The sequence below is a fragment of the Lonepinella sp. BR2357 genome (assembly GCF_051851525.1).
In the GTDB taxonomy this organism is placed as follows: domain Bacteria; phylum Pseudomonadota; class Gammaproteobacteria; order Enterobacterales; family Pasteurellaceae; genus Lonepinella.
Genome location: NZ_JBPDVG010000014.1, coordinates 1 through 54,743, shown reverse-complemented (window position 1 = coordinate 54,743; position 54,743 = coordinate 1). Strand labels below are relative to the sequence as shown.

General features: G+C 42.1%; 50 protein-coding genes. 19 read left to right on the top strand and 31 right to left on the bottom strand.

From position 1 onward, the window contains the following. Positions 1–111: 111 nt before the first annotated feature. Both proA and ACTG7L_RS09790 read right to left on the bottom strand, forming a co-directional pair. The gene (gene proA / locus ACTG7L_RS09795; RefSeq protein ID WP_439328381.1) at positions 112–1,371 is read right to left on the bottom strand and encodes a glutamate-5-semialdehyde dehydrogenase; all 1,260 of its coding nucleotides are present in this window, start codon (positions 1,369–1,371) and stop codon (positions 112–114) included. A gap of 12 nt (positions 1,372–1,383) precedes the next feature. Beyond that, entirely contained in the window at positions 1,384–1,794 is a 411-nt protein-coding gene (locus tag ACTG7L_RS09790) for a DNA polymerase III subunit psi (RefSeq protein ID WP_439328380.1), read from the bottom strand. A gap of 104 nt (positions 1,795–1,898) precedes the next feature. Here ACTG7L_RS09790 and rsmC point away from each other — a divergent pair, with 104 nt between their 5' ends. Further along, entirely contained in the window at positions 1,899–2,900 is a 1,002-nt protein-coding gene (gene rsmC, locus ACTG7L_RS09785) for a 16S rRNA (guanine(1207)-N(2))-methyltransferase RsmC (RefSeq protein WP_439328379.1), read from the top strand. A gap of 36 nt (positions 2,901–2,936) precedes the next feature. Here rsmC and uriH read toward each other — a convergent pair whose 3' ends face one another. Then, a complete protein-coding gene (gene uriH, locus ACTG7L_RS09780) occupies positions 2,937–3,866 on the bottom strand; it encodes a uridine-preferring nucleoside hydrolase UriH (protein WP_439328378.1) in 930 nt (309 codons plus the stop codon). A 41-nt stretch (positions 3,867–3,907) separates the two neighbouring features. On the opposite strand from uriH, the gene ACTG7L_RS09775 reads away from it, so the two are divergent. Next, positions 3,908–4,063: a hypothetical protein gene (locus ACTG7L_RS09775; RefSeq protein WP_439328377.1), complete on the top strand. Its 156-nt coding sequence runs from the start codon at positions 3,908–3,910 to the stop codon at positions 4,061–4,063. A 180-nt stretch (positions 4,064–4,243) separates the two neighbouring features. On the opposite strand, the gene fbpC is transcribed toward ACTG7L_RS09775, so the two are convergent. The 11 genes from fbpC to ACTG7L_RS09720 all read right to left on the bottom strand — a co-directional run bounded on the left by fbpC (position 4,244) and on the right by ACTG7L_RS09720 (position 16,762). Next, positions 4,244–5,293 carry a ferric ABC transporter ATP-binding protein gene (gene fbpC, locus ACTG7L_RS09770; RefSeq protein WP_439328385.1) on the bottom strand — a complete coding sequence of 350 codons (1,050 nt, stop codon included), beginning with the start codon at positions 5,291–5,293 and terminating at the stop codon, positions 4,244–4,246. 14 nt (positions 5,294–5,307) lie between these two features. Further along, complete coding sequence (locus tag ACTG7L_RS09765) at positions 5,308–7,365, bottom strand: ABC transporter permease (RefSeq protein ID WP_439328376.1); 2,058 nt, start codon at positions 7,363–7,365, stop codon at positions 5,308–5,310. 313 nt (positions 7,366–7,678) lie between these two features. Next, the gene (locus ACTG7L_RS09760; protein WP_439240808.1) at positions 7,679–8,719 is read right to left on the bottom strand and encodes an ABC transporter substrate-binding protein; all 1,041 of its coding nucleotides are present in this window, start codon (positions 8,717–8,719) and stop codon (positions 7,679–7,681) included. 164 nt (positions 8,720–8,883) lie between these two features. Further along, complete coding sequence (locus tag ACTG7L_RS09755; protein WP_439328384.1) at positions 8,884–9,225, bottom strand: CHY zinc finger protein; 342 nt, start codon at positions 9,223–9,225, stop codon at positions 8,884–8,886. Continuing rightward, entirely contained in the window at positions 9,222–10,082 is an 861-nt protein-coding gene (tehB, locus tag ACTG7L_RS09750; RefSeq protein ID WP_439328375.1) for an SAM-dependent methyltransferase TehB, read from the bottom strand. The genes ACTG7L_RS09755 and tehB overlap by 4 nt, the downstream gene beginning before the upstream one ends. Positions 10,083–10,193: 111 nt before the next feature. Further along, positions 10,194–11,591 (bottom strand): class II fumarate hydratase, encoded by a 1,398-nt coding sequence (fumC, locus tag ACTG7L_RS09745; RefSeq protein ID WP_439328374.1) that lies wholly within the window; start codon positions 11,589–11,591, stop codon positions 10,194–10,196. A 173-nt stretch (positions 11,592–11,764) separates the two neighbouring features. Continuing rightward, on the bottom strand, positions 11,765–14,443 hold the full coding sequence (gene gyrA / locus ACTG7L_RS09740; protein ID WP_439328373.1) for a DNA topoisomerase (ATP-hydrolyzing) subunit A: 2,679 nt from the start codon (positions 14,441–14,443) through the stop codon (positions 11,765–11,767). 151 nt (positions 14,444–14,594) lie between these two features. Further along, positions 14,595–15,023: a ferric iron uptake transcriptional regulator gene (gene fur / locus ACTG7L_RS09735; RefSeq protein WP_439240797.1), complete on the bottom strand. Its 429-nt coding sequence runs from the start codon at positions 15,021–15,023 to the stop codon at positions 14,595–14,597. Positions 15,024–15,034: 11 nt separating this feature from the next. Further along, a complete protein-coding gene (fldA, locus tag ACTG7L_RS09730; protein ID WP_439328372.1) occupies positions 15,035–15,559 on the bottom strand; it encodes a flavodoxin FldA in 525 nt (174 codons plus the stop codon). A gap of 7 nt (positions 15,560–15,566) precedes the next feature. After that, positions 15,567–15,851: a LexA regulated protein gene (gene ybfE, locus ACTG7L_RS09725; protein ID WP_439256733.1), complete on the bottom strand. Its 285-nt coding sequence runs from the start codon at positions 15,849–15,851 to the stop codon at positions 15,567–15,569. 125 nt (positions 15,852–15,976) lie between these two features. Then, positions 15,977–16,762 carry an alpha/beta fold hydrolase gene (locus ACTG7L_RS09720; RefSeq protein ID WP_439328371.1) on the bottom strand — a complete coding sequence of 262 codons (786 nt, stop codon included), beginning with the start codon at positions 16,760–16,762 and terminating at the stop codon, positions 15,977–15,979. 94 nt (positions 16,763–16,856) lie between these two features. Here ACTG7L_RS09720 and seqA point away from each other — a divergent pair, with 94 nt between their 5' ends. The 10 genes from seqA to dnaX all read left to right on the top strand — a co-directional run bounded on the left by seqA (position 16,857) and on the right by dnaX (position 29,100). Continuing rightward, a complete protein-coding gene (seqA, locus tag ACTG7L_RS09715) occupies positions 16,857–17,522 on the top strand; it encodes a replication initiation negative regulator SeqA (protein WP_439328370.1) in 666 nt (221 codons plus the stop codon). A 22-nt stretch (positions 17,523–17,544) separates the two neighbouring features. Then, positions 17,545–18,909: an o-succinylbenzoate--CoA ligase gene (gene menE, locus ACTG7L_RS09710; protein WP_439328369.1), complete on the top strand. Its 1,365-nt coding sequence runs from the start codon at positions 17,545–17,547 to the stop codon at positions 18,907–18,909. 9 nt (positions 18,910–18,918) lie between these two features. After that, on the top strand, positions 18,919–22,254 hold the full coding sequence (mscK, locus tag ACTG7L_RS09705) for a mechanosensitive channel MscK (protein ID WP_439328383.1): 3,336 nt from the start codon (positions 18,919–18,921) through the stop codon (positions 22,252–22,254). Between the two features lie 9 nt (positions 22,255–22,263). Then, complete coding sequence (gene aroC / locus ACTG7L_RS09700; RefSeq protein WP_439328368.1) at positions 22,264–23,346, top strand: chorismate synthase; 1,083 nt, start codon at positions 22,264–22,266, stop codon at positions 23,344–23,346. A 32-nt stretch (positions 23,347–23,378) separates the two neighbouring features. Continuing rightward, the gene (locus ACTG7L_RS09695) at positions 23,379–23,681 is read left to right on the top strand and encodes a nucleotidyltransferase family protein (RefSeq protein ID WP_439328367.1); all 303 of its coding nucleotides are present in this window, start codon (positions 23,379–23,381) and stop codon (positions 23,679–23,681) included. A gap of 26 nt (positions 23,682–23,707) precedes the next feature. After that, positions 23,708–24,571 (top strand): penicillin-insensitive murein endopeptidase, encoded by an 864-nt coding sequence (mepA, locus tag ACTG7L_RS09690; protein WP_439328366.1) that lies wholly within the window; start codon positions 23,708–23,710, stop codon positions 24,569–24,571. Positions 24,572–24,586: 15 nt separating this feature from the next. Then, on the top strand, positions 24,587–25,351 hold the full coding sequence (locus ACTG7L_RS09685; protein ID WP_439328365.1) for a TSUP family transporter: 765 nt from the start codon (positions 24,587–24,589) through the stop codon (positions 25,349–25,351). Beyond that, complete coding sequence (lpxM, locus tag ACTG7L_RS09680) at positions 25,351–26,310, top strand: lauroyl-Kdo(2)-lipid IV(A) myristoyltransferase (RefSeq protein WP_439328364.1); 960 nt, start codon at positions 25,351–25,353, stop codon at positions 26,308–26,310. Before ACTG7L_RS09685 ends, lpxM begins: the two co-directional genes overlap by 1 nt. 105 nt (positions 26,311–26,415) lie before the next feature. Next, positions 26,416–26,958, top strand: a complete 543-nt coding sequence (gene apt, locus ACTG7L_RS09675) for an adenine phosphoribosyltransferase (RefSeq protein WP_439256742.1) — start codon at positions 26,416–26,418, stop codon at positions 26,956–26,958. A gap of 72 nt (positions 26,959–27,030) precedes the next feature. After that, positions 27,031–29,100, top strand: a complete 2,070-nt coding sequence (gene dnaX / locus ACTG7L_RS09670) for a DNA polymerase III subunit gamma/tau (protein WP_439328363.1) — start codon at positions 27,031–27,033, stop codon at positions 29,098–29,100. Here dnaX and tilS read toward each other — a convergent pair. The 10 genes from tilS to ACTG7L_RS09620 form a co-directional block, all read right to left on the bottom strand. After that, positions 29,097–30,380 (bottom strand): tRNA lysidine(34) synthetase TilS, encoded by a 1,284-nt coding sequence (tilS, locus tag ACTG7L_RS09665; RefSeq protein ID WP_439328362.1) that lies wholly within the window; start codon positions 30,378–30,380, stop codon positions 29,097–29,099. The two genes, dnaX and tilS, sit on opposite strands and share 4 nt — an antisense overlap. A 59-nt stretch (positions 30,381–30,439) precedes the next feature. Continuing rightward, a complete protein-coding gene (gene pdxY, locus ACTG7L_RS09660) occupies positions 30,440–31,300 on the bottom strand; it encodes a pyridoxal kinase PdxY (protein WP_439328361.1) in 861 nt (286 codons plus the stop codon). A 108-nt stretch (positions 31,301–31,408) separates the two neighbouring features. After that, positions 31,409–32,362 (bottom strand): acetyl-CoA carboxylase carboxyl transferase subunit alpha, encoded by a 954-nt coding sequence (gene accA, locus ACTG7L_RS09655; RefSeq protein WP_439328360.1) that lies wholly within the window; start codon positions 32,360–32,362, stop codon positions 31,409–31,411. Positions 32,363–32,542: 180 nt separating this feature from the next. Continuing rightward, the gene (locus ACTG7L_RS09650) at positions 32,543–33,490 is read right to left on the bottom strand and encodes a ribose-phosphate pyrophosphokinase (protein ID WP_439240765.1); all 948 of its coding nucleotides are present in this window, start codon (positions 33,488–33,490) and stop codon (positions 32,543–32,545) included. A gap of 38 nt (positions 33,491–33,528) precedes the next feature. Next, positions 33,529–34,437: a 4-(cytidine 5'-diphospho)-2-C-methyl-D-erythritol kinase gene (gene ispE / locus ACTG7L_RS09645; RefSeq protein WP_439328359.1), complete on the bottom strand. Its 909-nt coding sequence runs from the start codon at positions 34,435–34,437 to the stop codon at positions 33,529–33,531. Next, on the bottom strand, positions 34,437–35,066 hold the full coding sequence (lolB, locus tag ACTG7L_RS09640; RefSeq protein ID WP_439328382.1) for a lipoprotein insertase outer membrane protein LolB: 630 nt from the start codon (positions 35,064–35,066) through the stop codon (positions 34,437–34,439). The genes ispE and lolB overlap by 1 nt, the downstream gene beginning before the upstream one ends. 110 nt (positions 35,067–35,176) lie before the next feature. Further along, positions 35,177–36,424 (bottom strand): multifunctional CCA addition/repair protein, encoded by a 1,248-nt coding sequence (locus ACTG7L_RS09635; RefSeq protein ID WP_439328358.1) that lies wholly within the window; start codon positions 36,422–36,424, stop codon positions 35,177–35,179. A gap of 55 nt (positions 36,425–36,479) precedes the next feature. Further along, entirely contained in the window at positions 36,480–37,088 is a 609-nt protein-coding gene (locus ACTG7L_RS09630; protein ID WP_439328357.1) for a TIGR04211 family SH3 domain-containing protein, read from the bottom strand. A gap of 63 nt (positions 37,089–37,151) precedes the next feature. Beyond that, entirely contained in the window at positions 37,152–38,414 is a 1,263-nt protein-coding gene (locus tag ACTG7L_RS09625; RefSeq protein WP_439240756.1) for an inorganic phosphate transporter, read from the bottom strand. Positions 38,415–38,435: 21 nt separating this feature from the next. Continuing rightward, positions 38,436–39,116, bottom strand: coding sequence for a TIGR00153 family protein (locus ACTG7L_RS09620; protein WP_439240754.1), 681 nt, complete (start codon positions 39,114–39,116; stop codon positions 38,436–38,438). A 122-nt stretch (positions 39,117–39,238) separates the two neighbouring features. Between ACTG7L_RS09620 and ACTG7L_RS09615 the strand changes: the two genes are divergently transcribed. Further along, positions 39,239–40,288 (top strand): CYTH domain-containing protein, encoded by a 1,050-nt coding sequence (locus ACTG7L_RS09615; protein WP_439328356.1) that lies wholly within the window; start codon positions 39,239–39,241, stop codon positions 40,286–40,288. Between the two features lies 1 nt (position 40,289). After that, a complete protein-coding gene (gene radA, locus ACTG7L_RS09610) occupies positions 40,290–41,669 on the top strand; it encodes a DNA repair protein RadA (protein WP_439256752.1) in 1,380 nt (459 codons plus the stop codon). Positions 41,670–41,740: 71 nt separating this feature from the next. On the opposite strand, the gene secF is transcribed toward radA, so the two are convergent. From secF to queA, 7 genes are all read right to left on the bottom strand, one after another. Further along, on the bottom strand, positions 41,741–42,700 hold the full coding sequence (secF, locus tag ACTG7L_RS09605) for a protein translocase subunit SecF (RefSeq protein ID WP_439328355.1): 960 nt from the start codon (positions 42,698–42,700) through the stop codon (positions 41,741–41,743). Positions 42,701–42,715: 15 nt separating this feature from the next. Continuing rightward, positions 42,716–44,566 carry a protein translocase subunit SecD gene (secD, locus tag ACTG7L_RS09600; protein WP_439328354.1) on the bottom strand — a complete coding sequence of 617 codons (1,851 nt, stop codon included), beginning with the start codon at positions 44,564–44,566 and terminating at the stop codon, positions 42,716–42,718. Between the two features lie 22 nt (positions 44,567–44,588). Beyond that, positions 44,589–44,888 carry a preprotein translocase subunit YajC gene (yajC, locus tag ACTG7L_RS09595; protein ID WP_439256755.1) on the bottom strand — a complete coding sequence of 100 codons (300 nt, stop codon included), beginning with the start codon at positions 44,886–44,888 and terminating at the stop codon, positions 44,589–44,591. Between the two features lie 80 nt (positions 44,889–44,968). Then, on the bottom strand, positions 44,969–45,193 hold the full coding sequence (locus ACTG7L_RS09590; protein ID WP_439328353.1) for a sulfurtransferase TusA family protein: 225 nt from the start codon (positions 45,191–45,193) through the stop codon (positions 44,969–44,971). Continuing rightward, the gene (locus ACTG7L_RS09585; protein WP_439328352.1) at positions 45,194–45,706 is read right to left on the bottom strand and encodes a hemerythrin domain-containing protein; all 513 of its coding nucleotides are present in this window, start codon (positions 45,704–45,706) and stop codon (positions 45,194–45,196) included. Further along, the gene (gene tgt, locus ACTG7L_RS09580) at positions 45,699–46,850 is read right to left on the bottom strand and encodes a tRNA guanosine(34) transglycosylase Tgt (protein WP_439328351.1); all 1,152 of its coding nucleotides are present in this window, start codon (positions 46,848–46,850) and stop codon (positions 45,699–45,701) included. Before tgt ends, ACTG7L_RS09585 begins: the two co-directional genes overlap by 8 nt. Positions 46,851–47,489: 639 nt before the next feature. Next, on the bottom strand, positions 47,490–48,581 hold the full coding sequence (gene queA / locus ACTG7L_RS09575) for a tRNA preQ1(34) S-adenosylmethionine ribosyltransferase-isomerase QueA (protein ID WP_439328350.1): 1,092 nt from the start codon (positions 48,579–48,581) through the stop codon (positions 47,490–47,492). Between the two features lie 135 nt (positions 48,582–48,716). Between queA and ACTG7L_RS09570 the strand changes: the two genes are divergently transcribed. The 5 genes from ACTG7L_RS09570 to ACTG7L_RS09550 are packed head-to-tail and all read left to right on the top strand — an operon-like array spanning position 48,717 to position 54,303. Then, complete coding sequence (locus ACTG7L_RS09570; protein WP_439328349.1) at positions 48,717–49,157, top strand: DNA polymerase III subunit chi; 441 nt, start codon at positions 48,717–48,719, stop codon at positions 49,155–49,157. Position 49,158: 1 nt separating this feature from the next. Then, positions 49,159–49,326: a hypothetical protein gene (locus tag ACTG7L_RS09565; RefSeq protein WP_439328348.1), complete on the top strand. Its 168-nt coding sequence runs from the start codon at positions 49,159–49,161 to the stop codon at positions 49,324–49,326. A gap of 21 nt (positions 49,327–49,347) precedes the next feature. Further along, the gene (locus tag ACTG7L_RS09560; RefSeq protein ID WP_439328347.1) at positions 49,348–50,481 is read left to right on the top strand and encodes a DUF4268 domain-containing protein; all 1,134 of its coding nucleotides are present in this window, start codon (positions 49,348–49,350) and stop codon (positions 50,479–50,481) included. 25 nt (positions 50,482–50,506) lie between these two features. Further along, positions 50,507–53,371, top strand: coding sequence for a valine--tRNA ligase (locus ACTG7L_RS09555; protein ID WP_439328346.1), 2,865 nt, complete (start codon positions 50,507–50,509; stop codon positions 53,369–53,371). 53 nt (positions 53,372–53,424) lie between these two features. Next, positions 53,425–54,303 (top strand): hypothetical protein, encoded by an 879-nt coding sequence (locus ACTG7L_RS09550; RefSeq protein ID WP_439328345.1) that lies wholly within the window; start codon positions 53,425–53,427, stop codon positions 54,301–54,303. The last annotated feature ends 440 nt before the right edge of the window (positions 54,304–54,743 follow it).

Sequence of the window (54,743 nt, the reverse complement as noted above, 5' to 3'; positions counted from 1 at the left end):
ATTATTAAAAATAACCAAAACCAACTATTTTGTCTACTAGAGCATAGTGTATAAAAAAGTGCCAACTATTTTGTCTACTATGCCCCCCTTTATTGGCGGGCGTTTTGTTCTCTAAGATCGGGCCGTGTAGTCCCCCACAGCCACCCATTTATAGGTAGTTAACGCCTCTAGTCCCATTGGCCCTCGAGCATGTAATTTTTGTGTACTTACAGCCACTTCTGCCCCTAAACCAAATTGACCACCGTCAGTAAATCGGGTACTGGCATTAATATAAACAGCCGCCGCATCCACTTGTGCCACAAATTGTTGAGCCAGTTTTTGTGATTCTGTCAAAATCGCCTCGGAATGTTGACTGCCGTATTCACGAATATGATCAATGGCTTGTGCCATATCTTTCACGATCACCACGTTTAAATCTTTGGATAACCATTCTTGGCGTAATTCTTGATCCTGCACTGCTACCACGTCTGCACCGGCTTGTTGTAAAATAGAAAGTGCGGTGGAATCAGCGTGAAATTTTACTTGTTTCGCTTTTAAATGTGCGGCTAATTTAGGTAAAAATTGGCTAGCAATGCTTTCTTGTACTAACAGCGTTTCTAACGTATTACAGGTGCTAGGGCGTTGAGTTTTGGCATTATCAATCACAGAAAGTGCTTTAGTTTGATCCGCACTTTGTTCTACAAAGGTATGGCAAACGCCAATCCCACCGACGATCACAGGAATGGTGGCGTGTTGTTTACAAAGCTCGTGCAAACCTGCACCACCACGAGGGATTATCATATCCACATAACGATCAAGTTTGAGTAATTGCATGACTAAATCACGATTAGGATCCGTAATTGCTTGCACTGCAGTTTTCGGCAAACCGGCTTGTTCAAGGGCCGATTGTACCACTTCTACCAGCACTTTATTAGAATGTTGGGTTTCTTTGCCACCACGTAAAATCACTGCATTCCCCGTTTTTAAACAGAGACTTGCCACATCAATAGTCACGTTAGGACGGGCTTCATAAATGGTGCCAATCACGCCGAGTGGCACACGTACTCGTTCGAGTTTTAAACCACTATCCAATATGCCACCGTCAATTAATTGACCCACCGGATCGGCAAGGGAAATCACATGACGCACATCATTCGCAATGCCTGTTAAACGTTCTGGCGTGAGCAATAAGCGGTCAATAATCGCCTCACTTATGCCCGCCTGTTTAGCCAATGCAATATCTTGGGCATTGGCCGTTAAAATACGTGCTTGCTGTTGTTCTAGCTGATCGGCAATAATCGCCAAAGCCTGATTTTTTTGTGGTTGAGAAAGTTGAGAAAGAATAAAGGAGGCTTGCTTAGCTGCTTTACCCATGGCAATTAAATCGGTCATGATATTATCCTGTTAATTAGTGCGTTGAATTTGTTGCCAAAGTTGACGTTTTGCTTTGGTATCTTGTTGTAATGTGGTTAAATCTGGGCTTTGCCATAAATGGGATGATGTCTCACACAATGGCAAAGTGCGGTCTATTTTTTCAGCATTTTCACTGAGCAACCAATAAGTGACCTGCTGTGTTACATTGAGATGATAGATTTGTTCAAAATCAATGAATAAACAGTCATTGGATTCAATTTGAGAACTTCGCAACACATCTTGTATAAAATCGCCATCAGCGGAGAGCGGTGTTTCTGAAATAATAATCAAACGGATATGTTCAGCCACTGGAATATATACCGCCCCTTTTAAGGTATCCGGACGGCGTAATTTCCACTGGGTAATGCCCATTTGTTGTAACAGAAGATCTCGGCGGTTCAAAATGGTATCCACAAAAATAAAAAATTGGCTTTATTGTAAATAGGTTTTAGAGTTTCGTAAATAGATTGCGTATAATAGTGAAAATTTTATATAGGATTATTACCATGCTCAGTCTTGAAAGCCAAGTTTTACAGCGCCATTTGCCTTTTTTTGAAAATAAATCTGTGTTATTTGCCGGGGGAATCAATGATGATTTTCCAACTCAAATTCGTTCGCAAGCTAAATCGGTGGTAATTTGGTCTTGTTATTTTGATTATGTGAACCGTTTGCAAGACAAAAGTGCGGTGCATTTTGGCGAAATTTTTCAGGATCAAGCAGATTTGATGGTTTTTTATTGGACCAAAAATAAGCAAGAAGTGCAATTTCAGTTAATGCAATTATTAGCCAATTCACCACTCAATCAAGAAATCTTGATTATTGGGGAAAACCGTTGCGGTGTGCGTTCAGTGGAAAAAATCCTCGCACCTTTTGGCGATATTGGCAAAATTGATAGTGCAAGACGTTGTGGTTTGTATCATTTTTGCTTAAAGAAAGCACCGCAGTTTGAGATTAAGCATTATTGGAAAACCTATCAAAATGCAAAATTAGGTGAACTAAAAATTCAAAGTTTACCAGGGGTGTTTAGTGCCAATGAACTGGATATGGGAACGGATTTATTGCTTTCAACTTTGGCTCACAAAATAGCGGGTGACGTGTTGGATTTAGGCTGTGGGGCTGGGGTAATTGGAGCGTTTATCAAGCAACATCATCCACAAATTAATTTAGTTATGAGTGATATTCATGCGATGGCGATTGCTTCAGCTAAACGGACGTTAGCTGAAAATGGCTTGGCTGGTGAAGTGATAGCAAGTGATGTCTTTTCTCATATTCAAGGTAAATTTGATTTGATTATTTCTAATCCACCGTTTCATGACGGCATTGATACGGCCTATCAGGCGGTTACGACCTTAATTGAACAAGCCAAACAACATCTAAAAGCCGGTGGAGAATTGAGAATTGTAGCCAATGCGTTTTTGCCCTATGCAGATTTGTTGGATCGATATTTTGGTCGGCATCAGGTGTTGGCGAAGACAGGGAAATTTAAGGTGTATTCGGTGTGTTTGTGATGGTTTATCCCCGTACTCTCGTACGGGGGAAATAAATTAAATCCCTTTAATTGAATTAATCACCAAGTTCCAAAAACGATCTTTATCCAATTTTTTAGCCACAAACGTATTGCAAGGTTTGGGTGGATAGCGGAAATCCGCAACTGTCATACCTAGCGTATGCGTGCCAGTAAGTTCAATATTGACCGGCACATTTTGCACTTCAATCAATGTAGGATCAATCACATAAGCCACTGCACAGACATCATGCACCGGTGGGGAATCAAAGTTTTGGTTCTTTTTGTACATTCGCCCGAAGAAGTCTAATAATTCCACCACAAATTGAGAAACAGGCGTGCCAATATCAGCAATGCGTTGCACCACATCAGGCGTGGCTAAGGCCTGATGGGTAAGATCTAAGCCAACCATGGTGACTTTCCAACCCGCATTAAAGACAATATGTGCTGCCTCGGGGTCAATTTTAATATTAAATTCTGCCACTGCTGACCAGTTGCCCGTATGATAACCACCGCCCATTAATACCACTTCTTTCACCCGATCAATAATACGAGGTTCAAGGCGAGCGGCTAAAGCGATATTGGTTAATCCCCCTGTTGGCACTAAAGTAATGGTTTTTTCAGGGTGCGACATAATTAAATCAATGATTAAATTGACCGCATGCTTTTCGCTTAATGATTGGCGAGGATTCGGCAAAACGGGACCATCTAAGCCTGAATCACCATGAATACTCGGTGCATTTTCCACTTCTCGCACTAACGGACGGGTTGCCCCTTTGGCAATAGGGATGCCACGAATGTTGGCAATTTCTGCCACCGCTAGAGCGTTGCGAGAAACTTTGTCAATGGTTTGATTGCCGACTACCGTGGTGATTGCCAATAAATCAATGCTTGGATTGCCATGAGCCAGTAAAATTGCAATCGCATCATCGTGACCAGGATCGCAGTCGAGAATGATTTTTTTCGTCATATTGTTCTCCTTGTTTTTTATTTTTAGATCGTATTTCGCCGATGGCGACTTACTTTTTCTTTACTCGCTACGCTCGCACTTCGTGCCGTTGGCAAAGCCAACGTTCAAAATTCTGTGGATTTTGTGCTCGTGCAATAGCAAAAGTAAGCAAAAAGAAAACACGCCCCGATTTTGCCTTGTTTCCTGAAAATCATTAAATTTGCTTAACGGAAAAGTTGTCAACTCGCTTCGCTCACAAACGCTTTAGCGTTTGAACGTTGCTTTAGCAACGGCCCGTAGGGCGAACGCAGTGAGTAAACAATACAACTTTTCCTACAAATTTAATGATTTTCAGGCGGCAAAGACGGGGATTGACGTTATATTCTGCCTTTCGCTAGTTATTCTTTTCTCAATAAAAATACCCCATGTTCACTCAAATGCACAAAAGCATTTTCCGCATTAGGATCAAAATCTTCTGGATTACAATTCACCAATAAATCTTTTCCGCCCCAATTCGCCACAATTTCCCAATGGTTGCCCATGTACACCGCCGTTTTAATTTGGCATTGTTGGCTCGCCTCGCCACTGTGTTTTAAGTGAATAGCCTCAGGACGCACACCGACCAAACATTCGCCATCTGGCAAACCAAATTGAGCCGTGTTCGGTAAATGGAATTGATAGCCGTTAATAGTCACTTGATCTTGTGAAACCGAACCCTCAAAAATGCTACTTTCGCCCATAAAGTTAGCTAAGAATAAGGAATTAGGGCGTAAATACAGTTCTTTCGCTGGGGCTTTTTGCATAATTTTGCCTTTGTGCATGACGATAACTTCATCCGACACCGCAAAGGCCTCGGTTTGATCGTGGGTCACATAAAGGGAGGTAATGCCCAAACGTTGTTGCAACTCACGGATTTTTTCCCGCATAGAACGGCGTAAATTCGCATCTAAATTACTCAATGGTTCATCAAATAATAAGACTTTCGGCTTTAACACCAAGGCACGAGCTAGGGCGACACGTTGTTGCTGACCGCCTGAAATTTGATCCACAAAACGATCTTCAAAACCACCTAAATCCACTAATTCTAAGGCCTCTTTTACACGTTGTTTACGTTCTTCGCCGCTCACCCCTTGCATCCGCAAACCATAGCCCACATTATCACCAATGGACATGTGTGGAAATAACGCATAGGATTGGAATACGATACAAATATCCCGATTTTGGATAGACGATTTGGTCACATCTTCGCCATCAATAAAAATTTGCCCAGAAGTCGGGTTTTCTAATCCTGCCACTAACCGCAACACGGTAGTTTTACCGCAACCAGATGGACCAAGTAATGTCACCATTGTGCCACGTTTAATGGTTAAATCTAAATTATCAATAACAACCGCTTTGCCAAAGGCTTTAGTGATATTTTTTAATACTAAGAAATCTTGACTCATAATTTACAACCTTAAAATTAATTCATTTTTTTCGCTTTGGAACGAGAAATGCGAGTGTCGCCCACGATCCAGTCAAAGAATAAGATAATCGCCATCATTACCACGATTAAAATCGAACCATAAGCAATGGCAATGCCGTATTCGCCGTCTTCTACACGGTTTAAAATATAGGCGGTTGCCACTCGGGTATCGGCGGTGACTAAGAAAATAATCGCACTTACGGTGGTCATTGCACGCACGAAACTAGTCACGAGTGCGGACAATAACGCTGGTTTTAACAACGGAAACACAATATACCAAATGGTTTTGAATGAGCTACCTTTTAAAGACAGAGACGCTTCATCAAGGGATTTATCTAGCTGCCCTAAACCTGCTATCGCTGCACGCATCCCGATTGGTAAATCACGCATGACCATGGAAATAATCACGATAACGCTGGTGCCAGTGATGTACATTGGGGCATCATTAAAGGCTAAAATATAAGACACCCCTGCCACCGTCCCTGGCACGGCAAAGCAAAGCATTGTTAGAAATTCCAACGTTTTTTTGCCTTGGAAGTCTTTGCGAACCACCACATAAGCAATCAGTAAACCGAAAAGTGCGGTTAAAGGTGCTGCAATACCAGCATAGAACATGGTATTAAGTAGAGATGGCCATGCGCCATCACTTAAGCCTTGACCAAATAATAAGGCATAGTTTCGGGTGGTTAATGTATAATCCACGCCCCAGTTGACGGTGAAACTGCCGTAGAAAATACTGCCATATAACGCCAAGTTAAACACAATCCAAAACGCCAATATTGCCACAATTGTCCATTTCAAGCCTTGCGGTAATTCTTGCACGTCACCCCGATAGGATTTGCCTGATACAGTCACATAAGAACGATTACCGATCCAAATATATTGCACCACGAAAATCAGCAAGGAAAATATAAGCAACATTGAACCCAAGGTACTCGCAGAAGCATAATCTAATTGCGATCCCGCAATGTAGAAATAAATTTGAGTGGCTATTACGTCAAAGCTACCGCCCAACACCAACGGATTACTAAAATCCGCCAAGGATTGAATAAATACAATCAAAAATGAGTTCGCCAAGGCAGGGCGGAGCAGTGGGAAAATAATGTTATAGAATGTTTGATAGCGATTGGCACGCAAGGTATAAGATGCTTCTTCAATGGACGGATGAATGGATTTCAATGCACCGTCTAACAACATAAAGGACATTGGCGTAAAGGCTAAAATCTGTGCCAATGCAATGCCGTTAAAACCATAGAGCCAGTTATGATCAGTAAAACCTAAATAGTCGCTTAAAAATTCCGTCACATAACCTGAACGTCCAAGCATTAAAGTTACCCCAAGACCGACCACAAACGGCGGTGTCACAATCGGCAAAATGGAGAAAATTTTACCAATAAAGGCGGTTCGTCTGGCAATACGAGTGGTATAAAGGGCAAATGCCAAACCAAAAATGGTGGAAATTAAACCAACAAACGTGGATAACGCAAGGGAGTTGGTGATGACCCGAACAATGTAACTTTGCCCTAAAATGCGTAATACTTGTTGCGGTGCAAAGGTATCGCCGTCATAAAACATGGAAATAAAAATGGCGACCGTTGGATAGACAATAAAGAAGAAAATCAATAGGACAATCGCCAAAATTGAGCCAATAATAAATTTATCGCCTTGCATGACTTTGAGTTTAGCCAACGCAAAGGTGGCTAACGCAGACAGCGTGCAAATTAAAATCAGTACCGAATAACCCATGGAAACTTTGTAAATCATCGCCGTGATAAACAAAAATAAAAAGTTAAACGCCACTAAACTCAGTTCTGCTTTGGCTTGTTTTTCAGTGGATAAATTTAATTTTGGAATAATCAAAAAGCCGATTAAGGGTAAAAACCATAATATCGTCAAATTAATAGATGACCAGCCCATGGCATCATAAAATTCATCAGAGGTACTCTCCAGCAAGCCATAATCTAAGGCTTGTGACGGCAACACCAGAAAGGCGATTAAAGAGAGCAACAACCAAAATGGGGTTGTTTGTGTAAAAGGTGTTTTTGCGGAATACATATAACCTCGCAATAATTAAACTGTTTTGATTTTTTACCGCACTTTGTTTTTGTTTTTCGTGGTTTTTGTTTCTCGTGTTTGCCGCCCCAAAATCACTGAATTTTTAGAAAAAATCGCTTTGTTTGAGCAAAGCGAGTTGCGTTTTTTTCGTTAAGAAAATTCGGTGATTTTGGGGAAATAAGGCAAACCCGAGTTGCTTTTCTTTTTGCTTACTTTTTCTTTGGCAAAGCAAAGAAAAAGTAAGTCGCCATCGGCGAAAACCGATATTGATAAAATAAAAGTGCGGGATTTTTTTAGGAATTTAAAGTGTATCCTATTTCGCTAATTTCACTTCCTGAACCCATTTCTCAATCAAGCGTTTACGTTCGGCACTGTCGCCATATTTTTCAAAATCATAATTGATTAAGTTTAATTTGGTTGGATCGAATGCCACAGGGGATTGTTCAGCGGTGGTGTTGGTTAAGATTTGTAGGCTGTTACCTTTTTTCCATGCCAACTCTTGACCCTCTTTGGATAAGGCCCAATCCACGAACAATTTCGCATTATCAAGGTTTCTTGCGCCTTTGATAATACTTAAACCGCCCAATTCATAGCCTGTTCCCTCGCAAGGAACGACCATTTGGATTTTGGCACCTTGTTGTACTTGTAGGGCATAGTCATGTAAGAAACCGATACCCACCGTGGCCTCACCACGTGCCGCACTGTTAGACGGCGTGATCCCCGATTTTGTATATTGGGAAATATTCGGATGTAATTGTTTGAAATAGTCAAACGCACCTTGTTCGCCCCAAAGTTGTACGAAAGTCGCAATGGCGGTGTAAGCAGTACCGGAGCTTTGTGGGTCAGCGATTTGGATTTCGCCTTTTAAGCGTGGATCGGTTAAATCTTTCCAGCATTTTGGCACTTCTTTAATGCCTAATTTTTCTAAGCGTTCAGTGTTTACACCAAAACCCAAAATCCCCATATACACAGCAGACACATAATGTCCTTTGACTTTACCTGGATCTTGGAATTTTTCTACGATTTCTTTAATGTGTTTGGATTCATAAGGTTGTATTAAACCCATATCTGCCGCTTGGGCTTGTGGGTCAAATGTACCACCATACCACACGTCAGCTTGCGGATTGTTTTTTTCCGCCTCTACTTTAGCGAACGTGGAACCAGAACCGTTACGAATAAAGGCGGTTTTGACACCATATTTTTCCCCAAAGGCTTGGGTTTCGGTTTCGCACATTTCATTGGTGGCGCTACAATAAACTACTAAGCGACCTTTGGCGAGAACTTGTGTTGATAGCATTAAACCTGCACCTAAGAGTGCGGTGGAAATGGCAAAAGAAATTTTATTGAATTTCATAGAATACCTCATTTTGTTGAATGTCATGTTAAAATACTCGCATATCATAACGGTTTTATGGATTCAATTCTGTGAGATAAGTCACAAAAATGAAAATTCATGATAGAATATTCTTCTATTTGATATAAGAATCGAATATTTATTGAGCGTTTTGGAAAGGCGTCTTAGATTGATAAAGATGAAATGGGGTTCTCTATCTCAAAATAAATCCCATAATGCTTTTTACACCCTGCATTAAATTGTGCTTGGCAATAAGGGCAATGGGTGACTTGCATATATTTTTGAATTGACAGCGTGCGTTGGCAATGACCACATAAAATCGCTTGTTGATCAAATTCGTTAGGTTGCCAACGTTCAATGGGGTGATTTTCGCACGCATTATGGCATTGGTAGCAAGGATAAAATTTGTCACAACATTTAAATTTGATGGCAATAATATCTACCTCGCTGTGATAATGCTCACAGCGAGTTTGATCATCCACTAATAAACCATAAACTTGCATTATTTTTTCTTCGCCAACATGGTAACAAATTTCATTTTAATCCGATTGCCATTGGCATCGGTTTTGTGCAATTCACCTAATTCTTCATTATATTTTAACAATTCCCAGTCCGCATAATAATGGCGCAATTCATTTTCTTTAAAGGTGAAAGAAAATGGCACAGGGCAAGGATAATCGGCAGTGTCCATGGCCGCAACGATTAAATTATAACCGCCAGCGTTGGTGTGGCTTTGCATATTCTCAATAATCGCTGGCACAGCTTCACGATTAAGGAACATAAATACCACGGTCGAAAGGATAAAATCATAATTTTCTTGAATATTGGCTGAATTAATATCATAAACTGCGGTAGAAATCGGCAGATTTTCTTTAGTTTTGGTGTCATTGAGAAAAGCCAGACTGGTTTCATTGTGATCCCAAGATGCCACATCATAGCCAAGTAAACTTAAGAACAGTGAATTTCGTCCCTGTCCACAACCTAAATCTAACACTTTGCATGGCTGAATTTGTTCAACTGCCGCTTTGACTTCGGAGTGAGTAGGGGTCATATTGTATTTTTTGGTGAAGTAATCTTCTTTTTTGCAATGAAATTCAAGGAAACATTCTAAATCATCAGACAGGGGTTCGACTTTATGCCAAACTTGTGGTTCAACCAAGGGAATCTCGCTTTCTGGCGTGAAAATATGCTGGCTAAGTTCTGTGCCGTTTTCATCTAACACATAAAATTTTAGTTGGCCTTTCAGCACGGTTAATTTTCCCCATGTGCCGACTTTGGTGTTGTGCTTTTCTTGGAACATTTTCGGTAAACTGTCTTTTGTCCAAACAGGCATACGTTTGTAGCAGATAAGTTCATTTTTCATGGTCAATTCCCTGTTAAATAATAGTTGAGTTTTATACTAGGGTATTTTATGGCATGACGCAATAAAAAACGGCTCAAAAAATTGAGCCGTATCAAGTTTTGGTGGATTAAATTATTTTAATGAACCGACCATATCTTCTGGACGCACCCATTTATCAAAATCGTCCGCAGCCACTAATCCAAGGTTAATGGCCTCTTCACGTAATGTGGTGCCATTTTTGTGAGCCGTTTTGGCGATTTTCGCTGCATTTTCATAGCCAATGTGGGTATTTAAGGCCGTCACCAACATTAAAGATTGTTCTAACAACTGTTTAATACGAGGGTGATTTGGTTGAATACCGCTAGCACAGTGTTCATCAAATGAAATGCACGCATCAGCTAATAATTGTGCAGATTGTAAGAAGTTATACGCCATTACGGGTTTGAACACGTTTAATTCAAAATGGCCTTGGCTACCTGCAAAGGAGATCGTAGTGTCGTTACCTAACACTTGGGCACAGACCATGGTTAAGGCCTCGCATTGGGTTGGATTGACTTTCCCTGGCATAATAGATGAACCTGGTTCATTTTCAGGGATTAAGATTTCACCGATACCGGAACGTGGGCCAGAGGCTAATAAACGTACATCTTGTGCAATTTTGAACAATGACATGGCTAATTGTTTTAATGCACCATGAGTTTCCACTACTGCATCATGCGTCGCTAAGGCTTCAAATTTATTTTCAGCGGTAATAAATGGAAGTGCGGTGAATTTTGCAATATATTCTGCTACTTTCACATCATAGCCTTTTGGTGTATTCAAGCCAGTACCCACTGCGGTACCCCCTAAGGCTAATTGACCTAAATGCGGTAAGGTATTTTTAAGGGCTTTTAATCCAAAAGAAAGTTGAGCAGCATAGCCACTAAATTCTTGACCTAATGTGAGTGGAGTTGCGTCCATTAAGTGAGTACGGCCGATTTTCACTACATCTTTAAATTCTTCCGCTTTTTTAGCTAAGGTTTTTTGTAAACGTTCTACCGCTGGAATGGTATGTTCCACCACTTTTTTGTACGCTGCAATGTGCATAGCAGTTGGGTAAGTATCGTTGGAAGATTGGGATTTATTCACATCATCATTTGGGTGAATATAAGATTTTTCGCCTAATTTACCGCCATGTAACACATGAGCACGGTTCGCAATCACTTCGTTTAAGTTCATATTAGATTGCGTACCAGAACCGGTTTGCCAGATGACAAGTGGAAATTGGTTATCTAATTTACGTGCTAAAATTTCATCGCAAGCCTGTGCAATTAAGTCACGTTTATCAACAGGTAACACGCCTAAATCATGGTTAGCAAAGGCTGCTGCTTTTTTCAAATAGCCAAAGGCTTCAATAATTTCATGTGGCATAGAGGCTTCAGGCCCGATTTTAAAATTATTGCGAGAGCGTTCAGTTTGTGCTGCCCAGTATTTATCCGCCGGTACTTGCACTTCGCCCATTGTGTCTTTTTCAATACGATAAGTTGTCATAAAAATCACCTTTTAAAGTTAAAATCAAATTCTGATAGAGTGTAGCACTTTATGCTGTCTTTGTTAAAAGGGAAATGTTGGTTTTGTGACGTAGATCATATTTTTCTGATACTGATCTCAGCGGGGAGTGCGATCCCCGTACTGACGTACGGGGTCTTGTGAAGTAGGTGAGTTTATTCTTCCGAATTTTCCACCGCACTTTCATTGGCGGTTTCTACATTTTCACCCTCAAACTCATCATCTTCCGTTTCGGCTAAACGTTCTAAGCTGACGACTTGCTCGGTTTCAGTGGTACGAATTAAACGTACGCCTTGAGTGTTACGGCCCACAATGCTGACTTCGCTGACACGGGTACGCACCAGTGTGCCAGCGTCAGTGATTAACATAATTTGGTCAGTATCAATTACTTGTGTAGCCGCCACAACTTTACCATTACGTTCGCTCACTTTAATGGAGATCACGCCTTTGGTGTTACGTGATTTGGTTGGATATTCTTCCAATTTTGTCCGTTTACCGTAACCGTTTTGCGTAGCGGTTAAGATTTCGCCATCATTTTTTGGCACCACCAAAGACACCACTTTATCAATATTCAGATCTAAGGTGTCTTCGCTGTTATCATCAGAAACGTCTTCCATTTCCACCGCACTTTCATCATCAGAAAGATCGTTGGTTAAAGCGAGTTTAATGCCTCGAACGCCTGTTGCAGTTCGTCCCATGGCTCGCACGGCCGTTTCGGCAAAGCGGACCACACGACCTTGTGAGGAGAACAACATGATTTCACTTGAACCGTCGGTAATATCTACGCCGATTAATTCATCTTCATCACGTAAGTTGACCGCAATAATGCCGTTGGCACGTGGACGACTAAATTCGGTGAGGGCGGTTTTCTTCACGATACCGCCCGCGGTGGCCATGAGGACAAATTTATTTTCATCATAGCTCGCCACTGGGAGAATCGCTGTAATACGTTCGTTTTCTTCCAACGGTAAAATATTCACGATTGGGCGACCACGTGCGCCACGACTGGCTTGTGGTAATTGATAGACTTTCAACCAATATAAACGGCCACGGCTAGAGAAACAGAGAATCGTATCATGGGTATTGGCGACCAATAATTTTTCAATGAAATCTTCTTCTTTCATTTTGGTGGCGGATTTACCTTTGCCGCCCCGTTTTTGCGCCTCATAATCGGTGACGGGTTGATATTTCACATAGCCCTCGTGAGAAAGGGTGACCACCACATCTTCTTGGGCAATTAAATCTTCTAAATTAATGTCACCGGAGGCAGCGGTAATTTCGGTGCGACGGGCATCATTGAAGTTAGTTTTAACTAATTCTAATTCTTCACGAATCACTTCACGCAAGCGTTCGGCACTGGTGAGAATATGCAATAATTCGCCAATTTCGACTAAAATATCGTGATATTCTTCCACGATCTTTTCGTGTTCTAAACCGGTTAAACGGTGTAAACGTAATTCTAAAATGGCACGAGCTTGTGCATCTGAAAGGAAATATTGACCATCATGCACGCCAAATTCAGCGGCTAAATCATCAGGGCGAGAGGCATCTACGCCCGCTGCCTCTAACATAGGCGCCACATTGCCTAAAGCCCAAGGTTGCGCAAGTAATCCCTCACGGGCCTCTTCGGCCGTTTTTGAGGCACGGATTAAATTAATCACGGGATCAATATTGGCTAAGGCAATGGCTAATCCCTCTAAAATATGCGCTCTTTCTCGGGCTTTGCGAAGTTCGTACACGGTACGGCGTGTGACCACTTCACGGCGGTGTTTGACAAAGGCGGCAATGATTTGTTTTAAATTGAATAATTTCGGTTGACCGTGATCCAAGGCGACCATGTTAATCCCGAACGTGACTTGCATTTGAGTTAAGGCGTAGAGGTGGTTTAATACCACTTCACCTACGGCATCACGTTTAATGTCAATTTCGAGGCAGATCCCCTCTTTGTTGGAAAGATCGAGAATGCCCGCAATGCCTTCAATTTTCTTTTCACGAATCAGTTCAGCAATTTTATCGACCAATTTGGCTTTATTTACTTGATAAGGAATTTCCGTGATAATGATTTTTTCACGGCCCTTGTCGTTGGTTTCTACGCTCGCTTTGGCTCGTACGTAAACTTTGCCTCGCCCTGTTTTATAGGCTTCTTCAATGCCTCGGCGACCGTTAATTAAGGCGGCAGTTGGGAAGTCTGGGCCAGGGATAAACTGCATTAATTCATCAATGCTGATGTCCTCATTATCAATATAGGCTAAACAGCCGTCCATCACTTCGCCAAGATTATGGGGCGGAATATTGGTCGCCATACCGACCGCAATCCCTGAAGAACCATTGACTAACAAGGACGGGATTTTGGTTGGCAAGACGTCGGGAATCATTTCTTTGCCGTCATAGTTCGGCGAGAAATCCACGGTTTCTTTATCTAAATCCGTTAATAATTCCTGTGTGATTTTTTGCATGCGAACTTCGGTATAACGCATAGCCGCAGGTGCGTCACCATCAATGGAACCAAAGTTCCCCTGACCATCTACCAACATATAACGCAACGAGAACGGTTGTGCCATACGCACAATGGTGTCGTACACGGCACGGTCACCATGCGGGTGATATTTACCGATCACATCACCGACCACACGCGCGGATTTCACATAAGATTTATTGTAGGTGTTACCACTTTGATCCATGGAGAACAGCACACGGCGGTGAACGGGTTTCAAGCCGTCACGCACATCAGGCAAAGCACGGCCAACAATGACCGACATGGCATAATCGAGATAAGAAGATTTCAGTTCTTCTTCAATACTAATCGGGGTGATATCTTGGGTTAATTCAGACATTGCGTTTTCCTAAGTCTTAGAGAAAAATTGGCGTTATTATAGCATAAAGTATGAGGTTTTACCTAAGAGAAATTTTCGCCATTAGGGCGAGGTATAACAAAAAAGTGCGGTGAAAATCACCGCACTTTTGAGGTTTATTTTTGATAGGGGATTATTTCTCACATTTCTCAATATCCGTACATTTTCCATACAGATATAAGCTGTGATTTTCTAATTGAATACCATGTTCTTTACTGATTTGTTTTTGGCGTTCTTCAATCACGGTGTCGTTAAATTCAAACACTTTGCCACAATCTACACAAATAATATGGTCGTGATGAACGGTTGGGGCTAATTCAAACACCGATTTATTGCCCTCAAAATTGTGACGGGTTAAAATTTTGGCCTCATGGAATTGATTTAATACACGATATACCGTGGCTAAACCGATTTCTTCGCCTTGTTCAAGTAACAGTTTGTACACATCTTCCGCAGAAAAATGTTCCATTTTGTGGGCTTGCATAAGTGCCAAAATGGTTAAACGTGGTTCAGTGATTTTGAGGCCCACTTTTTTGAGTAATTTGATATTTTCTTCTGACATAGTGATTTTCCTTATGCGAGTTCTGCTAAACACATTTCATCATAAACTTGTTTCACCCAAGTTTCGACACGTTCAGCGGTTAATTCTGGTTGGCGATCTTCATCAATACACAATCCGACAAAGGTGTTGTCGTCAATAAGCGCTTGTGATGATTCAAAATTGTATCCTTCCGTTGACCAGTTTCCGACAATGATCGCCCCATTTGGTTCAATAATATTGCGTACGGTACCCATGGCGTCACAGAAATAATCGGCATAATCTTCTTGATCGCCACAGCCAAAAATGGCCACTAATTTGTCCGTAAAATCAATTTTTTCTAAGGTTGGGAAGAAGTCATCCCAGTCACATTGCGCCTCACCGTAATACCATGTTGGAATCCCAATCATGATAAAATCGTAGCTTTCAATATCTTCTTTGGTGCTTTTGGCAATGTCACGAATATCCACTAATTCGTTGCCAAGTTGTTTTTGAATCATTTTGGCAATGTTTTCTGTGTTGCCTGTGTCACTACCGTAAAATAAACCAACAATAGCCATTTTTTATTTACCTATTTCCTTGAATATTAAAATAATTTTGTAATATGTTTTCGATTACATCCGCTCGACTGAGTTTGCTCAGTTGGGCCAGTTCTTCTAATTGTTGAACCAACTGGTGATGTAATTTTAATTCTATTCGTTTTAATCCGCTAGATTTGTCACGCCGTAGTTGGTTGCGTTTATTAATGCGGATTTGTTGTTCTCTGCTTAACGGATTGGTTTTCGGACGTCCGACACGTCTTTCATCAGCAAAAAGATCCAACGTAATGCAATCTGCGTCTTGTTTTGCCATTTTTTATTACCGTTCATTATCGCCTTTATTAACAATCATTCGTATGCTGATAATGATTAGCTGAAGTGAGAATAATGGCGGAACTATATCATAAATTCCCTATAATTTAAATGCCTAAATTAAGATTAATGTGATTGAAGAAACCGTTCAATGGCTCTGACCACAAAATCTGGCTTTTCCGCATGGATCCAGTGGCCAGCACCGTTGACGGTAAACGAGGTGGCTTGCGGAAATTGGGCTAAAATTCGTTGGGTGTCGTCGGGGTGAATATAATCCGATAAACCGCCTTTGATGAACAGTGTCGGTATCTGGCATGGCGATTGCGCTTGCCAATCCATAATATCCGCATAATGTTGATAAAGTGCGGTGGTATTAAAACGAAATTTTTCAGGGGCCTGAGAATCGAAAGATTTCAACATAAATTGTTGAATGCTTTCCTCTTTGATATGTTCAGCTAACAGCGGTTTGGCCTGTTGTCGGTTGTCAACCTTGGCTTGTTTCACTGCCAACAGCCCCATAAACACATCATTATGCCAGTTGTGCTGATAACGCACGGGGGCAATATCAATCACAATTAATTTGTCGAGTAAGTCAGGGCGTAAATGTGCCACTCGCATGGCGGTTTTGCCGCCCATGGAATGACCCACTAAAATCACCTGATTGAGTTGGAGATGGTTTAACACCGCAATCACATCTTGTGCCATCAGATCGTAGTTCATTTCGTCAGAATGGAAACTCTGGCCGTGATTACGTAAATCAAGGCGTAAAATGTGGTATTTTTCACTGAATGCACGGGCGATAATCCCGAGGTTATTCATGTCACCAAAAAGGCCGTGAATAAAGACAATAGTTTTCGCCTGATCCTGTTGACAGGCGCTAAATTGATAATTGAGTAATTGTTGAGCTGACATGGCTTTTTTAATCGTTTTTTACATAGAGAATTTGATCAGAAGTAGGTATAATGCGAAAAAATGGATTGTTAATCAAGTTTTGAGAGCAGAATAAATGAAAATAATTGAAGTAGATGAAGAACTCTATCAATATATTGCCAGCCATACGCAGTCTATTGGCGAAAGTGCGTCGGATATTTTACGCCGTTTATTAGCTTTGCCTTGTTTAAGTATTAGCTCGGTGGCGTTGGATTTATCGGAAAAAGCGGAAGCGGAAACCGAACAGACCGCCTTACCGCAAGCGTCGTCATCTGAGGAAGATATTCCGTCGACCCCGTCTGAAGTTGACGTGAGTGTTGGCGAACCAGAGAATACGCCAGAACCGCCCGTTCAAACAGCGCCAACAGAGGTAAAACAAGGGGATAGTAATGCGTTAATCGCTTTATTGGACAGACCTGAATTTAAGCAAGAAACCAAAGCGGTGGTGCGTTTTTTAACGATTTTAAGTGGGTTGTATCAATCGAATCCAGCGGATTTTTCCGCTGCCATTCGGAGCGAAAATGTACAAGGTCGTACCCGAGTCTATTTTGCACAAAATGAACAAACCTTATTGGCGGCGGGTAATCACACCAAACCAAAACAAATTCCAAACAGTCCACATTGGGTAATTACCAATAATAACAGTGGACGAAAAATGATTATGCTTGAGGGCGTGATGCGTGAAATGGGCTTTGATGAGAAAACCATTGACTACGTGAAAAATGCTTTTGTGGCCGATTAAGCATTCAGGCAAGATTATCGTTATGCAACTATTGCCTTGGCAAATTTATGCGAATCAGCCGCAGAAACAAGCCCAAATCGCCTTGCGAGATCATTCGCAGGGCGTTGCTTTTAGTTGGCTTGAACTGGCGCAGCAGATTTCAGCCAAATTGGCTTGGTTAACAGCATTAGGATTAACCGCAGGCAGTGGCGTGGCCTTGTCGGGGAAAAATAGCCTTGAATTATTGCTCTGTTATTTAGCGGGATTGCAAGGTAATATGCGGGTTTTGGGCATAAATCCCGCTTTTCCTCGTGAAAAAATACATCAACTTTGTGTGACCCATCAAATGCAATATTGGATTGATTGTACCCATACAGAAAAACCAATGGCCATATCGCCTATGGCAGATCGGGTTGAACGCCATGAGGGATTGACGTTAACTTTAACCTCGGGTTCAACAGGGCAACCAAAAGCGATAGTGCATAATGTACAAGCTCATTTAGCCAATGCGGCGGGTGTCTGTGCTTTAATGGCCTTTACGTCAGACAAATCTTGGTTACTGTCGTTACCCTTGTATCATGTGTCAGGTCAAGGCATAGTGTGGCGTTGGTTAGCGCAAGGGGCGGAATTGCATGTGCCGAGTGCGGATTTTTATGCAGATGTTTTGCAAGCTAGTCATGTATCGTTGGTGCCAACACAGGCATTACGGTTACTTGATTATGTGGCCACAAAGCCGAAAAGTGCGGTGCAAACGCAAGCGATTTTATTAGGGGGCGCAAATATTCCCCTCGAAATGACCCAAAAATTAACCGCACTTGGCATCCAAACCTATGCGGGTTATGGCATGACAGAAATGGCCTCGACGGTTTTTGCCAAACGTTGTGATGGACAATCGGGCGTGGGGCAACCTTTATTGGGGCGTGAATTTCAGATCGTCAAAGATGAAATTTGGCTCAAAGGCGCAGGATTGGCTTTAGGCTATTGGCAACAAGGTCATCTTCAGCCAGTGACCAATTCACAAGGCTGGTTAGCCACCAAAGACAAAGCCGTTTGGGACGGTGAACAGTTGCATATTTTAGGACGCTTGGATAATCAATTTATTTCCGGTGGTGAAAATATTCAGCCAGAAGAAATTGAGCAAATTATTCAACAACATCCCAGTGTAGAACAGGTTTTTGTCCTCCCTGTGGCAGATCAAGAATTTGGTCAACGTCCTGTGGCAATGGTGACATTTCAACAGGATTTTTGTCAAACTGCGGTGCAAAATCTGCAAGATTGGTTACAAGATAAAATTGAACGATTTAAACAGCCAGTGCGTTATTTTCCGTTAACGGTGAAATCGCAAGGTAATATTAAAATTTCACGGGCTAGCCTTAAACAGGCATTGGCCGATTTAATCAGAGCGTAATTTATGAGTATGTTTTACAAGGCGTTGAGCCACCTTTTTTTCGCCATATTATTCACCCTGAGCTTGCCTGCGTCGGCGAATTTACCCACGGCGAAAGAGATTCAAACCCAATTAGCCAGTCTGCAAAAAGACAATCAAGCGGAAGATAACCAAGCGGATATTAAGAATTTAGAAGAAACCTTGGCATTACTGACGCAATTAGATAAGCAGAAACAGGATAATGAGAATTTAACCAAGCAAATTCAAGATTCCACTGAGGCGTTACAACATAGCCAGCAAAATATTCGTCATCTGAAATCAAAAGCGCGGAGTGCGGAACAGATCCAAAAATCCTTGGCGAATTTATCTGTGGATCAGATGAAAACCCATGTAGATGAAATTAATCAGAATTTGCAACAAATTCAAGCGGATTTAACTACGTTGAATGCGAGTTTGTCGAGCCAAAAAAGTGTGCCTGAACGGACACAAGCGACCTTGACGGAAAATTCCGCACGTATTCAAGCCATTAATGACGCCCTTGCATCAGCCAGTACCTCAAGCACCAGACGAGCAAGATTGACGGTAGAATTAGATTATTTACTGGCCAGTAACAATTACAAACAAATTCAGCTCAGTGGCAATGAATCCTTAACCAGTTTGTACACCAGTCAGTTAGAAGAAAAAACCTTAATGCAACAGCAATTACAAGCCGAATTGGTGGAATTGCAAACGGCAATTAATACAAAAAATCTGCAAGAGAGCCAAAATCAATTAGAACAAGCGACGGCACAAAAAAATAGTAATACCACCGATAATCCTGTGATTGTCCGTGAACTCGAATTTAATGCTCGAGTCAGTGAGGAATTATTGGCGCAGACCACGCAGCTTAATGCTTTGTCGCAAGATCACTTACGTATAAAAAGCATTTTAGATAATTTACAACAAACCCAACGGAATATTGATGAACAGATTAGTTCGTTGCAAGGCACCTTGATTCTTTCTCGTGTGATTAATAAACAACGTCAATCGTTGCCTAAAGATGAGATGATTTCTGGCTTATCCAAAAAGATTGCCGATTTACGGGTGAGAATTTTTGATATTAGCGAATTTCGTGATCGCATGAATAACGTTGACAGCTATATTGATAACTTGGCGAAAGAAGAAAAAATTACCTTTACCGATAAAGAGCGGACACGTCTGAAAACCATTATTGAAGAACGTAGTAAGGTGATTTCGGACGTATTGAAACAGTTAAATAACCAATTAAATTTATCTATCAATATTGAATTAAATCAGCAACAAGTGCAAACCATCAGTGATACATTGCAAGATAAACTCAAACAACAAAGTTTCTGGGTGAAAAGTAATGCGTCGATTGATCTGGATTTTTTCAAGAATTTACCCACTTATCTTAAATTCCAATCTCGTGATATTGCTAAACGTTTTGACTTTTCCAACTGGCGAGATAATGTGTGGTCAGCGAGTTTTTTAGTGGCGATATTATTGTTGTGTACGTTAGCGATTTTGCGTCAAAAAAACAAGATTAAGCAGAAAATTACCGAAATTAATAATAAATTAAAAACCTTAGGTAGCGATAATCAATGGAACACGCCAAGTGCGGTGTTTTGGACCTTAATTTTGTGTTTGCCAAGCACTTTTGTATTTTTAATCCTGTTTATTTTGGTGACCTATTTCTGTTTGCAAGATCCCACTGAGGCGTGGACATGGGGCTTAAAAATGGCGGGCTATTGGTTGTATTTTGCCTTTATGTTGGCATTATTACGCCCAAATGGCATTGCGCATACCCATTTTAAAATGCCAAAACAAAGTTCTGAAAATTTCCGACGTATTCTAAAACGCTCCATGTGGGTAGTGGCATTATTATTAAATACCTCCATTTTCACGAATTTAGAGGGCGGTGTTGCTTACGATATCCTCGGTGAAATCATGACGATTTCCGTGTTGATTATCCTGTTGTTGTTGATCGGCCCTGAGATGCGTTTGGCGATCAGTTCTTACCAACATACCTTAACGCACCAGCAAAGCATGAAAATCTATTTGCTGCGGTTTTTGCGGTTTTTCTCCTTGCTTGCGCCAATCTCTCTAATTATTTTGATTGGGTTGGGGTATTATTACACCTCATTAGTGTTGATTGAGCATTTAATTTCTTCTTACATGGCGCTAACTACTTGGTTGATTGTGCGTAGTTTGATTTATCGTGGCTTAGAAGTGTCTGCACGTCGCTTGGCCGCTCGGCGTTTAAAAGAAAAACGTGAGCAAGCCATGGCAAAACAACTGGCAGACAATAATAGTGGCGATAAGAGTAAAGAAGAATTTATTATTGATGTACCGCAGCAAGATGATGTGTTAGCCGTGAGCCAAGTAAAAGATCAAGTGTTACGTTTAATTGATTTTTCCTTGTGGGTAGGATTATTTGGCTTGATGTATATTGTGTGGTCTGATTTAGTCACCGTGGCCTACTATCTCAACGGCGTCACCTTGTGGCAACAAAGTGTCACCACAGAGGCAGGCACCGTGATGGAATCTATCACGTTGCTGAATTTATTGATTGCCGTCATTGTGTTATTTGTGACCTATATTATTATTCGTAACCTGAGTGGGCTGTTAGAAGTCTTAATTTTCTCAAATATAAAATTATCGCAAGGCACGCCTTACACCATTACCACCTTGTTAACCTATATTATTATTGCGTTGGGGGCGGCACTTTCCTTTGGTATGTTGGGGATGTCGTGGTCGAAATTACAATGGCTATTTGCAGCCTTATCGGTGGGGCTTGGTTTTGGTATGCAAGAAATCTTTGCGAATTTCGTGTCGGGTATCATTATCTTATTTGAACGTCCCGTTCGTATTGGGGATGTGGTGACCATTGATGGTTTTAGTGGTACGGTTTCCAAAATTCGTATCCGCGCCACGACAATTGTAGATTTTGATGGTAAAGAAGTGATTATGCCAAATAAAGCCTTTATCACCAGTCGGTTAACGAACTGGGCATTGAGCAATACCAGTACAAGGGTGGTGATTCAAGTGGGCGTGGCTTACGGCTCCGATTTGGAATTGGTGAAACGTTTATTATTACAAGCCGCCTCTGAAAGTGATCGTATCTTGAAAGAACCGGCACCAAAAGCCTATTTCTTGAATTTTGGCGACAGTACTTTAGATCATGAATTGCGTGTGTATGTGGATAAAATCGGTGATCGTACGCCGACCCAAGATTTCTTAAATAGTCGAATTAATCAATTATTTACTGAACATAATATTGAGATTGCCTTTAATCAGTTAGACGTGTACATTAAAAACACGCAAACAGATCAAGAAATTAAAGTGCATTCAGAAAAATTAGCATAAGGATTTATCATGGCAGGAAATTCAATCGGACAATTATTTAAAGTCACCACCTTTGGCGAATCCCATGGCATTGCTTTAGGTTGTATTGTTGACGGCGTGCCGCCGAATATGGCGTTAACTGAAGCGGATATTCAACCCGACTTGGATCGTCGCAAACCGGGTACATCTCGTTATACCACGCCACGTCGTGAAGATGATGAAGTGCAGATTTTATCGGGCGTCTTTGAGGGTAAAACCACAGGCACGAGCATTGGTTTAATCATTAAGAATGCCGATCAACGTTCGCAGGATTATGGTGAGATTAAACATCAATTCCGCCCCGGTCATGCCGATTTTACCTATCAACAAAAATACGGCATTCGGGATTATCGTGGCGGTGGCCGTTCTTCTGCGCGTGAAACCGCCATGCGAGTGGCAGCAGGCGCCATTGCTAAAAAATATTTGCGGGAGCAGTTTGGTATTGACGTGCGGGGGTATTTATCTCAAATTGGGGATGTACAAATCGATCCGCAAACGGTGGCGGATATTAGCCAAATTGACTGGCAACAGGTGAATTCCAATCCATTTTTTAGCCCTGACCCAAGTGCGGTGGAAAAATTCGATGAATTGATCCGCAATTTAAAAAAAGAGGGCAATTCTATCGGGGCTAAATTAACCGTAGTAGCGGAACATGTGCCTGTTGGCCTTGGCGAACCGGTCTTTGATCGTTTAGATGCAGATCTCGCCCATGCCTTAATGAGCATTAATGCGGTAAAAGCGGTGGAAATCGGTGATGGTTTTGCCGTCGTGAATCAGAAAGGCACCGAACACCGTGATGAAATGACACCCGAGGGCTTTTTATCCAACCATGCGGGGGGCATTTTAGGCGGAATTAGCAATGGCCAACCGATTATTGCCACCATTGCGTTAAAACCGACCTCAAGTATTACGATTTCAGGTCGTACGGTGGATATTCATAATCAAGCGGTTGACTTGATCACCAAAGGGCGTCATGATCCTTGTGTGGGTATTCGAGCGGTACCGATTGCGGAAGCCATGATGGCCATTGTGTTGTTAGATCATTTATTGCGGTTTAAGGCACAGTGTCGATAAAACGATATCAATAAAAGAGTGAAGGTATATTAATGATTGACTTAAGCGAAGAAAATCTCAATATTGTCAAAGCTATTTTGGTGAAATTCGTGCCAGATTTGCCTGTGTGGGTGTTTGGTTCCCGAATCAAAGGCACGGCAAAAAAATATTCCGATTTGGATTTAGCCGTGATTACCCAACAGCCGATGTCCATTCGTCAGCAAGCGGATATTGAGGAGGCCTTTAGTGAATCCGATTTACCGATTTTTGTGGATGTGATCGACTGGGCCAGTTGCAGTGAGAATTTTAAACAGATTATTTTACAACAGTATGAAATCCTACAAACGGGGATTTAATTTTTATTTATCGGGAATTTTTTAACATGACATTGAAAAAAACAGCATTCATTTTAACCGCACTTTTGGGCATATCCACCACCGTTTTGGCCTCACCAGCCGAATGGCAACGAGTGAAACGCCCGATTCCCAGTGAAAATGGGCAAGCTCAACCGATTGGTTCTTATGCCAACGGCTGTATTATCGGGGCAAAAGCCTTACCCGCAAGAGGGGAGGGGTATCAGGTGATTCGTATCAATAAAAACCGTTATTATGGTCACCCTGATATGATTAGTTACTTACAACGCTTAGGTCAACGAGTCAAAAAAGCGGGGTTGCCGACCATGTTAGTGGGCGATATTGCCATGCCCGGTGGCGGGCGTTTCTTAACGGGTCACGCTAGCCATCAAATGGGCTTGGATGCGGATATTTGGTTGCGCATGGGCGCTATGTCGGATCAAGAGGCCTTAAATTCGGATGGTAAAGGTTTGTTAGTGGTAAATCGTGCTGCCCAAGTGGTGGATGAACGTGTTTGGAATCAGAACCACTTTAATTTAATTAAATTAGCCGCACAGGATAATCAAGTGACCCGTATTTTTGTGAATCCTGCCATTAAAGTGAAACTTTGCCAAACGGAAAAAGCCGATCGCAGTTGGTTACATAAAATTCGTCCTTGGTATGGTCATGATAGCCATTTTCACGTACGTTTAGCTTGTCCGCAAGGTGCAGCCTATTGTGAAAATCAAGCGCCGGTACCAGCGGGTGATGGTTGTGGTGATGAATTGTATTCTTGGTTTGAACCGAAAAAGCCATCAACAGGTACAACCGCAAAAGCTAAAGTGACACCACCTGAACCCTTTTTATGTCAGCAGGTGTTAAATTCACCTAAACGCAGTGAATGGTTGGAATAAGCAGAGGAAAGTGCGGTGGAAATTAGCCTAGAAATCCTCAGTTTATTATTTGCCGTGGCCTTGGTCGCTGGATTTATTGATGCCATTGCGGGCGGTGGCGGATTGATCGCTATTCCAGCCTTGTTAATGGCAGGTATCCCGCCCGTATTGGCATTAGGTACCAATAAATTACAGGCCTGTGGCGGTTCGTTTTCGGCCAGTTTGTACTTTGTTCGTCGTAATGCCGTGAATTTACGCCAGATTTGGTTGCTGATTTTGATGACCTTTATCGGTGCGGTGATTGGCACGGTGTTAATTCAGCATATTGACAGTTCGTTTATTAAAAAGGTGATTCCCTTTTTAGTGTTAGCCATGGGGCTGTATTTTTTATTCACTCCCACCTTGGGCGAAGAAGATCGCCATCAGCGTTTCTCTTTTGCGGGTTTTGCGTTTACTGCGGGTTTCGGGATTGGTTTCTATGATGGTTTTTTTGGACCGGGGGCCGGATCCTTATTGAGCTTGGCCTTTGTGACCTTACTGGGCTTTAATTTATCGAAAGCTACCGCCCATGCGAAAGTGTTAAACTGTACGTCAAATATTGCCTCGCTGATTTTCTTTTTACTTGGTGGGCATGTGATATGGACGGTGGGTTTAGTCATGATGTGCGGACAATTTATCGGGGCGAATTTAGGCGCAAGAATGGTGTTAACTAAAGGCAAAAAATTAATTCGTCCTATGGTCGTTATTATGTCTTTTATGATGACCGCCAAAATGGCCTATGATCAAGGTTGGTTTAATTAATGCAAGATCCAGAAAATAAGATACGTGAAACGGCCAGAGTGGGTTATGAGCCACATTTTTCATGGCAGTATTTAAAACCGCAATATTGGGGCATTTGGCTTGGTATTGTATTGTTAATTATATTGGCCTTTATCCCTTATCGTTGGCGGGATAAACTCGCTGGCAAAATTGGCTTAATTGCGGGGCAAAAAGCCAAAAAACAACGCCATCGTGCCAGATTAAATTTAGCCCTTTGTTTCCCCGATTGGACCGAACAACAACGTGAAAAAGTGATTGATGAGATGTTTATCACACTGGGGCAAGTGATGTTAGGGATTGGTGAAATCGCCGTGCGTTCTAAAAAACATTTGCAACAACGCAGTGAGTTTTTAGGCATTGAACATATTCAACAAGCTAAAGCCAACGGCCATAATATTATTTTATTGGTGCCACACAGTTGGTCCATTGATGCCTCGGGGATTATTTTACACACCCATGGCATGCCAATGACATCGATGTTTAATCCACATCGTAATTTGTTGATTGATTGGCTTTGGACGAGAACAAGAGTACGCTTTGGTGGCAAAATGCACACCCGTCAAAATGGGATTAAACCTTTTTTATCTATGGTGAAGAACGGGAATATGGGCTATTACTTACCGGATGAAGATTTTGGTGCAGAGGCCAGTGAGTTTGTGGATTTTTTCGCCACCTATAAGGCCACCTTACCGGGTTTAAATAAAATGGCGAAATTAGCCAAGGCGGTGGTGATTCCAATGTTCCCTCGCTATAACGCCGAGGCAGGTAAATACCAAATGGAAATTTTAGCGCCGATGACATTAACCGATGATCCCGTACAATCGGCTCGAGCCATGAATGAAATCATTGAATATTTTGTGGGGCAAACGCCCGAGCAATATGCGTGGATTTTGCAATTATTCCGTACCCGTAAAAACGGCGAAGATATTTATTCAAATTAACAAATATTTTTACTATAACGCTTGCAATTTAAGCCAAATTTCTTTACATTCACAGCGTTAATTTTTATAAAAGGTCAACATTCTGACCGCACTTTGGGCGACAAAATGAACGAACAATTACAGCTTATTAAATCTTCGATTAAATCCATTCCTAATTATCCGAAAGCGGGAATTATTTTCCGTGACATCACCAGTTTAACGGAAGTGCCAGAGGCCTTTAGCGCAACCGTTAATCTCATGGCTGCACAATTTAAAGATGTGGGTATTACCAAAATTATTGGTACTGAGTCACGTGGTTTTATTTTTGGTGCACCGGTTGCCATTGCGTTAGGTTTACCTTTTATTTTAGTGCGTAAACCAGGCAAATTACCCCGTGCCGTGATTTCACAAAATTACCAATTAGAATATGGTGAAGATACCTTAGAAATCCATTCGGATTCGATTCAAGCGGGTGATAAGGTGTTAATCATTGATGATTTATTAGCCACAGGTGGCACGCTCGAGGCTTGCGTGAAATTGGTTCAGCGTTTAGGCGGTGAAGTTAAACATGCGGCCTTTGTGATCAGTTTACCAGAATTAGGTGGCGAAGAACGTTTACGTAAATTGGGCGTAGAACCCTTTACTCTGGTAGACTTTGCAGGACATTAATGGTTACCCTCACCCTAGCCCTCTCCCAGAGGGAGAGGGGATAGCGAAAGTAAAATAAAAAAAGGATAAGACGTGAGTTATCAAGTTCTCGCCCGTAAATGGCGACCAAAAACCTTTCGTGAAGTTGTCGGCCAAACGCATATTTTGACCGCACTTTCTAATGGCTTGAAAGAAAATCGCCTACACCATGCTTATCTTTTTTCGGGTACTCGAGGTGTTGGCAAGACCTCTATTGCTCGCTTATTTGCCAAAGGCTTAAATTGTATTCATGGCGTGACCGCCGAACCCTGCGGTGAATGTGAACATTGCAAAGCCATTGAACAGGGCAATTTTATTGATCTGATTGAGATCGACGCCGCCTCACGTACCAAAGTTGAAGATACCCGAGAATTATTGGATAACGTTCAGTATAAACCGGTGCAAGGCCGTTACAAGGTGTATTTGATTGATGAAGTGCATATGCTGTCACGTCATTCTTTCAATGCCTTACTCAAAACCTTGGAAGAACCGCCTGAATATGTCAAATTCCTGTTGGCCACCACCGATCCGCAAAAATTGCCGATCACGATTTTATCCCGTTGCATGCAGTTTCATTTAAAAGCATTAGATCAGCAACAAATTAGCCAACATTTAGCCCATATTTTAGACGCAGAAAAAATTCCCTATGAATTGACCGCACTTGATCGCCTTGCAAAATCGGCTCAAGGCAGTATTCGTGATAGTTTGAGTCTGACCGATCAGGCTATTGCCATGTCGAATGGCGATATTCGTACCGATATTGTCAACAAAATGTTGGGCTTATTGGATGATAACCAACCGATTGAGATTTTGTATGCACTGCAACAAGGTAATGGCGAGAAATTGATGGGGGTCGTGCAGTCGGTGGCTGAAAAGGGTGTGGATTGGGATCAGCTTTTGCTTGAAGTGGGCGAGAAATTACATCAAATTGCCATGCAGCAGTTGCTGCCCGTCAATGTGCAAGAAAACAGCCCTATCACATTTCTTGCCCAACATATGTCGCCTGAAGATGTGCAGTTATTTTATCAAATGATTGTCATGGGCAGAAAAGAGCTAGCCTTTGCGCCCAATCGTCGCATTGGCGCAGAAATGACCTTACTGCGTGCTTTGGCGTTTCACCCCAAATTCAGCCAAGCCGCTGCGGTACAAACCGTGCCGACATCAAATGCGACGGAAAATTTGGTTGATATGCCTGTGGTCTCACAAAATATTAAAGCCAATTATCCTGCACAACATGCTGTTCAACATTCACCGAAAGAACCGTTGCAGAAGTCCATTCATGCCGAGGGCAATCAGGCATTAAGTGCAGTGGATCAGTTGCAAAAATTACGTGCGACCTTGAACCAACAAACGGATAACGAAAAAAAAAAGTCGCCGCTAAGTAAAGCGAGTAACGCTCGTCCTGATTCGGTTCAACCCCTTGAATTACCGGTAATTTCATCTCGTCCAAGCAAAAAAACACAACCTGATCTTATGGATCGATTAGCAAAACTTGCTGACGTAGCGCCGTCTGAAACTGTGAAACCTGAGCTCAGTAGCGAGTTGGATATGGCCAGCGAAAATCCTACTGAGCATGATGACAATGCCACTGAACTGAATGCGGAGGATTATCGTTGGGAATGGATGAATCCCGAATTGGCGAATCAAGCGGAGTCCATGCGCCCTTCTGATATTAAAAAGCTGATTTTAGAGCAGAAAAGCCCTGAATTAAGACAAAAAATGGTGAAAATTGGGATTGAGCGGGATCCATGGTTTCACATTATTGAACAATTAGGCTTAGATGATATAAAAATGGCCAAGCAATTAGCCATTAATTCCGTCTTGTTGGTGCAAAATGAACAGGAAGTTCACCTTGGGCTACGTTCAAATCAATCTCATTTACAACGTGAAAATTCCATTGCGGCGCTGACCCAACGCTTATCCGACTTCTTTCATCACCCCTTACAATTACGGATTACCCTCCATGATGATCCCGCCACGTTGACGCCATTGGAGCATTATCAACAGATTCATCAAGAACTCATCGCGCAAACAACACAGAATTTACTGGCAGATAACGGTATTCAATTGTTACAAAAACACTTTGAGGCAAAACTGGACATGGATACCATTCGTCCCGTTTAATCGGCACGGAATAGCCCCACGGCGCCTTGTAATTTATCTCCATAAAAAATCAACGGAATCCGTTGGCGTTGCCATACAGGAACGTTGAATTGTTGCCAAATCTTTTTGATGTCACGGCGCATTTTCTGACCGACTAATTGTACCGAGCCAGAATAGGCAAATTTTACCCAAATCGGTTGCGCTGTGAAAGGCAGATCCAGATGATGTAATTGGTTTGCCTGTTGCCAAACTGCGGTGAAAAAGTCGGGATTTTTTTCTAACCACAGTGTGCCAAGATTATCGGGTAATTTCAACCGCAGTTCGGGAGAAAGTGGCTGTTGAAAATGGCTGATATCTGCCAAGTGATCCGTGAGGTAAAGCCGTTGTTGATAACGGCGAATAACCTTGTTACCTAGCACATAACGTGGCATGGCATCAGTTCGGGCCGCAATTACCTCTTTTTTAATATGTGCCAGTTGAACCACTGACGGCATAGGGTGGTTTAACGCCGCAAGCCACATTCTTAACAACGCATTTTGTTTGAGAGCAGAATACTCCGACCATTGTAGGAGCGACAATGTTCCTTGATGGGGATCGAAATGGCGTTGAAAATCCTCGGCTAATAATTGATGAATAAGCTGTTGTTGTTCTGCGCAATGTTGTGCTGAACGGGCGACCATTTGATCGAAATGTGGCCAACGTTGCCGCAGTGTCGGCAACACCTGATGACGTAAAAAATTACGATCATAATGCAGATCCGCATTGCTATCGTCCTCCACCCAAGTTAATTTTTCCGCCTGCACATAATGTTCTAGCTGTTGACGTGAAGAGGTCAGCAACGGTCGAAAAATCGGCATGCCATTTAGCGCCGCATAGGGTTGCATGGCGCCCAATCCTTGCACGCCACTCCCTCGTTTTAGGGCAAGAAAAAAAGTTTCGGCTTGATCTTGTAAATGATGGGCGGTAACCACGATTTCATTGGGCAATCGACTGTCCGCAATGGCTTGATAGCGTGCCTCTCTTGCGCCTTGTTCAAGACCATTGGCCTGATCCACTTGCACTTTTTGCACCAGTAAGGGAATGGCGAATCGCTGGCAAAGTTGCTCACAATGGCTGACCCAGTGATCCGCTTGAGGATGTAATCCATGATGAATATGCACCGCACGTAATTGTAAGTGCGGTTTTTTTTCTCGGGCTTTTGCCATGAGAGAGAGTAGCGCCGTGGAATCCAATCCACCACTTAAGGCGATCAGATAGTGAGTGTGTTGCAGTTGAGATTGAAATTCGGTAAACAAGCTCATGTTTTAATCATTTCTCTCGTTCCCTCTCCCTATGGGAGAGGGTTAGGGTGAGGGGAGGCTTAAGCAATTTTTTCTGCTTGATAGCTTGAAACAGGGTTCATAATCACATGACGTGCCTCAATCAGTTGCAATTCATAGGAATTGACATCATGGGTGATTTTCATCACATCATGCACCGCATTGCCCATGCGCTCAAAGGCCGCCAATTCATCATGGCCATTGAGTAAATTCGCTAAGAATAAGCTCGCCGTTAAATCGCCCACGCCAACGGGGTGCTTGGCGAACGGATAGAGCGGACGAATGAGGCTCCATACCCCATGTTGTGTCCCCATTAACATTTCAAATTGGTTTGTATCTCGCCCTGCCTCACCTAAATGTTTGACAATCACGATTTTCGGGCCTTTGCTTAAGAGGTGTTTAACTGCGGTGATGGCTTGTTCAATATTGTTGACAGGCAAACCGCTTAATTCACGTAATTCAAGCAAATTCGGGGTAATAATATCCGCTTGTGGAATGGCAATGTTGATTAAGCCCTCTTTCACACCGCCTGCCACCACGCAGCCTTTTTCAGGGTTGCCCATGACGGGATCGCATAAATATAAGGCGTTTGGATTGATGGCTTTGACTTTATGATAAGCCTTAATGATTTCATCAACCTGTTCTGCAGAACCGATATAACCTGAATACACCGCATCACATTTGGCCAGTTCACCAATGTCATCAATACCTTGGACAATTTCACCAATCTGTTCTTTCGGAATCACCATGCCAGTCCATTTGCCATATTGGGTATGGTTGGAAAATTGCACCGTATTTAATGCCCACACATCAATGCCGTTTAATTGCATTGGAAAGGTGGCAGATTTATTCCCCGCATACCCAAACACCACATGAGATTGAATGGAAAGTACATTTTTCATTGAATTTATTCCCTTAATTATGTTGAATTTATCATAGAAAAGTGCGGTATTTTTCACCGCACTTTTTAATTTTTTCCTGTCTTCAGTTCTCTGTCTTCAGTCTTCTGATCAGCAATAACCGTATGACATCAAGCGTTGATAACGGCGATCCAATAAGTCTTGTTTATCTAGCACGTCTAAATCGGCTAAATCTTCTAAAAGGCGTGTTTTGAGATTTTTGGCCATTTCCACATGATTACGATGTGCGCCACCTAGCGGTTCGTTGACGATATTATCAATTAAATCTAATTGTTTTAAACGTTTCGCTGTTAAGCCCATGGCCTCTGCCGCGGTGGAGGCTTTTTCGGCACTTTTCCATAAAATCGAGGCACAGCCCTCAGGTGAAATCACCGAATAAGTGCTGTATTGCAACATGTTGACTTTGTCGCCCACGCCAATGGCTAAGGCACCACCTGAGCCACCCTCACCAATCACGGTACAAATCACCGGCACGGTGAGCAAGGCCATTTCACGCAGATTACGAGCAATGGCCTCAGCTTGACCACGTTCTTCAGCGCCAACACCCGGATAAGCCCCTGGGGTATCAATAAAGGTAATAATCGGTAAGTTAAACCGTTCAGCCATTTGCATTAAACGCAAGGCTTTACGATAGCCCTCTGGGGCTGGCATACCGAAATTACGTAAGACTTTTTCTTTGGTGGAACGGCCTTTTTGATGACCAATCACCATCACGGGACGGCCATCTAAACGGGCTAATCCGCCCACAATGGCTTTATCGTTAGCAAAGGCACGATCACCGGCTAACTCTTCAAAATCGGTGAAAATATGTTCAATATAATCCAAGGTATAAGGACGATTTGGGTGACGTGACATGCGTGAAATTTGCCAAGCATCTAAATCGGCAAAGGTTTTCTTGGTGAGTTCTTTGCTTTTTTTCTGTAAGCGTTTGATTTCATCATCCAGATTAATGCTACTGTCATCACTGGATACAGAACGCAGTGATTCAATTTTTGCTTCAAGTTCGGCAATCGGTAATTCAAAATCTAAATATTCTTGGCTCATTTTTTTTCCTAACTATTGAAATTAGCACAAAACATACCGCACTTTAGCAATATTCTGATGGGTATGCAAATTTGCGTTCTATTGTATGCTTTTTTGCGGTAAATTGCAGTAATTTTTCAGTGGTAAGAGGGGATAAGATAAACAAAAAGCTACCCGAAAGTAGCTTTTAACAAGATTGGACTAGTTAAACATCGCTGAAATGGATTCTTCGTTACTAATACGACGAATCGCCTCAGACAACATACCAGACAAGGTTAGCACACGGACTTTGCCCAAGGCTTGAATCGCAGGGCTAAGTGGAATGGTGTCAGTGACCACAATTTCATCGACAATACTGTTGGCAAAGTTATTGACCGCATTACCAGAGAAAATCGCATGGGTCGCATAAGCAAATACACGTTTTGCCCCCCGTTCTTTTAAGGCCTCAGCCGCTTTACATAAGGTACCGCCCGTGTCGATCATGTCATCCACTAAAATACAATCACGACCCGCCACATCCCCGATAATGTGCATGACTTGGGAAACGTTGGCTTTTGGACGACGTTTATCAATGATTGCCATATCCGCATCATTTAATAATTTCGCCACCGCTCTGGCACGTACCACGCCACCAATATCAGGCGACACGACCATTGGTCTTTCTAAGTCGGTTTTTTTCAAAATATCATGAATTAACACCGGCGAACCAAACACGTTATCCACAGGCACATCAAAGAAACCTTGAATTTGTTCGGCGTGCAAATCACAGGTTAACACTCGGTCAACCCCCACACTAGACAAGAAATCTGCCACCACTTTGGCCGTAATCGGCACACGGGCAGAACGGACACGACGATCTTGACGAGCATAGCCAAAATAAGGAATCACGGCAGTGATACGACCCGCAGAGGCACGGCGTAGGGCGTCCACCATTACGATTAATTCCATTAAATTATCATTGGTTGGCGCACAAGTGGATTGGATAATAAACACATCGCTACCACGGACGTTTTCATTGATTTGCACTTGAATTTCGCCATCGCTAAAACGTCCAACGGTGGCATCACCTAAAGACGTATAAAGACGTTCGGAAATGCGTTGTGCAAGTTCTGGTGTTGCATTACCAGCAAAGAGTTTAATATCAGGCATTTTAATTTGACCTCAGGGTTATGATAATGGAAGAAAATTTAATTCTGTCGTTCAAGTTGATCAAGTAATAGCGCTAAAGGCGACCTATTACAACCTTTTGCTACAAAACCAGTAAATTGGGCTGGTTTGAGCTGATAAATTGCTTGGGCGGCCTGTTCGCTGTCAAATTCAGCAAACACACATGCCCCCGTTCCAGTTAATCTTGCTGGTGCATATTGTAGCAACCAAGCGATAAGTTCATCAATAATCGGATAGTGATTTCGCACAATTTTTTCACAATCATTATGATATGGATCATGTAATAGTTGGGAAATGGCCTTTTTCGGCGTATTGCGAGTCAGATCGGGATCGCAAAAAACCTTGGCGGTGGAAATGGCTAAGTCAGGTTTTAACACCAAATACCATTTTTCGGCAGGTTCACAATAGGTCATTTTTTCCCCGACACCCTCCGCCACGGCCGATTTTCCCGCAATAAAAATCGGCACGTCCGCCCCCAATTTCACCCCAATATCCATTAATTGCTGTTGCGTCAGCCCCGTTTGCCATAAATAATTTAATGCCACTAAGGTGGTGGCCGCATTAGACGAACCACCGCCAACACCGCCGCCCATTGGCAGGATTTTATCTACATGAATTGTCGCACCGAAAGGCGTTTGCGTTTGTTGTTGTAAGGCAATCGCTGCTCGGTAAATTAAATTATCTTCGGGTTTTAAGTCGGCAAAGGCAGGCGTTAAGCAAATTTGCCCATCTTCTCGAACGGCAATTTCTAACTCGTCGCCGTAATCTAAAAATTGAAACAGGGTTTGTAATTCATGGTAGCCGTCGGCCCGTTTATGATTAATATATAAAAACAGATTGAGTTTGGCTGGGCTAGGGAAACGGATAGGGTTTCCCTGTGGTATCGTTGATAAGTCGGAAAGTGCGGTTGAAAAAGGGGAATTTTTCATTATAAAGCCCAATTATCTACTCGAATTTTTAAGGTTTGCGTGGCATTTTTCAGCAAAATATCTTTCGGTAATGCCGGCGTGCGATCCTGATGATACACTAAATAATCCGCTGTCCAGATAATGCCATCCACTGGGTAGCTAAAGCTCGATAAATAGTGATTTTCGCCCACTTGATATTCGGCTTTTTCATCAGGCTGACCTTTTAACCACGTGGCCAACTGTGCTAATGGCACGTCCATCCCCACAATGTCTTTGACTAAAGATTTCGCATCTTGTTCAGAGCGTTGATTACCTTTGTTATCAGAAATCGTCATACCCGCATTGTGCATTTGCAAGGTTAAACTGCTGGCACTGATAGTCGAGTAAAGTTTTAAGGTGTAGTTTTTGGGATTCACATATTGCCATTCAAAACGGCTGGAAAAACGTTCTTTTGCGCTGATATAACCTAATTGACCTTGGGCTTGGTAGCGTTGAATTTGTTTGAGTTGGCTTAAATGTTGTTGCCAGATTTGATCGGTTTTGCTGATGGTTTTGATGTCTGTGGGGCGTTGTTCGTTAATGTCTAGGCTCGAACAGCCGGTAAATAACAGGGCAGACAACACAATGAGCGATAATTGTTTGAGTTTCATATTAAAATGTACGCTGAAAAAATCAAGGGCTATTTTACCTTGTTCTAAGATTGAAGTCAAAATTCATTTTTTGTTTAGTGATTGGGGTTTTATGTCAGAAAATGTGATCTTTAGCCATTTTTTGCTTTCTCTATTTCCTGCTTGACCGCCATGATTCTGCGTCGGGTTAATTCCTCTCGAATGCCTTGCTTTTCAAAACCGTCTTGAATCACTTGCTGCACATCCACTTGCAAGGCGGTTTGATAAAGTTGCCAGACATAGTCTTTTTGTGGATAGTCACGCTGTTCAAATCCTGTACGGCCACGGCTGTCGGCCATGCAGACGGTGAGAAACGCCACAAAACGTTGCGGTTTGCGCCACGCATCAAATTGATTAAACAATTTAACAATGGTGTTAGCTCGCAACTCAAAGGCCTTATGAATATGGGTATGGTATTCGCAAGTTAATTCGGCTAATTCTTGATAAGCTAGAGGCACTTTTAGGCGTTTACAAAGTTGGCGAGTGGGCGAAATGCCTAGCCGTTCGTGGCCATGATGATGTGGCCAGTTGTCGGGGGGCGTGTGTGCTTTGCCGAAATCATGACAAAGTGTGGCAAAACGTACCGCCGTTTTATTTTGTTCGGTTTGCTCGGTGAGTAGGGTAGCTTGTTGCAACACCAACATGGTATGAATAAAACTGTCTATTTCAGGATGATGTTGTGGTGGATTCGGCACGCCATCAAGGGCAGCCAGTTCGGGAAATAACAGGGGCAACGCCCCAACTTGTCGCAAGGTATCAAAATAGATCTCAGGATTTTTTTCATTCAAGGCTTTTTCGGTTTCTAACCAAATGCGTTCAGCGGTTAAATGGGCAAGCTCGCCTTGTACAGTAAGTTGTTGCATTAATTGCAAGGTTTCAGGAGCAATGGTAAAACCCAACGCATGAAAACGAGCGGCAAAGCGAGCGACACGTAAAACACGCAAGGGATCTTCAGCAAAGGCCGGCGAAATATGGCGTAAAATGCGTTGCTTGATATCTTGAATGCCACCAAAAGGATCGTGCAACTGGCCTTGTTCGTCTTGCGCAATGGCATTGATGGTTAAATCACGGCGGATTAAATCTTGTTCAAGGGTAATTTCCGGTGAAAAATCGCAGATAAAGCCGGTATAACCCGAACCTGATTTGCGTTCGGTGCGAGCAAGTGCGTATTCTTCTTTGCTTTTAGGGTGCAGGAAAACAGGAAAATCATGACCGACTTGTTGATAGCCTTGTTGAATAAGCTGTTCGGGCGTGGTGCCGACAACCAACCAATCTCGATCTTTAACGGGTAAATTGAGCAGTTGATCCCGAACCGCCCCACCAACTAAATAAACTTGCATATTTTCCTTTCAAAAAAATCCCCTCTCCCTCTGGGAGAGGGCGAGGGTGAGGGTTTTACCACCCATCACGACGGCGACGTTTTGGTAAAATCAGTGGAATGATTAAGCCGAGTAATAATCCCACGCCCAATACCGAGCCACCATAAATAAACCACTGAATCGCAATTTCACGTTTACCCGCATCCAATAAGGCTTCTAAATCACGGTTTTTATTTTTGGTGATTTCTAATTCACGTTTAAGTTGGGAATTTTCCTCTAATAATTGGCTACTACGTTGGTCGCTGTCGCTTGCTCGGCGCTGCATTTCTACCGTACGCTGTTGCCAGTCTTTATCCAGATTATTCAGCTTTAAGGTTAAATCCTGTACTTTTGCTTTTAACTGCGGATTTTCATTTTTTGCGCTTGGTGTTGAACTTAATTCACTACTTAAAATCCAGCCCTCACGGTTTTTATTGTCACGGATCAAAGTATAGCGTTCTTTGCGATCCAAAATATTTACCGCTTCACCCGCTTGAATGGAACCGGAAATTTTAAAATTATCGCCAGCGCCTTTGCGTAAAAACGTGTGCAAATTTTCGGTGACATATTGGGTTTCTGCCTGCGCAACTTGAATGGTGGCCACGCATAAAAGCGAGGCAAAAAGTCCTTTTAATCGTTTTTGCATGTCATCAATCTCCTGAATAAATACTGGAAAAGTGCGGTGATTTTAACCGCACTTTTTCTCCTTTTAGCGGAAAATAAGATCCAAAATAAAATAAATAATAATGGCGAAAAAAGCACCTGCTGGGAGCGTCACAATCCAAGAGGCAATAATATTACGAATCACATTTAAATTTAATGCCGCAATACCTCGAGCTAATCCGATACCCAACACCGCCCCCACTAAGGTTTGGGTTGTGGAAATCGGTAAACCTGTGCCTGACGCCACGACCACGGTGGCAGCGGTGGCAAACTGCGCCGCAAAACCACGGCTTGGGGTTAAATCCGTAATCCCTGTGCCAATGGTTGCCATGACTTTGTAACCCATGACCACTAAACCTGCTGCAATGCCCGCTGCACCTAGCGGTAACACCCACCACGCCATCGGGGCGCTAGCCATAATATTGCCACCGTTTTCTACAATGGTCACGACGGCCGCCAACGGGCCAATGGCGTTGGCTACATCATTTGAACCATGGGCAAAAGCCATGGCACAGGCGGTCATTAACATCAGAATACTAAATACCCGTTCAACCCCGCCAAACACACCACTGCGGGCTTTTTTGATAAAGCGTTTACTGCGGAAATAGAAATAACTGATGACCACAGAGACAAAACTAATGCCTAATGAAATCAGGATGGTTTCTCGGGTGGTTAAGTCTAATCCAATATGTTTTAGCCCTTTGGCTACGGTTACAATCACCAAAATAAATACCGTTAATCCCATAAAATACGGGCCGAATTTTTGTGCGTTATGTAACGGCTTTTCGGTGTCAAAAATCAGTTTTTGGATAACAAAGAAAATCCCATAGGCTAATACGCCAGCAATCACGGGGGTGATAAACCAACTGCCCACAATGCCACCGATTGCACTCCATTTAACGGAATGCGTACCTGCTGTAATGCAAGCAAAACCAATCACAGCCCCGATAATAGAGTGAGTGGTGGACACTGGCCAACCCCAACGAGAGGCAATGAGCAACCAAGAACCCGAGGCAAATAGGGCAGACATCATGCCTAACACCAAGGTATCTGGTGCATTGATAAAATTCGTTGGATAGATAATGCCACTTTTAATGGTTTCCGTCACTTCACCGCCGGCTAAATAAGCCCCGGCACATTCAAAGATTAATGCAATAATAATCGCTTGTTTCGCATTAATGGTGCCAGATCCCACGGAAGTCCCCATGGCATTTGAGACGTCGTTTGCCCCCACCCCAAAAGCCATAAAAAAGGCAAAAGCGGCGGTAATGATAATCAGGATGGTACCGTAATGTTGTAATACGTCCATAGTCAATCTCCTATGTGATTATTACGAGCGTGCTAACATCAGTTCAATACGAGAACCGACACGTTGCGCTTGATCGGCTAATACGCCAACCCATTCAAAAATTTTGTATAAGAACATCACATCAATGGGATTATAGTTGGATTCAATTTGACGTAACATGCGGCGCAACTTAATTTGCATTTGATCAGTATCATCTTCAATAATATCAAGTTCATTGATCATATCGTTGACAAATTTGAGCTCACGTCCTTTAAAACCCGTTTCTAATAATTGATCCATTTCTCTGATCACATTGTGTGCTTGCACCGTGGCGTCTAAACTACGACAAAGAAAATCCATAAAATCTTGTTGTAGGCTTTCAGGAATACCAAATTGACGCCCCACCATACGGCCGGCAATATCTTTGGCATAATTGGCTAATTTATCTTGTTGGGTGACAAGTTCTAATAAATCGGTACGGTCGATAGGTAAAAATAAACCACGTGGCAATTTTAAGCGGATTTCACGTTTTAGCGTATCCGCTTGGCGTTCCGTTTCGGAAATTTGTAAGCGAATTTGCTCAGATTGTTCCCATTCGTTGTTAAAGGTGGCCTCAAAAAAAGGAATCAATAAACTACAAGCCTCGGTCACTTTATCCGAATGCTGTTGTAACGGTTTTAACGGGGAATGCGCAAATAAACCGAGAATATTGTTAATTGCCATAGAAAACTCCAAATAGATAACATAAAATTGGGTGCATATTACCTTATATGGGCGAAAAATTCACGCTATAAATGAAAAAAGCTCTATAATACCCCTGATTTTTACTTATTAAGGACGTTAGCATGTCGAATGAAATCGAATTGAAATTAGCCGTCACCGCTGAGATAGCCGAGCAGTTTTCACAGTTGTTGAGTGATTTCCGCTTATTGCAACAAGCACAGATCTTTTTAGCCAATACCTATTATGATACGGCGGATCATTATTTTGCACGGCATAAAATGGGGCTAAGAGTGCGGTCGGAAAATCAGCAGTTTACCCAAACCCTAAAAACCAATGGAAAAGTGACAGGGGGGCTACATGTTCGTCCAGAGTATAATTTCCCACTAAATTCTGCTGAACCGAATGTCACCTTGTTGCAAGATATAGCGAACTTATCCTTGCCCGAGCCACTTGAACTCCGCCCGATTTTTAGCACGGATTTTACTCGTCAGTGGTGGTTAATCGAATGTGGTCAACATACCGAAATTGAAGTGGCGTTGGATCGCGGTGAAATCAAGGCCAATGGACAAGTTGAGCCGATTTGTGAAATTGAATTTGAATTAAAAAATGGCGCATTAGCGGATTTATTCACTTTTGTGGCCAATTTAAGTTTTGTGAACGGTGTCCGATTAAGTTCGCTCAGTAAAGCCAAACGTGGTTATCAACTGGCACAAGGGAAATGCCCGCCACCGAGAGATTGGATTGACGCATGGCGTGATTTTTTACACACCGAGCAAACGGCGGAAAATCCTGCGCAAATTTTGACCGCACTGTTAGGTTATGAACAACAATTAATTGAAGAAACTTTACAATTAGGCTCGGCTTTTTTTGCGCAAACCTTTATTCAGACCGTAGAACGTATCGGTGCCTTTTTTAATCTGTATCATTATTATACGGATCACGGCTATTTGCTCCAACAGGTGTTAGCACAGCAAGAAACGGCTTATGTGGACGAAAGCATTGTGTTAGAGGTGATCGACGCACATCAGTATTTATTTGCACAAATTCGTCAGATTATTCAGTTGCATAGTGAAAGCAAAGATAATGCGTTAGCAATGAAAAAATTAAATGAATTATTCTTTCAAGGGCAATACCTGAAACGTATGCTCGCCTTAATTAGCATGGTGAATTAGTATGGCAAAAGCACCCAAAACCGCTTATGTATGTAATGATTGTGGGGCAGAATTTGCCCGTTGGCAAGGGCAATGTTCGGCCTGTAAATCTTGGAATACCATCAGTGAAGTCCGTTTAGTTTCGGCAAAATCCACCCCAAAAGGGGATCGTTTTAGTGGCTATGCGGGCGAAACCCAAGCGAAAATTCAAACGTTGGCGGAAATCAGTTTACAAGAAACGCCAAGGTTTTCCAGTGGCTTTCATGAACTGGATCGTGTGCTAGGTGGTGGCATTGTCCCTGGCTCGGCGATTTTAATCGGTGGTCATCCGGGGGCGGGAAAATCCACCTTATTATTGCAAGTGATGTGTGGTTTAGCGCAAAATATGACCGCACTTTATGTGACCGGTGAAGAAAGTTTGCAGCAGGTAGCCATGCGGGCGAACCGTTTAGGCTTGCCAGCGGATCAGTTAAAAATGTTGTCGGAAACCTCGGTGGAGCAAATTTGTAGTTTGGCTGATCAACTGAAACCGCAAATTATCGTGGTGGATTCCATTCAAGTCATGCACTTGGCGGATATTCAATCTAGCCCCGGTTCAGTGGCACAAGTGCGTGAATGCGCCTCCTTTTTAACCCGTTATGCGAAAACCCGTCAAGTCGCCATTATTATGGTGGGACATGTGACCAAAGACGGCACCTTGGCGGGGCCGAAAGTGTTAGAGCATTGTATTGACTGCTCAATTTTATTAGAGGGTGAGTCAGACAATCGTTATCGCACCTTGCGTAGCCATAAAAATCGTTTTGGGGCGGTGAATGAGTTAGGCGTTTTTGCCATGACGGAACAGGGCTTAAAAGAAGTGAAAAACCCCTCGGCGATTTTTTTAAGCCGTGGTGATGAATTAACTTCGGGTAGCTCGGTGATGGTATTATGGGAGGGAACACGTCCGTTGTTGGTGGAAATTCAAGCCTTAGTGGATCATTCTATGTTAGCCAATCCCCGCCGTGTGGCCGTGGGCTTAGAACAAAACCGTCTTGCCCTATTGCTGGCCGTATTACACCGCCATGGCGGCTTGCAAATGTCCGATCAGGATGTGTTTGTCAATGTGGTGGGCGGTGTCAAAGTGACGGAAACCAGTGCGGATTTAGCCTTATTGTTAGCCTTGATTTCCAGTTTCCGAAACCGTCCATTGCCACAGGATTTAGTGGTGTTTGGTGAAGTGGGACTGGCGGGCGAAATTCGCCCTGTGCCAAGTGGTCAGGAGCGTATTAGTGAGGCGGCAAAACATGGTTTTAAACGGGCGATTGTCCCCTTTGCCAATAAGCCGAAAAGTGCGGTGAAAAATATGCAAGTTTTCACGGTGAAGAAATTGGCGGACGCCTTGGCGGTGTTGGAGAATTTGTGATGTGTAGGGGCGTATTGCATACGCCCTGATATTGAGCAAAGGCGTATGCAATACGCCCCTACATCATCTGATTAAAACCCTTCTTCAAATTCTTCTCTTGTCGCCACTTTAATTTGCATATGTTCACGATCTAAACCGAGATCATAAGCAACAGCAATCGCCACGAAAATAGAAGAATAAGTCCCAAATCCGATACCGATTAATAAGGCTAAAGAGAAACTATAAATACTTGCGCCACCAAAGAATAATAAGGCGAATACCACAAACAACGTGGTTAATGACGTCATAATTGTTCTTGATAGCGTTTGGGTCAAGGAAATATCAATCACTTCTTGACTACTCATGCGACGAATTTTGCGGAAGTTCTCCCGTACACGGTCGAACACCACGATACTGTCGTTCAAGGAATACCCCACCACGGTGAGAATTGCTGCCACGAAAGTTAGATCAATTTCAATTTGTAAGAATGAAAACACCCCAAGGGTAACAATCACGTCATGAGCAAGGGCAAGAATACCACCTAGCCCTAAACGCCATTCAAAGCGCATTCCCACATAACCTAATAATAGGATTAATGTGGCTAAAGTGGCATAAATTGCGCCTTGGGTTAATTCTTCACCGACATTTGGGCCAACAAACTCGACAGATTTCACTTCAATGTTGTGATCAAGCGCCGTCATCATTTCTTTGATTTGTGTCCCAATTTGAGCGTCACTGGCGGTTGCGGGTAAACGAATAATCACATCACTGGTAGACCCTGTTGTTTGCACCAATGCACTGGCAATACCATTATTGCTTAAGGTAGCACGCACTTGATCCAAATTAGCGGGCTGTGAAAAGTGGGTATCAATTACCACACCGCCAGTAAAATCTAAGCCCCAGTTAAGGCCTTTGGTAAACAGACAGAAAATGCAGAATCCAGTTAGCAATAAGGAGAACAGATAACCGAATTTGCGGTAATTCATAAAACGGATAAGGCTAAATGGTAAGCCTATGCCTTGATATTCGTGCTTTTGTTTAGATAAACTCACAATATTTTCTCCGCACTAAATAGATAATTTTTCAACACGTCGGCCACCGTAAATCCAGTTAACCAGCATACGTGTACCGGTAATGGCGGTAAACATAGAAATCGCCACGCCTAATGCAAGGGTAATCGCAAAGCCTTTTACTGGACCCGTTCCCACCGCATACAAGACGATAGAGGTTAAAATCGTGGTTAAGTTGGCGTCAAAAATAGATGACCAAGCACCGTTGTAACCCTCGTGAATTGCTTGCTGAATTGGACGACCATTACGTATTTCTTCTTTAATCCGTTCAAAGATCAATACGTTTGCGTCCACCGACATCCCGACTGACAGAATAATCCCAGCAATTCCGGGCATGGTTAAGGTTACACCGGGGATTAACGACATTAAACCGACCACTAAAATCATATTGGCACAAAGCGCAAGGCTCGCAATGAAACCGAATAGTTTATAGAACACTAAACAGAAGATAATCACAATTACCAAGCCCCAAAGGCCAGCAGTTAAACCTTGTTCCACATTTTGTGCGCCTAATGATGGACCGACGGTACGTTCTTCTACAATTTGAATCGGCGCAATTAATGCACCAGAACGGAGTAGTACCGAAAGATTTTTGGCCTCTGCAGGGCTATCAATACCAGTAATTTGGAATTGGCTACCAAAACGGCCTTGAATGGTGGCTACGTTAATGACTTCGGCATTTTTTTCTAAAATGGTTTTGCCATTTTCGTCTTTTTTGCCGTTGTCTTTATATTCCACATATAAGGTCGCCATGGGTTTTTTGAGGTTGAGTTTGGTGGTGTTGGCCATGATTTCACCGCCCTCACTGTCTAAACTCACGCTCACTTGGGGGGTCGAGGTATTATGATCTAAACCCGAGGTAGCATTGGTAATATGCTCACCACCTAACACCGCTTTACGATATAACGCCACCGGTTGACCGTGACGGTTTAACTGAATTTCCGTATCTGACGGCACAATGCCACGCGCCAGAGCCTCAGGGCTAACATTACCATTTACCATACGGAATTCTAAGGTCGCCGTGGCGCCCAATAATTCTTTCGCACGTGCCGTATCTTGAATGCCGGGCAATTCCACCACAATACGTTCGGCACCTTGGCGTTGAATCACCGCCTCGGCCACGCCTAATTCTTCCACACGTTTACGCAAAATGCTTAAGTTCTGCTCAATGGCATGATCACGCGCCTCAATAAGGGCGCTGTCTGATAAGGCTAACGCAAGGGTGCTATCGCTCACTTCATTGACGGTTAAATTGGTATGCTGCTTACGAATCAGCTGTTTGGCAGCAAAAAGTTGTTCAGGTTTGGTAATGGTGAGCAATGTACTAAAATTCTCTCCATTTTTCACCGCACTATATTGAATTTTTTCTTTACGTAATTCACTGCGTAAACTGTCTTGCAACTGTTCTTGGCGTTTGCTTAATGCGGTATTCATATCCACTTCCATCAAAAAGCGAACCCCACCTCGTAAGTCTAAACCCCATTTCATTGGGTTGCCCCCAATACTGCTTAACCAAGTGGGGGTGGAGGGCGCCAAGTTTAAGGCGGTAGAGTATTGATTACCTAATTTTTCAGCAATTTTATCTTTGGCTAATAGCTGATTATTCGTATTATTAAAACGTGCCAAAATGGAGCCGTTTTCTAACAAAATGGATTTGGGTTGAAGATGATTACTGATCAGTAGGCTTTGAACTTCACTTAATGTGGTTTCACTGGCTTGCTGACCACGTGTACCCGAGATTTGCACGGCCGGATCTTCGCCGTAAATATTTGGAAGTGCGTATAAAGCACCAATGGCGATCATAAAGATCACCATTAGATTCTTCCATAAAGGGAAACGGTTTAACATCGGTTAATACCTTTTTATGAAATTAAAGAGATTTGATTGAACCTTTTGGTAACACAGCCACAATAAAGCTACGTTTAATGGTGACTTCATTGGTTGGGTTTAAGGCAATCACCACTTCATCGGAATTTTCAGATAATTTGGTAATTTTACCGATCAAGCCACCAGAGGTTAAGATTTCAGACCCTTTCGCTAAGGATTCCATTAAGGCCTTATGTTCTTTATTACGTTTTGCTTGTGGGCGGTAAATCATAAAATAGAAGATTAAACCGAAAATCGCAAAGATAATAATCATTGACATTGGACTGCCTTGTTGTGCTTCCATGTTGTTTTCCTTTTTTGTTGATAAATAGAATAAAATTAAGGTGCATAAAATAGCATAAGATCAAGGGAAAAGCTAGTGTGCTAACTTTTCCGAATGATGATTTGCCAATCAAGTGCGGTGAATTTTTGCCAAGAAATCAACTGATAGCCTTGCTGTTGGCATAAAAGTTCAAAATCTTGCACCGCACTTTGTTCATTTAGCATTATGGTTAATATGGTGTTGTTCGGTAAATTATCAAGGGCTTTTTTCGCCATTAACACCGGCAATGGACAGCTATATTGACGTAAATCTAATTGATAATCCATTTACAGTTTACGGCGAGCTGCCATCACTTTTCCCATACTTTCCAATTCAGCCTCAGAAATACAGTCTTTGCCTAAAGCAAATAACGGTTCTTCCAAGGCAATATGCACATCATAACCGGCAATAAAATTAGCAATCAATTCGGTATCAATATGATCTCGCTTATCTTGAATGAGTTCGGTTAATTGAATAGACAACTTATGCCAGTTATCATGCAAAATAAAATGCTGACGTTCTAATTCATCAATGGTTTGTTGTGAGTGAGCGTGATATTTTGCCACCACTGGAAAAAAATCGTTTTCTTCATCATCATGATGTAACGGTGCGGCGATATTAAAATAATTTAAAATCTGCTGCACATCATTTTTGACCGCTTGATTTACCCCATTTTTTGCTAAATAATCGGGCAAAATGTTCAGTTGTGAACAGAAATTTTTCACTCGTCCATGACAAGCATATAACATCTCAATAGGCTGTTCCCAACTGACAAATTGTTGTGGTTCTAAATTAATCATGTTGTTTTTCTCTTTGTAAAGGTGGCACCTCTTTGCCGATTTTAGCATAAAATTCCAGCACAAAATCCTCAAAGCGATCTTGTTCAATGGCGGTGCGGATTTGCTCCATTAAACGTTGATAATAACGTAAATTATGAATGGTATTCAGTCTTGCCCCCAAAATTTCACCGCACTTATCCAAATGATATAAATAGGATTTGGTGTAATGCTTGCACGTATAGCAATCACATTCAGGATCGAGCGTGGTGGTATCATCACGATATTTGGCATTACGAATTTTCACAATGCCGTTTGATACAAACAAATGCCCATTCCGTGCGTTACGCGTCGGCATGACGCAATCGAACATATCAATCCCACGACGAACACCCTCGACTAAATCTTCCGGTTTACCCACGCCCATTAAATAACGAGGTTTATCTTGTGGCAACAATGGATTGACAAATTCCAAAATACGGTGCATTTCTTCTTTCGGTTCACCCACGGCTAAACCGCCTACCGCATAGCCGTCAAAACCAATGTTGACTAAACCGTCCACGGAAATTTTACGTAATTCCTCAAAAGTACCGCCTTGCACAATACCAAATAACGCATTTTTGTTTTCCAATTCATCAAACCGCTGACGGCTTCGTTTCGCCCAACGTAACGACATTTCCATGGAGTTTTTAGCATAATCAAAGGTGGCAGGATAAGGTGTACATTCATCAAAAATCATCACAATATCGGATCCGAGATCGTATTGAATCTCCATGGATTTTTCAGGGGATAAAAAAATCTTTTCACCGCTGATCGGATTTTGGAAATGCACGCCTTCTTCTTTGATTTTGCGAAGTTTGCCTAAGCTGAATACTTGGAAACCACCGCTATCGGTTAAAATTGGTCTATGCCATTGCATAAAATCATGCAAATCGCCGTGTTTCCGCATGACTTCCTGCCCAGGGCGTAACCAGAGATGAAAGGTATTACCGAGTAAAATTTCTGCACCGGTGGCACGGACTTCTTCTGGGGTCATACCCTTTACTGTGCCGTAGGTGCCGACGGGCATAAAAGCGGGGGTTTGGACGGTGAATTCGCCGCTTGGGCGGTTAAACGTCATTTCGCCACGGCGGGCAGGGCCGTTTGTTTTTTTTAAGTTAAATTTCATAGTTTTCCTTTTCGAATAAACAGTTCGATGGTGATTTTTTTGTTTAAAATTGTTTTTTTATAAAGTTGTGTTTTGTTAATATCGGGTTTCGCCGATGGCGACTTACTTTTTCTTTGCTTGTGCAAAGAAAAAGTAAGCAAAAAGAAACACACCCCGACTTCACCGCTTTTCTGAGCTTATTTGGTATTTTCTTTACGCTAAATTTTGAACTCGCTTCGCTCAGACATGCAAAATTTAGCTAAAAATACCAAAACGCTCAGGCGGTTCAGACGGGGCCCCAATTTTTGACCGAGCGTAACAAAAGTGCGGTTAAAAAATAGATGTTTTTTAAGCTACGGAGTTGCGTTACCATGCTTAACCTAGTACGCAAGTACTAGGTATTCCTCAATTTTTCCACCGCACTTTATAATTTCTCCCATGGGGTCCCCATGTTTGCCGCCTGAAAATACTTTAATTTGTAGGAAAATGGCGTCTGTTTGAGCGTAGCGAGTTCAGCCATTTTCCGTTAAGCAAATTAAAGTATTTTCAGGAAACAAGGCAAAGTTGGGGTGTGCTTTTCTTTGCCTACTTTCTTTTGCACAAGCAAAAGAAAGTACGGTCGCCCATCGGGCGAAACCCGATTTGAACATTAAAAAAATTCTATTTTAACGTCCCAATATCATTATTCTTCGTGATAAACATCGCATCCCCATAACTAAAAAACCGATACCGATTTTCCACCGCCATCTTATACGCATTCATCACATTCTCATACCCCGCAAACGCCGACACCAACATAATCAACGTACTTTCCGGCAAATGAAAATTCGTAATCAAACTATCCACCACCCGAAATTTCTTCCCAGGGTAAATAAAAATCGACGTATCAGAAAAATACGGCGCAATAATCTGCGAACAACCTTTTTCTTCCGCAAATAACGCCGCGCTTTCCAACGAACGCACGGAAGTTGTCCCCACCGCAATCACACGCTTACCATTGGCTTTCGTGGCTAACACGGCATCTACCACCTCTTGCGGCACTTCCACATATTCAGCGTGCATATGATGATCTTCAATCTTTTCCACCCGAACAGGCTGAAACGTCCCCGCCCCGACGTGCAACGTCACAAAGGCAAAATTGACCCCTTTGGCCTTTAATTTTGCCAATAATTCATCATCAAAATGCAAGCCAGCAGTCGGTGCTGCCACCGCACCGGGGACTTTATTATATACCGTCTGATAACGCTCTTTGTCCGCATTTTCATCTGGACGATCAATATAAGGCGGCAATGGCATATGCCCAATTTGATTAAGAACATCTAAAACTGCGGTGTTTTTATCGGCTATTTCCAGTTCAAACAACGCCCCTTGACGCCCGAGCATGTTCACTTGAACGCCCTGATTTTCACCCAATTTATCTTCACCCAAAATCAACACAGTTCCGTCTTTGGGTGCTTTGCTAGCTCGAACATGGGCTAAAAACGTGGTTTCACTCAACACACGTTCCACTAACACTTCCAATTTTCCCCCACTGGCTTTACGTCCAAACATGCGAGCAGGGATAACCCGAGTATTGTTAAAAACTAACAGATCGCCTGCGTTGACTAAATCTAATACATCCGCAAAAGTGCGGTGCGAAATTTCCCCATTTTCACCGTCTAATTGCAACAAACGGCTAGCCGTACGGTTTAGGGTAGGGTAGCGAGCGATTAACTCATCGGGTAAATCAAAATAAAAATCGGATACCAGCATAATTCAAATAAGAGATTGTTGAAATGTGCGATAGTCTATTGCGATTTTCCACGAAGTACAAGTAAAAACCTTTATTTATTAGCATTTTTTCGTTAGAATTAGACGTTTAATTCCAATGTAAAAACAAGATTGCCAATGCCGAAAATCGCTAAATTTTATCTCATCAAACCGACGTTATCGCCAAATACCCTGTCAGGCGAGATGGCGTTAGCTTGTGATTTATCCGCTCAATTATGGCGACAAGGAAAGCGTGTATTGATTGCTTGTGAAACCGAACAACAAGCCTTAGATTTAGACGAAGCCCTATGGGCAAGAGATCCCGAGCAATTTGTACCGCACAATTTATCCGGTGAAGTCACCAATTTCGCCACGCCAATCGAAATCAGTTGGATCGGCAAACGCAACGCCCAACGGCGAGATGTGTTGATTAATTTACAACAGAGTATTCCCGATTATGTGTCTGCGTTTAATCAAGTGATTGATTTTGTGCCAGTGGATGAAGCACAAAAAGCCGTGGCACGAGAGCGGTATAAGCAATATCGGCAAATGGGGTGGCAGATGGAGATGGTGGAATAAAATGACCAAAGAAGAACTACTCAAAAAACACAACGATATGCTGATTTTATGGAAAGCGTGGATGGACGAGAAGAAAAAGCACGAAATCCTGACTTTTGAAAATGAAAAGGGTGATATTGTGCGACATTATCCTGACGGCAGAGAAGTTGTAATTGAATATGCAGAATAATTTATTTTCATAAGGTTTTATATGTATATACTAAATAAAAATGAAAAGCATTTGGAAAAAATTGAAGAAACTACTTTTGCAGAACAACATTTAAAAGAAAGATATGATATTCAGGAATGGATAGATAAGCAACCAGAAATTTTATCTAATATTTTAGGTGAAGATGAAAAGTTACTTATTATTCAGAAAGAATTTTATAATTTTGACAAAACTAATGAAAGATTAGATTTATTAGCAATTGATAGAAAAGGAAATCTTGTAATTATTGAAAATAAAAGAGACAACAGTGGAAAAGATGTTGCATTACAAGCAATTAAATATGCGTCCTATTGTTCTACATTTAGTAAGCAAAATATAATTGATATTTATCAATCATACTTGAATTCAAAAAATGAAACAAAAAGAGCTGAAGAATTAATTACCAATTTTTTTGATGAAAAAGAATTTGATGAAATTGATTTAAATGTAGGATATAGTCAAAGAATCATTTTAGTTTCAAAAGAATTTAGTTCAGAAGTTACCAGTACAGTGTTATGGTTACGCGGAAATGGGATTGATATTCAGTGTGTAAAGATAACACCTTATGAGTTCAAAAATGAAATTATTATTGATATAGATAAAATAATTCCAATTTCAGAAACAGAAAAATATTTAGTTAGCTTATCAGATAAAGGAAAGGAAGAAAAGAAATCCAAAGAAATTAGAGCTTCTAATGAAAATATTAATTCTGAGTATTGGAGAAGTTTTCTTGAATTTTGTCGTGATGAAAAATATTCATTGGTAAGCAATAGAAGTGGTTCTAAAGATCACTGGATTTCTGTAAATGCAGGACTTTCAGGTATTACTTATGCTCTTGTAATACTAAAAAATGAACTTCGTGCAGAATTATATCTTGCTAAAGATAAATCCTATAACAAAAAAGTGTATGATTTTTTGTATAATTATAAAAATGAGATTGACGATAAATTCGGTGATAAATTAAATTGGGATAGACTAGATAATAAGAATGCTTGCAGAATTTCATTTTCTAGAAAATTTGATAAAGATGATAGAGATAAGTGGAATGAAGCTATTCATTGGCATTATGATATGGTTAAAAAACTAGAAAACACCTTTAAAGATTATTTAGAAAAGGTTAAAAAACAAATTGATTGAGAATTTAAACAAAGAGAAAAACTAAATGACACAAAACCTTCAAATGGCAGACCGCTTTGAGCCGTCTGCGGTAGAACAAGCCTTGTATCGCCACTGGGAAGAACAAGGGTATTTTAAACCAAGCGAAGATGAGAGCCAAAAAGGCTACTGTATTGCCATTCCGCCACCGAATGTAACAGGTTCGTTGCATATGGGGCATGCTTTCCAGCAAACTTTAATGGATACGCTAATCCGTTTTAACCGTATGGAAGGCAATAATACGCTGTGGCAGACAGGGACGGATCACGCAGGCATTGCGACCCAAATGGTGGTGGAACGTAAGATTGCGGCGGAAGAAGGCAAAACTCGCCACGATTATGGGCGTGAAGCCTTTATCAACAAAATTTGGGACTGGAAAGCCTATTCGGGTGGGACGATTAGCCAGCAAATGCGCCGTTTGGGCAACTCGATCGACTGGGATCGTGAGCGTTTTACAATGGACGAAGGTCTTTCTAATGCGGTGAAAGAAGTGTTTGTGCGTTTGCACGAAGAAGGGCTGATTTATCGTGGCAAACGCCTTGTGAACTGGGATCCAAAATTGCACACCGCCATTTCTGATTTGGAAGTGGAAAACAAAGAGAGCAAAGGCTCGTTGTGGCATTTCCGCTATCCGTTAGCGAATGGAGCGAAAACTGCTGAAGGCAAGGATTATTTGGTGGTGGCGACCACTCGTCCTGAAACCGTACTCGGTGATACGGCGGTGGCGGTTCACCCTGAAGATGAGCGTTATCAATCGCTTATCGGTAAGTCGGTGATTTTACCGCTGGCAAACCGTGAAATTCCGATTGTAGCGGACGATTATGTGGATCGTGAGTTCGGTACTGGTTGCGTGAAAATCACCCCAGCCCACGACTTCAACGACTACGAGGTGGGCAAACGCCATAATTTGCCGATGGTCAATGTGATGACCTTGAATGCGGATATTCGTGCAGAAGCGGAAATTGTCGGTTCAGACGGAAAAATTTTGGAAAATTACACCGCACTTATTCCTGCTGATTATCAAGGCTTAGAGCGTTTTGTGGCTCGCAAAAAAGTGGTCGCCGATTTTGAAGCACTCGGACTTTTAGAAGAGATCAAACCGCACGATCTCAAAGTACCTTATGGCGACCGTGGCGGCGTGCCGATTGAGCCGATGCTGACCGATCAGTGGTATGTAAGCGTGAAACCGCTGGCGGAAGTGGCGACTAAAGCCGTTGAAGATGGCGAAATTCAATTTGTGCCGAAACAGTATGAAAATCTGTATTTCTCGTGGATGCGTGATATTCAGGACTGGTGTATTTCTCGCCAACTTTGGTGGGGACACCGTATTCCTGCGTGGTATGATGAAGCGGGCAATGTGTATGTGGCTCGCTCCGAAGAAGAAGTGCGGGCGAAGCACAATTTGCCTGCGGATCTTGCCTTAAAACAAGATGAAGATGTGTTGGACACTTGGTTCTCATCGGGCTTGTGGACGTTCTCAACCCTTGGCTGGCCAGAGCAAACCAAAGAGTTGCGAATGTATCACCCAACGGACGTGTTGATTACGGGCTTTGACATCATTTTCTTCTGGGTTGCACGAATGATTATGTTCACAATGCACTTTATCAAAGACGAAAATGGCAAACCGCAAGTGCCGTTCAAAACCGTGTACGTTACGGGCTTGATTCGTGATGAACAAGGTCAAAAAATGTCCAAATCGAAAGGTAACGTGCTTGACCCGATTGATATGATTGACGGCATTTCTCTGGAAGATTTGCTTGAAAAACGCACTGGCAATATGATGCAGCCGCAACTGGCGGAAAAAATCGCCAAAGCGACCAAAAAAGAGTTCGCAGACGGCATCGCCCCACACGGCACAGACGCATTGCGTTTTACTTTGGCAGCCTTGGCGAGCAACGGACGTGATATTAACTGGGATATGAAACGCCTTGAAGGCTACCGCAATTTCTGCAACAAATTGTGGAACGGTAGCCGTTTTGTTCTTACCAACGACAAGCTAGATTTATCGGCAGGGGAAACCGAATTAAGCGTTGCGGATCGCTGGATTATTTCCACCTTCAACCGCACCGTGAACGAGTTCCGCACCGCACTCAGTCAATACCGTTTTGATTTAGCCGCAAATGCCATTTACGACTTCACTTGGAATCAGTTCTGCGACTGGTATTTGGAACTCACCAAACCTGTGTTTGCTAATGGCACAGCTGCCCAAATTCGTGGTGCAAGCCAAACCTTAGTGAACGTGCTTGAGCAACTACTTCGCCTTGCTCACCCGATTATGCCATTTATCACCGAAGAAATTTGGCAAAAAGTGAAAGGCTTCGCAGGGGTAACAGGCGAAACCATTATGTTGCAACCGTTCCCGAAAGTAAACGAAAGCCAACTTGACGCACAAGCCGAAAAAGAGATTGAATTCTTAAAAGAAATCATCGTGGCAGTGCGTAATATCCGTGCCGAAAGCAACATCGCCCCAAGCAAAGGCTTGGATTTATTGCTCAGAAATGTGGATGCAGAAAATTGCAAAACCTTGCAAAAAAATGACCGCACTTTGAAAGCCTTAGCTAAGTTGGACGATGTAAAAGTGTTAGCAGACGGTGAAAAAGCCCCATTATCGGTTGCAAAACTAGTCGGCAAAACCGAATTGCTCGTGCCAATGGCAGGCTTTATCAACAAAGAAGCCGAACTCGCCCGTCTTGCCAAAGAGATTGAAAAACTCAACGGCGAAGTCGCACGCATTGAAGCCAAACTTTCTAACCAAGCCTTTGTGGCAAAAGCGCCGGAGCAAGTGATTGCGAAAGAAAGGGAGAAAATGCAAGGGTATCAAGAGGGTATTGCGAAGTTGGTGAGCCAGCAAGCAGAAATTGAATCCCTTTAATTGATCAATATCCTATTGAATAAGGGGATATTTTTATATTAGGAAATGATGTTATGAAAGATATTTATTTTTTAACTATTAGTCGAGAAAATACAGTTCTGTCGCCCCAACCGCATTTAATGTTGTGTGGCGAGAATATTTCATTTTTAAATCCCATTTTGAAAGATTCTACATTAATAGAGCAGTCAGAAGATTTTTTTAATATGAAAGTGACTTTTTTTAAAGGAAGTCGATTTTCTCAAACATTAGAAAGTAAAGTGCTTTGTTCTGAAACTCAGTTATTTGGTAATAAAAAGCAGTTACCTGAATGTAAATATCCTTGCTTGGGTAAAGTGGTGATTGCAACTGAAATTAAACAGATCGATGTAGAATTGCTTAAAAATATTTCTTGGTTTATTCGAGGATCTGAAACATTAAAACCTGAAAGTTTAAAAGAATTACCTAATGAATGGCGGATTATTGATGGTCGTGGCATGGCTTTATTAGAAAAATATCCACAAAGTTTGAAACAATCTTGTCGTCAGCTCTTTTTGGTTATGTTAGGATTAGCCTATTATTATGCTTTGCAACAAATTAATGAAGAACTTTCTCGGGTTTTGGCTAAATCAGATAATACGAGCGAATTAGATCAACTTTATTCTGATGCGTCAATATTTAATGCCAGTTATTATTTTTATAATCCCATTGAATTTTCTCGTTATGCAACGTTTCGAGCTTGGCAAGATGTGCGAGAAGCCTATCATCTTGAACAAAAAAACAAAGAAATTACCTCTCAATTAGCTCAAGTGCATCAAATTTTAAGCTATACTGAGCAGAAAAATGAACAAATATTAGACAAATCAAGAAATAAAAAAATCGCATGGTTTGGTGGTATTATATCTGCATTGAGTTTATTTGAAGTGATTGATGTGATAAAAAATTGGTTAAGCTAGAAATTTAAAGACTTGATTTAGTTCGGTCGTATTTAGTCATAAAAATCTGCACTTTACTTGGTTGGGAGCAATCTAACTTTTAGAGTGCAGCCCAGCATTAACCTTGACTTTCTTTTCTATTCTTTATCAGCCAAAATTGGCGATCCTCACCGCTTTAATCTTCTGCATACGGTTTTCAACTTGATCAAACACAATGCCGGCATATTTGTTTCGTCTATGGAGTAGTCCACAAGCCCTAATCTCTTGTGATCCAAAAAATAAGCTCCTTTTTGTCCGAAAAAATGCGAAGTGCGGTGTAAAATAGTATTTTTTTTTACAGTATATAAATTATAATCTCGGACGTGATTTGGGGAATTTGATCCTTTTTCACATCCTTTCTTTTTATTTTTACAACAGGATCATGATATGAAAATGAAAAAACAGTTTTTTCTCAGTTTAGG

Excerpts from the sequence above, each read along its gene's own strand:
- proA (WP_439328381.1), bottom strand. The coding sequence starts at position 1,371 with ATGACCGATTTAATTGCCATGGGTAAAGCAGCTAAGCAAGCCTCCTTT.
- rsmC (WP_439328379.1), top strand. The coding sequence starts at position 1,899 with ATGCTCAGTCTTGAAAGCCAAGTTTTACAGCGCCATTTGCCTTTTTTT.
- uriH (WP_439328378.1), bottom strand. The coding sequence starts at position 3,866 with ATGACGAAAAAAATCATTCTCGACTGCGATCCTGGTCACGATGATGCG.
- ACTG7L_RS09775 (WP_439328377.1), top strand. The coding sequence starts at position 3,908 with ATGGCGACTTACTTTTTCTTTACTCGCTACGCTCGCACTTCGTGCCGT.
- ACTG7L_RS09765 (WP_439328376.1), bottom strand. The coding sequence starts at position 7,365 with ATGTATTCCGCAAAAACACCTTTTACACAAACAACCCCATTTTGGTTG.
- ACTG7L_RS09760 (WP_439240808.1), bottom strand. The coding sequence starts at position 8,719 with ATGAAATTCAATAAAATTTCTTTTGCCATTTCCACCGCACTCTTAGGT.
- tehB (WP_439328375.1), bottom strand. The coding sequence starts at position 10,082 with ATGAAAAATGAACTTATCTGCTACAAACGTATGCCTGTTTGGACAAAA.
- fumC (WP_439328374.1), bottom strand. The coding sequence starts at position 11,591 with ATGACAACTTATCGTATTGAAAAAGACACAATGGGCGAAGTGCAAGTA.
- gyrA (WP_439328373.1), bottom strand. The coding sequence starts at position 14,443 with ATGTCTGAATTAACCCAAGATATCACCCCGATTAGTATTGAAGAAGAA.
- fur (WP_439240797.1), bottom strand. The coding sequence starts at position 15,023 with ATGTCAGAAGAAAATATCAAATTACTCAAAAAAGTGGGCCTCAAAATC.
- fldA (WP_439328372.1), bottom strand. The coding sequence starts at position 15,559 with ATGGCTATTGTTGGTTTATTTTACGGTAGTGACACAGGCAACACAGAA.
- ybfE (WP_439256733.1), bottom strand. The coding sequence starts at position 15,851 with ATGGCAAAACAAGACGCAGATTGCATTACGTTGGATCTTTTTGCTGAT.
- ACTG7L_RS09720 (WP_439328371.1), bottom strand. The coding sequence starts at position 16,762 with ATGTCAGCTCAACAATTACTCAATTATCAATTTAGCGCCTGTCAACAG.
- seqA (WP_439328370.1), top strand. The coding sequence starts at position 16,857 with ATGAAAATAATTGAAGTAGATGAAGAACTCTATCAATATATTGCCAGC.
- menE (WP_439328369.1), top strand. The coding sequence starts at position 17,545 with ATGCAACTATTGCCTTGGCAAATTTATGCGAATCAGCCGCAGAAACAA.
- mscK (WP_439328383.1), top strand. The coding sequence starts at position 18,919 with ATGTTTTACAAGGCGTTGAGCCACCTTTTTTTCGCCATATTATTCACC.
- aroC (WP_439328368.1), top strand. The coding sequence starts at position 22,264 with ATGGCAGGAAATTCAATCGGACAATTATTTAAAGTCACCACCTTTGGC.
- ACTG7L_RS09695 (WP_439328367.1), top strand. The coding sequence starts at position 23,379 with ATGATTGACTTAAGCGAAGAAAATCTCAATATTGTCAAAGCTATTTTG.
- mepA (WP_439328366.1), top strand. The coding sequence starts at position 23,708 with ATGACATTGAAAAAAACAGCATTCATTTTAACCGCACTTTTGGGCATA.
- lpxM (WP_439328364.1), top strand. The coding sequence starts at position 25,351 with ATGCAAGATCCAGAAAATAAGATACGTGAAACGGCCAGAGTGGGTTAT.
- apt (WP_439256742.1), top strand. The coding sequence starts at position 26,416 with ATGAACGAACAATTACAGCTTATTAAATCTTCGATTAAATCCATTCCT.
- tilS (WP_439328362.1), bottom strand. The coding sequence starts at position 30,380 with ATGAGCTTGTTTACCGAATTTCAATCTCAACTGCAACACACTCACTAT.
- pdxY (WP_439328361.1), bottom strand. The coding sequence starts at position 31,300 with ATGAAAAATGTACTTTCCATTCAATCTCATGTGGTGTTTGGGTATGCG.
- accA (WP_439328360.1), bottom strand. The coding sequence starts at position 32,362 with ATGAGCCAAGAATATTTAGATTTTGAATTACCGATTGCCGAACTTGAA.
- ACTG7L_RS09650 (WP_439240765.1), bottom strand. The coding sequence starts at position 33,490 with ATGCCTGATATTAAACTCTTTGCTGGTAATGCAACACCAGAACTTGCA.
- ispE (WP_439328359.1), bottom strand. The coding sequence starts at position 34,437 with ATGAAAAATTCCCCTTTTTCAACCGCACTTTCCGACTTATCAACGATA.
- lolB (WP_439328382.1), bottom strand. The coding sequence starts at position 35,066 with ATGAAACTCAAACAATTATCGCTCATTGTGTTGTCTGCCCTGTTATTT.
- ACTG7L_RS09635 (WP_439328358.1), bottom strand. The coding sequence starts at position 36,424 with ATGCAAGTTTATTTAGTTGGTGGGGCGGTTCGGGATCAACTGCTCAAT.
- ACTG7L_RS09630 (WP_439328357.1), bottom strand. The coding sequence starts at position 37,088 with ATGCAAAAACGATTAAAAGGACTTTTTGCCTCGCTTTTATGCGTGGCC.
- ACTG7L_RS09625 (WP_439240756.1), bottom strand. The coding sequence starts at position 38,414 with ATGGACGTATTACAACATTACGGTACCATCCTGATTATCATTACCGCC.
- ACTG7L_RS09620 (WP_439240754.1), bottom strand. The coding sequence starts at position 39,116 with ATGGCAATTAACAATATTCTCGGTTTATTTGCGCATTCCCCGTTAAAA.
- ACTG7L_RS09615 (WP_439328356.1), top strand. The coding sequence starts at position 39,239 with ATGTCGAATGAAATCGAATTGAAATTAGCCGTCACCGCTGAGATAGCC.
- radA (WP_439256752.1), top strand. The coding sequence starts at position 40,290 with ATGGCAAAAGCACCCAAAACCGCTTATGTATGTAATGATTGTGGGGCA.
- secD (WP_439328354.1), bottom strand. The coding sequence starts at position 44,566 with ATGTTAAACCGTTTCCCTTTATGGAAGAATCTAATGGTGATCTTTATG.
- yajC (WP_439256755.1), bottom strand. The coding sequence starts at position 44,888 with ATGGAAGCACAACAAGGCAGTCCAATGTCAATGATTATTATCTTTGCG.
- ACTG7L_RS09590 (WP_439328353.1), bottom strand. The coding sequence starts at position 45,193 with ATGGATTATCAATTAGATTTACGTCAATATAGCTGTCCATTGCCGGTG.
- ACTG7L_RS09585 (WP_439328352.1), bottom strand. The coding sequence starts at position 45,706 with ATGATTAATTTAGAACCACAACAATTTGTCAGTTGGGAACAGCCTATT.
- tgt (WP_439328351.1), bottom strand. The coding sequence starts at position 46,850 with ATGAAATTTAACTTAAAAAAAACAAACGGCCCTGCCCGCCGTGGCGAA.
- queA (WP_439328350.1), bottom strand. The coding sequence starts at position 48,581 with ATGCTGGTATCCGATTTTTATTTTGATTTACCCGATGAGTTAATCGCT.
- ACTG7L_RS09570 (WP_439328349.1), top strand. The coding sequence starts at position 48,717 with ATGCCGAAAATCGCTAAATTTTATCTCATCAAACCGACGTTATCGCCA.
- ACTG7L_RS09565 (WP_439328348.1), top strand. The coding sequence starts at position 49,159 with ATGACCAAAGAAGAACTACTCAAAAAACACAACGATATGCTGATTTTA.
- ACTG7L_RS09560 (WP_439328347.1), top strand. The coding sequence starts at position 49,348 with ATGTATATACTAAATAAAAATGAAAAGCATTTGGAAAAAATTGAAGAA.
- ACTG7L_RS09555 (WP_439328346.1), top strand. The coding sequence starts at position 50,507 with ATGACACAAAACCTTCAAATGGCAGACCGCTTTGAGCCGTCTGCGGTA.
- ACTG7L_RS09550 (WP_439328345.1), top strand. The coding sequence starts at position 53,425 with ATGAAAGATATTTATTTTTTAACTATTAGTCGAGAAAATACAGTTCTG.